This is a genomic window from Lysinibacillus sp. FSL K6-4013 (genome assembly GCF_038630435.1).
Lineage (GTDB): Bacteria > Bacillota > Bacilli > Bacillales_A > Planococcaceae > Lysinibacillus > Lysinibacillus boronitolerans.
Genome location: NZ_CP152031.1, coordinates 1 through 57671 on the forward strand (window position 1 = coordinate 1; position 57671 = coordinate 57671).

50 protein-coding genes, 3 rRNA genes, 2 pseudogenes and 1 other annotated feature (1 of these 56 running past the window's edge) are annotated in these 57671 nt (G+C 37.6%); of the genes and pseudogenes, 35 read left to right on the forward strand and 20 right to left on the reverse strand.

The genetic code is table 11. The features are described 5' to 3' along the window. The 13 genes from dnaA to asnB all read left to right on the forward strand — a co-directional run bounded on the left by dnaA (window position 1) and on the right by asnB (window position 20238). Entirely contained in the window at window positions 1-1350 is a 1350-nt protein-coding gene (gene dnaA, locus MHB39_RS00005; protein ID WP_016994935.1) for a chromosomal replication initiator protein DnaA, read from the forward strand. A 169-nt stretch (window positions 1351-1519) separates the two neighbouring features. Further along, window positions 1520-2656, forward strand: a complete 1137-nt coding sequence (gene dnaN, locus MHB39_RS00010; protein WP_004233305.1) for a DNA polymerase III subunit beta — start codon at window positions 1520-1522, stop codon at window positions 2654-2656. A gap of 113 nt (window positions 2657-2769) precedes the next feature. After that, window positions 2770-2994, forward strand: coding sequence for a S4 domain-containing protein YaaA (yaaA, locus tag MHB39_RS00015; protein ID WP_258860124.1), 225 nt, complete (start codon window positions 2770-2772; stop codon window positions 2992-2994). Window positions 2995-2997: 3 nt separating this feature from the next. Next, window positions 2998-4113: a DNA replication/repair protein RecF gene (recF, locus tag MHB39_RS00020; protein ID WP_258860125.1), complete on the forward strand. Its 1116-nt coding sequence runs from the start codon at window positions 2998-3000 to the stop codon at window positions 4111-4113. A 93-nt stretch (window positions 4114-4206) separates the two neighbouring features. Then, window positions 4207-6141 (forward strand): DNA topoisomerase (ATP-hydrolyzing) subunit B, encoded by a 1935-nt coding sequence (gyrB, locus tag MHB39_RS00025; RefSeq protein ID WP_052125376.1) that lies wholly within the window; start codon window positions 4207-4209, stop codon window positions 6139-6141. 25 nt (window positions 6142-6166) lie between these two features. Next, window positions 6167-8632 carry a DNA gyrase subunit A gene (gene gyrA, locus MHB39_RS00030; protein ID WP_036077952.1) on the forward strand — a complete coding sequence of 822 codons (2466 nt, stop codon included), beginning with the start codon at window positions 6167-6169 and terminating at the stop codon, window positions 8630-8632. Window positions 8633-8772: 140 nt separating this feature from the next. After that, window positions 8773-9855, forward strand: coding sequence for an HD-GYP domain-containing protein (locus MHB39_RS00035; RefSeq protein ID WP_342545553.1), 1083 nt, complete (start codon window positions 8773-8775; stop codon window positions 9853-9855). 391 nt (window positions 9856-10246) lie between these two features. Beyond that, window positions 10247-11798, forward strand: a 16S ribosomal RNA gene (locus tag MHB39_RS00040). 182 nt (window positions 11799-11980) lie between these two features. Then, window positions 11981-14908, forward strand: a 23S ribosomal RNA gene (locus tag MHB39_RS00045). Between the two features lie 69 nt (window positions 14909-14977). Further along, window positions 14978-15093: ribosomal RNA gene (gene rrf, locus MHB39_RS00050) — 5S ribosomal RNA — on the forward strand. The 16S, 23S and 5S rRNA genes sit together here, the layout of an rRNA operon. A 269-nt stretch (window positions 15094-15362) precedes the next feature. After that, window positions 15363-16826, forward strand: coding sequence for an IMP dehydrogenase (gene guaB / locus MHB39_RS00055; RefSeq protein WP_004233999.1), 1464 nt, complete (start codon window positions 15363-15365; stop codon window positions 16824-16826). 141 nt (window positions 16827-16967) lie between these two features. After that, a complete protein-coding gene (locus MHB39_RS00060) occupies window positions 16968-18299 on the forward strand; it encodes a D-alanyl-D-alanine carboxypeptidase family protein (RefSeq protein ID WP_081977435.1) in 1332 nt (443 codons plus the stop codon). 100 nt (window positions 18300-18399) lie between these two features. Then, a complete protein-coding gene (gene asnB, locus MHB39_RS00065; RefSeq protein WP_342545554.1) occupies window positions 18400-20238 on the forward strand; it encodes an asparagine synthase (glutamine-hydrolyzing) in 1839 nt (612 codons plus the stop codon). A 15-nt stretch (window positions 20239-20253) separates the two neighbouring features. Here the strand turns inward: asnB and MHB39_RS00070 are convergent, their stop codons facing one another. Beyond that, the gene (locus MHB39_RS00070; RefSeq protein ID WP_342545555.1) at window positions 20254-21672 is read right to left on the reverse strand and encodes a PLP-dependent aminotransferase family protein; all 1419 of its coding nucleotides are present in this window, start codon (window positions 21670-21672) and stop codon (window positions 20254-20256) included. Window positions 21673-21774: 102 nt separating this feature from the next. Here MHB39_RS00070 and pdxS point away from each other — a divergent pair, with 102 nt between their 5' ends. From pdxS to MHB39_RS00105, 7 genes are all read left to right on the forward strand, one after another. Continuing rightward, window positions 21775-22659, forward strand: a complete 885-nt coding sequence (pdxS, locus tag MHB39_RS00075) for a pyridoxal 5'-phosphate synthase lyase subunit PdxS (protein WP_016992652.1) — start codon at window positions 21775-21777, stop codon at window positions 22657-22659. A 1-nt stretch (window position 22660) separates the two neighbouring features. Then, window positions 22661-23224: a pyridoxal 5'-phosphate synthase glutaminase subunit PdxT gene (gene pdxT, locus MHB39_RS00080; RefSeq protein WP_342545556.1), complete on the forward strand. Its 564-nt coding sequence runs from the start codon at window positions 22661-22663 to the stop codon at window positions 23222-23224. Window positions 23225-23273: 49 nt separating this feature from the next. Continuing rightward, window positions 23274-23493: a binding site (T-box leader), on the forward strand. Between the two features lie 75 nt (window positions 23494-23568). Beyond that, a complete protein-coding gene (gene serS, locus MHB39_RS00085; RefSeq protein ID WP_342545557.1) occupies window positions 23569-24849 on the forward strand; it encodes a serine--tRNA ligase in 1281 nt (426 codons plus the stop codon). A gap of 141 nt (window positions 24850-24990) precedes the next feature. Then, the gene (locus tag MHB39_RS00090) at window positions 24991-26325 is read left to right on the forward strand and encodes a sigma 54-interacting transcriptional regulator (protein ID WP_342545558.1); all 1335 of its coding nucleotides are present in this window, start codon (window positions 24991-24993) and stop codon (window positions 26323-26325) included. Window positions 26326-26433: 108 nt separating this feature from the next. Further along, window positions 26434-27378, forward strand: a complete 945-nt coding sequence (locus MHB39_RS00095; protein WP_342545559.1) for a branched-chain amino acid transport system II carrier protein — start codon at window positions 26434-26436, stop codon at window positions 27376-27378. A 16-nt stretch (window positions 27379-27394) separates the two neighbouring features. Further along, entirely contained in the window at window positions 27395-28024 is a 630-nt protein-coding gene (locus MHB39_RS00100; protein ID WP_342545560.1) for an ArdC family protein, read from the forward strand. Further along, on the forward strand, window positions 28012-28782 hold the full coding sequence (locus MHB39_RS00105) for a hypothetical protein (RefSeq protein WP_342545561.1): 771 nt from the start codon (window positions 28012-28014) through the stop codon (window positions 28780-28782). Before MHB39_RS00100 ends, MHB39_RS00105 begins: the two co-directional genes overlap by 13 nt. Here MHB39_RS00105 and MHB39_RS00110 read toward each other — a convergent pair. The 14 genes and pseudogenes from MHB39_RS00110 to MHB39_RS00175 form a co-directional block, all read right to left on the reverse strand. Then, entirely contained in the window at window positions 28763-29008 is a 246-nt protein-coding gene (locus MHB39_RS00110) for a hypothetical protein (RefSeq protein ID WP_342545562.1), read from the reverse strand. The two genes, MHB39_RS00105 and MHB39_RS00110, sit on opposite strands and share 20 nt — an antisense overlap. A gap of 24 nt (window positions 29009-29032) precedes the next feature. After that, a complete protein-coding gene (locus tag MHB39_RS00115) occupies window positions 29033-29338 on the reverse strand; it encodes a hypothetical protein (protein ID WP_342545563.1) in 306 nt (101 codons plus the stop codon). A 59-nt stretch (window positions 29339-29397) separates the two neighbouring features. Continuing rightward, window positions 29398-29652, reverse strand: a complete 255-nt coding sequence (locus MHB39_RS00120) for a hypothetical protein (protein WP_342545564.1) — start codon at window positions 29650-29652, stop codon at window positions 29398-29400. Window positions 29653-29754: 102 nt separating this feature from the next. Beyond that, complete coding sequence (locus tag MHB39_RS00125; protein ID WP_342545565.1) at window positions 29755-30066, reverse strand: hypothetical protein; 312 nt, start codon at window positions 30064-30066, stop codon at window positions 29755-29757. A gap of 55 nt (window positions 30067-30121) precedes the next feature. Continuing rightward, the gene (locus tag MHB39_RS00130) at window positions 30122-30379 is read right to left on the reverse strand and encodes a DUF1883 domain-containing protein (protein ID WP_342545566.1); all 258 of its coding nucleotides are present in this window, start codon (window positions 30377-30379) and stop codon (window positions 30122-30124) included. Window positions 30380-30385: 6 nt separating this feature from the next. Then, window positions 30386-31024: a DUF2188 domain-containing protein gene (locus MHB39_RS00135; RefSeq protein WP_342545567.1), complete on the reverse strand. Its 639-nt coding sequence runs from the start codon at window positions 31022-31024 to the stop codon at window positions 30386-30388. Beyond that, the gene (locus tag MHB39_RS00140; protein WP_342546874.1) at window positions 31008-31496 is read right to left on the reverse strand and encodes a DMT family transporter; all 489 of its coding nucleotides are present in this window, start codon (window positions 31494-31496) and stop codon (window positions 31008-31010) included. The genes MHB39_RS00135 and MHB39_RS00140 overlap by 17 nt, the downstream gene beginning before the upstream one ends. Before the next feature lie 21 nt (window positions 31497-31517). Further along, window positions 31518-31901: pseudogene (locus MHB39_RS00145) on the reverse strand (DMT family transporter); the annotation flags it as partial. Between the two features lie 51 nt (window positions 31902-31952). Then, window positions 31953-32621: an AroM family protein gene (locus tag MHB39_RS00150; protein ID WP_342545568.1), complete on the reverse strand. Its 669-nt coding sequence runs from the start codon at window positions 32619-32621 to the stop codon at window positions 31953-31955. Continuing rightward, complete coding sequence (locus tag MHB39_RS00155) at window positions 32618-33559, reverse strand: DUF1177 domain-containing protein (RefSeq protein ID WP_342545569.1); 942 nt, start codon at window positions 33557-33559, stop codon at window positions 32618-32620. The genes MHB39_RS00150 and MHB39_RS00155 overlap by 4 nt, the downstream gene beginning before the upstream one ends. 14 nt (window positions 33560-33573) lie before the next feature. Continuing rightward, on the reverse strand, window positions 33574-34617 hold the full coding sequence (locus tag MHB39_RS00160) for a DUF917 family protein (RefSeq protein WP_342545570.1): 1044 nt from the start codon (window positions 34615-34617) through the stop codon (window positions 33574-33576). 14 nt (window positions 34618-34631) lie between these two features. Beyond that, on the reverse strand, window positions 34632-36194 hold the full coding sequence (locus MHB39_RS00165) for an OPT/YSL family transporter (RefSeq protein WP_342545571.1): 1563 nt from the start codon (window positions 36192-36194) through the stop codon (window positions 34632-34634). Further along, complete coding sequence (locus MHB39_RS00170) at window positions 36175-36837, reverse strand: aspartate/glutamate racemase family protein (protein WP_342545572.1); 663 nt, start codon at window positions 36835-36837, stop codon at window positions 36175-36177. The genes MHB39_RS00165 and MHB39_RS00170 overlap by 20 nt, the downstream gene beginning before the upstream one ends. Window positions 36838-37114: 277 nt before the next feature. Continuing rightward, window positions 37115-38707 (reverse strand): PucR family transcriptional regulator, encoded by a 1593-nt coding sequence (locus tag MHB39_RS00175; protein WP_342545573.1) that lies wholly within the window; start codon window positions 38705-38707, stop codon window positions 37115-37117. Between the two features lie 244 nt (window positions 38708-38951). Between MHB39_RS00175 and MHB39_RS00180 the strand changes: the two genes are divergently transcribed. From MHB39_RS00180 to MHB39_RS00235, 12 genes are all read left to right on the forward strand, one after another. Continuing rightward, window positions 38952-39110, forward strand: coding sequence for a hypothetical protein (locus tag MHB39_RS00180; protein ID WP_342545574.1), 159 nt, complete (start codon window positions 38952-38954; stop codon window positions 39108-39110). 366 nt (window positions 39111-39476) lie between these two features. Then, the gene (locus MHB39_RS00185; RefSeq protein WP_221683242.1) at window positions 39477-40019 is read left to right on the forward strand and encodes an XRE family transcriptional regulator; all 543 of its coding nucleotides are present in this window, start codon (window positions 39477-39479) and stop codon (window positions 40017-40019) included. Window positions 40020-40070: 51 nt separating this feature from the next. Continuing rightward, window positions 40071-42113, forward strand: coding sequence for a hydantoinase/oxoprolinase family protein (locus tag MHB39_RS00190; protein ID WP_342545575.1), 2043 nt, complete (start codon window positions 40071-40073; stop codon window positions 42111-42113). A gap of 3 nt (window positions 42114-42116) precedes the next feature. Then, window positions 42117-43880, forward strand: coding sequence for a hydantoinase B/oxoprolinase family protein (locus tag MHB39_RS00195; RefSeq protein ID WP_221683240.1), 1764 nt, complete (start codon window positions 42117-42119; stop codon window positions 43878-43880). Continuing rightward, on the forward strand, window positions 43881-44216 hold the full coding sequence (locus MHB39_RS00200; protein WP_342545576.1) for a cupin domain-containing protein: 336 nt from the start codon (window positions 43881-43883) through the stop codon (window positions 44214-44216). A 74-nt stretch (window positions 44217-44290) separates the two neighbouring features. Beyond that, window positions 44291-45391, forward strand: coding sequence for a Xaa-Pro peptidase family protein (locus MHB39_RS00205; RefSeq protein ID WP_342545577.1), 1101 nt, complete (start codon window positions 44291-44293; stop codon window positions 45389-45391). Window positions 45392-45423: 32 nt separating this feature from the next. Then, on the forward strand, window positions 45424-46815 hold the full coding sequence (locus MHB39_RS00210) for a cytosine permease (protein WP_342545578.1): 1392 nt from the start codon (window positions 45424-45426) through the stop codon (window positions 46813-46815). A 647-nt stretch (window positions 46816-47462) separates the two neighbouring features. Next, window positions 47463-48356, forward strand: a complete 894-nt coding sequence (locus MHB39_RS00215; protein WP_274797564.1) for a site-specific integrase — start codon at window positions 47463-47465, stop codon at window positions 48354-48356. 181 nt (window positions 48357-48537) lie between these two features. Then, complete coding sequence (locus tag MHB39_RS00220; protein ID WP_342545579.1) at window positions 48538-48792, forward strand: N-acetyltransferase family protein; 255 nt, start codon at window positions 48538-48540, stop codon at window positions 48790-48792. Between the two features lie 382 nt (window positions 48793-49174). Continuing rightward, window positions 49175-50539, forward strand: a complete 1365-nt coding sequence (locus MHB39_RS00225; protein ID WP_312124138.1) for a spore germination protein — start codon at window positions 49175-49177, stop codon at window positions 50537-50539. A 19-nt stretch (window positions 50540-50558) separates the two neighbouring features. Then, the gene (locus MHB39_RS00230; RefSeq protein WP_312124137.1) at window positions 50559-51638 is read left to right on the forward strand and encodes a GerAB/ArcD/ProY family transporter; all 1080 of its coding nucleotides are present in this window, start codon (window positions 50559-50561) and stop codon (window positions 51636-51638) included. After that, a complete protein-coding gene (locus MHB39_RS00235; RefSeq protein WP_312124136.1) occupies window positions 51631-52716 on the forward strand; it encodes a Ger(x)C family spore germination protein in 1086 nt (361 codons plus the stop codon). Before MHB39_RS00230 ends, MHB39_RS00235 begins: the two co-directional genes overlap by 8 nt. A gap of 223 nt (window positions 52717-52939) precedes the next feature. Here MHB39_RS00235 and MHB39_RS00240 read toward each other — a convergent pair whose 3' ends face one another. From MHB39_RS00240 to MHB39_RS00255, 4 genes and pseudogenes are all read right to left on the reverse strand, one after another. Continuing rightward, entirely contained in the window at window positions 52940-53251 is a 312-nt protein-coding gene (locus MHB39_RS00240; protein WP_274797621.1) for a hypothetical protein, read from the reverse strand. A gap of 3 nt (window positions 53252-53254) precedes the next feature. Continuing rightward, a pseudogene (locus tag MHB39_RS00245) lies at window positions 53255-53476 on the reverse strand (N-6 DNA methylase); the annotation flags it as partial. A 296-nt stretch (window positions 53477-53772) separates the two neighbouring features. Then, a complete protein-coding gene (locus tag MHB39_RS00250) occupies window positions 53773-54180 on the reverse strand; it encodes a hypothetical protein (RefSeq protein WP_342545580.1) in 408 nt (135 codons plus the stop codon). Further along, a complete protein-coding gene (locus MHB39_RS00255) occupies window positions 54173-54979 on the reverse strand; it encodes an AAA family ATPase (RefSeq protein ID WP_342545581.1) in 807 nt (268 codons plus the stop codon). The genes MHB39_RS00250 and MHB39_RS00255 overlap by 8 nt, the downstream gene beginning before the upstream one ends. Before the next feature lie 155 nt (window positions 54980-55134). Between MHB39_RS00255 and MHB39_RS00260 the strand changes: the two genes are divergently transcribed. From MHB39_RS00260 to MHB39_RS00270, 3 genes are read left to right on the forward strand one after another with little or no spacing between them, the layout of a single operon-like run. After that, a complete protein-coding gene (locus tag MHB39_RS00260; protein ID WP_342546956.1) occupies window positions 55135-55464 on the forward strand; it encodes a hypothetical protein in 330 nt (109 codons plus the stop codon). After that, complete coding sequence (locus MHB39_RS00265; protein ID WP_342546875.1) at window positions 55415-55732, forward strand: branched-chain amino acid transport system II carrier protein; 318 nt, start codon at window positions 55415-55417, stop codon at window positions 55730-55732. Before MHB39_RS00260 ends, MHB39_RS00265 begins: the two co-directional genes overlap by 50 nt. Further along, window positions 55729-57324, forward strand: coding sequence for an amidohydrolase (locus MHB39_RS00270; RefSeq protein ID WP_342545582.1), 1596 nt, complete (start codon window positions 55729-55731; stop codon window positions 57322-57324). Before MHB39_RS00265 ends, MHB39_RS00270 begins: the two co-directional genes overlap by 4 nt. 96 nt (window positions 57325-57420) lie before the next feature. On the opposite strand, the gene tadA is transcribed toward MHB39_RS00270, so the two are convergent. Further along, window positions 57421-57671, reverse strand: partial view of a tRNA adenosine(34) deaminase TadA gene (gene tadA, locus MHB39_RS00275; protein ID WP_016995256.1) — the 3' end only. The gene runs 265 nt beyond the window's last position; only the last 251 of its 516 coding nucleotides appear in the window; its start codon lies beyond the right edge, outside the window — the gene reads right to left on this strand; its stop codon occupies window positions 57421-57423.

Genomic DNA, 57671 nt, shown 5'->3' on the forward strand with positions numbered 1-57671 from the left:
TTGGAACATTTAGAAGAACTATGGAACAATGTCCTGGCTCAAGTTGAACAAAAAATTTCTAAACCAAGCTTCGAAACGTGGCTAAAGTCTACAAAGCTACTATCTTACAATGGTAGTGGCTCCACTGTGACAATTGCTGCACCCAATTCGTTTGCTCGAGACTGGCTTGAAAATCATTATATTCATTTGATTACAGGTATATTAACGGAGCTAACAGGCGAAGACTTGCTTATTAAATTTGTTGTTCAAAAAAACCAGGATTCGGACGATTTTGATTTGCCAGCGCCGATTATCCAAGCAAAAAATAATGAACATCATGATATTTCACCAGGTATGTTAAACCCGAAATATACTTTTGATACGTTTGTTATTGGCTCTGGTAACCGCTTTGCACATGCAGCTTCGCTAGCTGTAGCTGAAGCACCTGCGAAGGCATATAATCCCTTCTTTATTTATGGGGGAGTAGGGCTAGGTAAAACGCACTTAATGCACGCCATTGGTCATTATGTATTAGAGCATAATCCTAATGCAAAAGTGGTGTACTTATCATCTGAGAAATTTACAAATGAATTTATTAACTCAATTCGTGATAACAAAGCACTTGATTTTCGCAATAAATACCGCAATGTGGATGTACTGCTAATTGATGATATTCAATTCCTTGCTGGAAAAGAATCAACTCAAGAAGAATTTTTCCATACTTTTAATACTCTACATGAAGAATCAAAACAAATTGTTATATCAAGTGACCGACCTCCAAAAGAGATTCCAACTTTAGAAGATCGGCTCCGCTCACGTTTCGAATGGGGGTTAATAACTGATATTGCGCCACCCGATTTGGAAACTCGTATCGCTATTTTGCGTAAAAAAGCAAAAGCAGACGGTCTAGAGGTACCAAATGAAGTAATGCTTTATATTGCGAACCAGATTGACTCCAATATTAGGGAGCTTGAAGGTGCGCTTATTCGCGTCGTTGCCTACTCATCACTTGTAAACAAGGATATTACAGCGACATTAGCTGCCGAGGCATTGAAGGATATCATCCCAAATTCAAAGCCGCGAACAGTGACAATATTAGACATTCAAAATGCAGTTGGGGAACATTTTAGTATACGTTTGGAAGATTTCGCTGCCAAAAAACGTACTAAATTAATAGCTTTTCCGCGTCAAATCGCAATGTACTTATCACGCGAATTGACAGATTTTTCGCTGCCGAAAATTGGCGAAGAATTTGGTGGTCGCGACCATACGACTGTCATCCATGCACACGAAAAAATTTCTTCTATGTTGAAAAATGACGCTCAACTTCAACAAGATGTTAAACAAATTCGTAGTATGCTAGGCAAGTAATTGCTGTGGACAAACTAACGATTTAAACACAAACTTATACACAGTCTATCTACATGTGGATAGACTGATTTTATTCATAAAAATATACTTATCCACAAATCCACAGGGCCTATTACTATATCTTTTTATTTTATATAAATAAATAATATAAATATGTGAGGGAAAACGAATGAAATTTGATATTTTACGTGACCGTTTATTAGAGGGTTTAAATGATGTCATGAAAGCAGTAAGTTCAAAAACAACTATTCCGATTTTAACAGGGATTAAAATTGACGTAACAGAAGAAGGTATCCGCTTAACAGGTAGTGATGCTGATATAACAATTCAAACATTTATTCCAGTAGAAGAAGATGGACAACAAATTATTCACATTACAGAAACAGGTTCAATTGTTGTACAAGCACGTATGTTTAATGAAATCGTACGTAAATTACCAACAAACGATGTTGAAATCCAAGTAACACCTGGTTTCCAAACGCATATTCGTTCAGGAAAATCAGAATTCCATTTAATTGGCTCAGATGCAGCAGAATATCCTTTATTACCAGAGCTTACAGAAGATCAAAAATTTACTATTCCGGCTGATCTTTTAAAAACAATTATTCGTGAAACAGTATTTGCTGTTGCTACTTCAGAAAGTAGACCCGTGTTGACAGGTGTAAACTGGCAGATCAAAAATGAAACGTTAATCTGTGTTGCAACAGATAGTCATCGTTTAGCTAGACGTAAAGTGCAACTGGAAAATTTACCAGAAGTTGAACATAGTGTAGTTATTCCTGGGAAAAGTTTAAATGAATTAAATAAAGTATTAGAGGATTCTACAAACCTTGTACAAATCGTTATTACAAGTCAGCAAGTATTATTTAAAACGGGTGATGTATTATTCTTCTCTCGCTTACTGGAAGGAAATTATCCTGACACAACTCGTTTAATTCCTGAAGAATATCAAACAAATGTAACGATTAACGGAAAATCTTTATTACAAGCTATTGACCGTGCCTCACTTGTTGCAAGAGGAGATCGAAATAATGTTGTACGTTTTGAAATTTTAGATAACCAGGCAGTTGAAGTTTCTTCTAATTCTCCTGAAATCGGTAAGGTACAAGAAGAAATTCCTGTGGAAGCATTAGAAGGGGAAGGTTTGAAAATCTCATTCAGTGCAAAATATATGATGGAAGCATTAAAAGCAATTGATGGACAAGATGTAGTTATTCAATTTACTGGGGCAATGAGACCGTTTATTTTACGTTCCGTTCATGATGATGCTATTTTACAATTAATTTTACCTGTACGAACTTACTAAAGAACATAAGATCTGTTAAGATAGTCGCTCATAGTGACTATCTTTTTTTACTTATGGCGTAATTTTAGGTATGATAGAGAGATAGACAGTCTGTATTCGGAGGGGAACACACTATGCAGGACATTAAAATTGATGAGGAGTTCATCACGTTAGGGCAGCTCTTAAAAATTACGGATGCCATTAGTTCAGGTGGAATGGCCAAGTGGTTTTTACAAGAACATGCTGTATATGTAAATGGAGAAATAGACGATCGTCGAGGTCGGAAATTACGTAACGGAGATGTTGTAAATATTCCTGGATGTGGTCGTTTTCAAATCATCGGACCAACTGGACAATAAATTATGTATATTGAGCAAATAAAACTTACAAATTACCGTAACTATGATGCCTTAGATTTAAACTTCTCTCCAAAAATTAATGTTTTCATTGGTGAAAATGCACAAGGAAAAACAAATGTTATGGAGTCCATCTATGTTTTAGCAATGGCTAAGTCCCATCGCACAACGAACGATAAAGAATTGATACGTTGGGATTCAGACTATGGTAAAATAGAAGGGGCCGTTAAAAAAAGGCACGGTATTTTACCGATCGAACTTACGATTACAAAGAAAGGTAAGAAGGGCAAGATAAATCATATAGAGCAAAGTCGCCTTAGTCATTATATTGGTCAAATGAATGTCGTTATGTTTGCGCCAGAGGATTTGAATGTTGTAAAGGGAAGTCCGCAAATACGCCGACGTTTTATTGATATGGAGATTGGGCAAATTTCGCCTGTCTATTTACATGATTTATTAACCTTTCAAAAAGTTTTAAAACAACGTAATCATTTTTTAAAAATGAACCAAGGCAAGTCCTTGTCAAATGATGTGATGTATGAGGTCTACAATGAACAATATATTCACGCTGCTACCCAAATTATTCGTAAAAGATTTCAATTTATGGATTTATTGCAGGAGTGGGCGGAACCCATACACGCAGGGATATCGCAAGGTAAGGAAACATTGGTTATAAAATATCGTACGGTAGCTGGTATAGAAAAAGAACACTCTACTAGTGAAATTGAAAATACTTTACATCAAAAATTAATAGAAGCGAGAGAACGTGAATTTGATAGGGGAGTGACACTAGTTGGTCCACACCGTGATGATTTACAGTTTTTGGTAAATGGCTATGATGTCCAAACTTATGGTTCACAAGGGCAACAGCGAACTACTGCATTGTCTTTAAAGCTTGCTGAAATTGAATTAATTAAACAAGAAACAAATGAAACACCCATACTACTTTTAGATGATGTTTTATCGGAACTCGATGATTATCGCCAATCGCATTTATTAAATACCATTCAAGGTGAAGTCCAAACCTTTGTTACAACCACAAGTGTGGAAGGAATTCACCATGAAACGATGGAACAGGCTCAACTGTTTCACGTGAAACAAGGTGCGATTGAAAGAAGTTAGCCAGGGTAGTTTTTTAGATTACAAAAAGAATGGTAATAGTCAGCTCGGTTGACTGTTCATTCATTTACACACAATGATGTTATGAAGGAGTAGATGAAAGCCGTGGCTATAGAGAACGAAGGTTTACAAAACCAAGCTTATGAGGCCGATCAGATACAGGTATTAGAGGGTTTAGAAGCAGTACGTAAAAGACCAGGGATGTATATCGGTTCAACTAGCTCTAAAGGGCTTCACCATCTAGTATGGGAAATTGTTGATAATAGTATCGATGAAGCACTTGCAGGATTTTGTACAGATATAAAAGTAACAATTGAAAAAGAAAACTGGATCCGTGTAGAAGATAACGGTCGTGGTATTCCGGTTAGTATTCAAGAAAAAATGGGTAAGCCAGCAGTTGAGGTTATTATGACTGTTTTACATGCTGGTGGTAAATTTGGCGGTGGAGGCTATAAAGTTTCGGGTGGTCTCCATGGAGTTGGGGCATCAGTGGTAAATGCACTATCTGTTGAAACAATTGTCCAAGTTCATCGTGAAGGTCATATCCATGAAATAAAATTTGAACGTGGAAGAACAGTTCAAGAGTTAACAGTTATCGGTGAAACAGATCACAATGGTACAACAACACGTTTTAAAGCTGATCCAGAAATATTTAAAGAAACAACTGTTTATGAATATGATATTTTAGCTCATCGTATTAGAGAATTGGCTTATTTAAATCGTGGTATTAAGATTACGATTGCTGATGAACGTGAAGATGAGATTCGTTCAACTACATACCACTATGAAGGTGGTATTCGTTCCTATGTGGAGCATTTAAACCAATCTAAAGAGCCAATCCATGATCCAATTGATGTTCTTGGAGAGAAGGATGGCATCACAGTAGAAATTGCCATGCAATATAATGCTGGATTCTCTTCTAATATTTTCTCATTTGCTAATAACATTAATACGTATGAGGGCGGTACACATGAGTCTGGTTTTAAAACAGCCCTTACACGCGTTATTAATGACTATGCACGAAAAAGTGGATTACTAAAAGAATCTGACGCTAATCTTACAGGTGAGGATGTACGAGAAGGGTTAACAGCTATAGTTTCCGTTAAACATCCAGATCCGCAATTTGAAGGACAAACAAAAACAAAGTTAGGGAACTCAGAAGTAAGTCAAATTACCAATTCATTATTCTCAGATGGCTTTGAACGTTTTATGTTAGAAAATCCAACGGTTGCTCGTAAGGTTGTAGAAAAAGGTTTAATGGCGGCCCGTGCGCGTGTAGCTGCGAAAAAGGCACGTGAATTTACTCGTCGTAAAAATGCCCTCGAAGTATCTAGCTTACCGGGTAAATTAGCTGATTGTTCTTCTACTAACCCAGCTGATTGTGAAATTTATATTGTTGAGGGTGATTCTGCCGGCGGTTCCGCTAAATCTGGGCGTGATCGTCACTTCCAAGCAATTTTGCCTTTACGTGGTAAGATTCTTAACGTTGAGAAAGCTCGACTAGATAAAATTTTATCGAATGCGGAAATCCGTGCGATGATTACAGCATTCGGCACTGGTATTGGTGAGGAGTTTAATTTAGAAAAAGCTCGTTATCATAAAATCATTATTATGACAGATGCCGATGTCGATGGAGCGCATATTCGTACATTACTTTTAACATTCTTCTTCCGTTTCCTTCGACCACTTATAGAAGCAGGCTATATTTATATTGCACAGCCACCACTTTATCAAGTGAAACAAGGTAAACATATTGAATACTGCTATGATGAAGAGACATTAAAAGCAATTTTAGAAAGACTACCAAAAATGCCAAAACCAAATGTGCAGCGTTATAAAGGTCTTGGTGAAATGAACGCTGAGCAGCTTTGGGAAACAACAATGGATCCTGAGTACCGCACATTATTACAAGTAGAATTAGATGATGCAATTAAGGCAAACCAAGCATTTGAACGTTTAATGGGCGATGAAGTTGAACCTCGTCGTCAATTTATTGAGGAAAATGCCGTATACGCTAATTTAGATATCTAATTTTTCTTGAGAGGAGGTCTACACTTTGTCAGAACAAGAACGCTCCGGTGTTAAAGGAGTTAATATAACAGAAGAAATTGAAACATCCTTTCTTGATTATGCAATGAGTGTAATTGTGTCACGTGCATTACCTGATGTACGTGATGGATTAAAACCAGTTCATCGTCGTATATTATATGGGATGCAGGAATTAGGGAATACAGCAGATAAAGCCTACAAAAAATCAGCACGTATCGTTGGGGATGTAATGGGTAAGTACCATCCACATGGTGACTCTTCCATCTATGATGCAATGGTACGTATGGCACAAGATTTCAGCTATCGCTACATGCTTGTTGATGGTCACGGAAACTTCGGCTCCGTTGATGGTGATGGCGCAGCAGCCATGCGTTATACAGAATCACGTATGTCTAAAATAGCAATGGAAATGCTCCGTGATATTAATAAAGATACAATTGACTATACAGATAACTATGATGGATCAGAAAAAGAACCAATTGTATTACCAAGTCGTTATCCAAACCTATTAGTGAATGGTGCTGCAGGGATTGCAGTAGGTATGGCAACAAATATTCCCCCACATCAATTGGGCGAAACAATTGATGCTGTTATAGCACTTTCTGAAAATCCTGCAATTACAACTGAGGAGCTAATGGAAATTATCCCTGGCCCAGATTTTCCTACTGGAGGATTAATTTTAGGACGTAGTGGTATTCGTAGAGCCTATGAAACAGGTCGAGGTTCCATTATTATTCGTGCAAAAGTAGAAATTGAGCAAAAGGCAAATGGTAAGGAAACTATTCTTATCCATGAATTGCCTTACCAAGTGAATAAGGCAAAGCTCATTGAAAAAATTGCAGAACTTGTACGTGATAAAAAAATAGATGGTATCACAAACTTACGTGATGAATCAGACCGTCGTGGTATGCGTGTAGTAATTGAAGTTCGTAAAGATGCAAATGCTAATGTCGTACTAAATAATTTATATAAACAAACGGCTATGCAATCGAGCTTCGGCATTAATATGCTGTCTTTAGTAAATGGTCAGCCTAAAGTATTAGGCTTAAAGGAAATGTTATACCATTATCTAGAACACCAAAAAGTAATTATTCGTCGTCGTACAGAGTTCGATCTTCGAAAAGCTGAAGACCGCGCTCATATTTTAGAGGGCTTACGAATTGCACTCGATCATATTGATGAAATAATTGCTATTATTCGTGGTTCACGTAGTGGTGAAGAAGCGAAGCCTCAATTGATGGAACGCTTTAACTTATCTGAGCGTCAGGCTCAAGCTATTTTAGATATGCGCCTCGTTCGATTAAGTGGCTTAGAGCGTGAAAAAATTGAAGCAGAATATCAAGAGCTTCAAGTTCTAATAGCTGAATTAAAGGCAATTTTGGCAGATGAAGAGAAAATTGTTGATATTATTCGTACTGAAATCTTAGAATTGAAGGAACGTTTTAATGATACACGCCGTACTGAGATTACATCAGGTGGTATTGAAATGATTGAGGATGAGGATTTAATCCCTGTTGAAAACTCAGTTGTTACTTTAACGCATAATGGCTATATCAAACGTTTAGCTGCGAATACATATCGTAGTCAAAAGCGTGGTGGTCGTGGTGTACAAGGAATGGGTACAAATGAAGACGACTTTGTAGAGCATCTAATGAATACTTCTACCCACGATACAATTTTATTCTTCACGTCTAAAGGTAAAGTATTTAGAGCAAAAGGATATGAAATTCCTGAGTTCGGTCGTACTGCTAAAGGGTTACCAATCGTAAACTTGCTCAATATAGAAAAAGGCGAAAAAGTAACAGCTATGATTCGTGTTGCGTCGTTTGATGAAGATGCTTACTTTATCTTTACCACAAAAACAGGTATTACAAAACGTACGCCTGTTTCACAATTTGCTAACATCCGAACAAATGGTTTAATCGCAATCAGCTTGAGAGAAGACGATGATCTTATTTCTGTACGTCTTACAGATGGAGAGAAACAAGTGATTATTGGTACACGTGATGGTATGCTCGTTCGTTTCCAAGAAGACGACATTCGATCTATGGGCCGTACAGCCGGTGGTGTTCGAGGCATTAAGCTACGTGATGGTGACGAAGTTGTTGGTATGGAGATTGTTGAGCCAGGTCAAGAAATTTTAGTAGTAACTGAAAAAGGTTACGGTAAACGTACTTCTGAAGAGGACTATCGTTTACAAAGTCGTGGTGGAGTAGGACTGAAAACGATCCAGATTACAGATAAGAATGGTCCAATGGTGGCTGTAAAAACCGTCGATGGTTCTGAGGATCTAATGCTTATAACTATTAATGGAATGCTTATCCGTATGGATGTGAATGATATTTCATTAATTGGGCGCAGTACGCAAGGTGTACGTTTAATTCGACTAGGAGATGACGAATTAGTTGCAACTGTAGCTAAAGTGGAAAAAGCAGAAGAGTCTTTAGAAGACGAAGAGGAAGTCGAAGAATAATTTAATCCGATGATGACATTCTTGAATGTCGTCATCGGTTTTTTTACGTAAATAATGAAAAATAAGTAATTATTTTGAATTCCATGATAAAATAGAAATACCTTATTTTGAAGCAAGAAATAGTGGAGAGGTGTTCATCCGTGGAAACTATACATGTTCCAATTTCAGAGCTAGGTGTTGGCAAGGTAATTTCTGAAGATATATTTGCTAATACACAGTATCCGATTATTTTCAAAGATACAATGATTTCTTATGTACACTTGCAAGTTTTTCATGCATTTAATATTTTCAACGTCCCTGTTTACAAAAGTGAAAATGATATGCGTGTAGAAAAGAATGAGAGCGATGTCGAAGTTACAATAGAAGAAATTCCGACTTTTAGGAAAATCTATAATCATTCTGTTGAACAGTTTAAAAAAGAATTTAAAAACTGGGAAGCGGGAGCAAAGGTAGATATTGCAAAGGCCAGAACAATTATTTTACCTTTAGTAGAGTTGGTGTTAGAAGATCGTACTATTATTTTTGATTTAAATGAGTATTCAAATCCCAAAGACTATCTATATCATCATTGTGTAGCAACTGGTTTGATTGCCTCAGTTATTGCCCAAAAACTTGGCTATGATAGAGGGACTACTATTCAAGTAGCCATCGGTGGTTTATTAGCTGATTGTGGTATGGCTAAAGTACATCCTCGTATCAGGGATAAGAAGACACCATTAACAGAGCAAGAATATGATGAGATTTATAAACATCCGATTTATAGCTACAATATGGTGAAAGATTTGACCATTTTAAAAGAAACGATGAAAGAAGCAATCTTCCAACATCATGAACGTTTAAATGGTAGTGGGTATCCGAAGAACGAAAAGATCGCCAATATTTCTATATTTGCACAAATCATTGCTGTTGCAGATGTTTTTCATGCTATGACATGTGAACGAGTATATAGAACGAAACAATCTTCATTTAAAGTGATAGAAATGATTAATGAATCTGAGTTTGGTAAATTTGATATTAAAGTAGTACGTGCATTAATTGATATTGTTGCAGATCTTCCGATAGGAACAATTGTAGAACTTTCTAATTTAGAACGTGGGGAAGTAATGTTTGTAAATAAATTTGCCCCAACACGACCACTTATTAAATTAATTCATTCAGGGGAAATTTTTGATTTAGGGAAAAATCGCAGTTTTTATATTTCACGTATCATAACTAATTTATAGATAGACGGGCAAACTATATTATGTGGTTTGCCTTTTTTTATTAGGTAAGAGATGTACTCTACGCAAGTGCTAATATAATTTTTTCTTAACAAACACTTCGCAATAATCGTAATCAATTAAATAGTGAGCATTTTAACCATAATTGTTTTTTGAAACATTTATATATTGTATTAAAATATTTTTGGAGAAACTGTTGACTTTGTTTTGGAATCTTGATATTATAAATGAGTCGCCAAGAGGTGACAACGAAATAAACAAAATGAACCTTGAAAACTGAACAAGCAAAACGTAATCAATAAAGTTTTAAGTAGCTAGTTTTGCTAGTGAACGAAACATAATTTTGGACATCAAACATGATGCCAGCAAAACAATTTGAGCTAATCAAATTTCTTTTATGGAGAGTTTGATCCTGGCTCAGGACGAACGCTGGCGGCGTGCCTAATACATGCAAGTCGAGCGAACAGAAAAGGAGCTTGCTCCTTTGACGTTAGCGGCGGACGGGTGAGTAACACGTGGGCAACCTACCCTATAGTTTGGGATAACTCCGGGAAACCGGGGCTAATACCGAATAATCTCTTTTACTTCATGGTGAAAGACTGAAAGACGGTTTCGGCTGTCGCTATAGGATGGGCCCGCGGCGCATTAGCTAGTTGGTGAGGTAACGGCTCACCAAGGCGACGATGCGTAGCCGACCTGAGAGGGTGATCGGCCACACTGGGACTGAGACACGGCCCAGACTCCTACGGGAGGCAGCAGTAGGGAATCTTCCACAATGGGCGAAAGCCTGATGGAGCAACGCCGCGTGAGTGAAGAAGGTTTTCGGATCGTAAAACTCTGTTGTAAGGGAAGAACAAGTACAGTAGTAACTGGCTGTACCTTGACGGTACCTTATTAGAAAGCCACGGCTAACTACGTGCCAGCAGCCGCGGTAATACGTAGGTGGCAAGCGTTGTCCGGAATTATTGGGCGTAAAGCGCGCGCAGGCGGTCCTTTAAGTCTGATGTGAAAGCCCACGGCTCAACCGTGGAGGGTCATTGGAAACTGGGGGACTTGAGTGCAGAAGAGGAAAGTGGAATTCCAAGTGTAGCGGTGAAATGCGTAGAGATTTGGAGGAACACCAGTGGCGAAGGCGACTTTCTGGTCTGTAACTGACGCTGAGGCGCGAAAGCGTGGGGAGCAAACAGGATTAGATACCCTGGTAGTCCACGCCGTAAACGATGAGTGCTAAGTGTTAGGGGGTTTCCGCCCCTTAGTGCTGCAGCTAACGCATTAAGCACTCCGCCTGGGGAGTACGGTCGCAAGACTGAAACTCAAAGGAATTGACGGGGGCCCGCACAAGCGGTGGAGCATGTGGTTTAATTCGAAGCAACGCGAAGAACCTTACCAGGTCTTGACATCCCGTTGACCACTGTAGAGATATAGTTTCCCCTTCGGGGGCAACGGTGACAGGTGGTGCATGGTTGTCGTCAGCTCGTGTCGTGAGATGTTGGGTTAAGTCCCGCAACGAGCGCAACCCTTGATCTTAGTTGCCATCATTTAGTTGGGCACTCTAAGGTGACTGCCGGTGACAAACCGGAGGAAGGTGGGGATGACGTCAAATCATCATGCCCCTTATGACCTGGGCTACACACGTGCTACAATGGACGATACAAACGGTTGCCAACTCGCGAGAGGGAGCTAATCCGATAAAGTCGTTCTCAGTTCGGATTGTAGGCTGCAACTCGCCTACATGAAGCCGGAATCGCTAGTAATCGCGGATCAGCATGCCGCGGTGAATACGTTCCCGGGCCTTGTACACACCGCCCGTCACACCACGAGAGTTTGTAACACCCGAAGTCGGTGAGGTAACCTTTTGGAGCCAGCCGCCGAAGGTGGGATAGATGATTGGGGTGAAGTCGTAACAAGGTAGCCGTATCGGAAGGTGCGGCTGGATCACCTCCTTTCTAAGGATTATTTCGGAATACAAACCTTGGGTTTGTAAGATTACGTTTTGCGTTCAGTTTTGAAGGTTCATTCTTTCTGAATGAAATACTTCAAAACTTGTTCTTTGAAAACTGGATAAAACGACATTGAAATTGTAACAAACACATTTATTTTTTAAGTTTTTTTATAGGCTTAATAACTTGGTTAAGTTATTAAGGGCGCACGGCGAATGCCTTGGCACTAGGAGCCGAAGAAGGACGGCACTAACACCGATATGCTTCGGGGAGCTGTAAGTGAGCTTTGATCCGGAGATTTCCGAATGGGGGAACCCACTACGTTTAATCGCGTAGTATCTTGACGTGAATACATAGCGTCTTGAAGGCAGACCCAGGGAACTGAAACATCTAAGTACCTGGAGGAAGAGAAAGAAAAATCGATTCCCTGAGTAGCGGCGAGCGAAACGGGAAGAGCCCAAACCAAGAGGCTTGCCTCTTGGGGTTGTAGGACACTCTATACGGAGTTACAAAAGAGCGAGTTAGATGAAGCGACTTGGAAAGGTCCGCCAGAGCAGGTAAAAGCCCTGTAGTCGAAAGTTCGTTCTCTCCTGAGTGGATCCTGAGTACGGCGGAACACGTGAAATTCCGTCGGAATCCGGGAGGACCATCTCCCAAGGCTAAATACTACCTAGTGACCGATAGTGAACCAGTACCGTGAGGGAAAGGTGAAAAGCACCCCGGAAGGGGAGTGAAAGAGATCCTGAAACCGTGTGCCTACAAGTAGTTAGAGCCCGTTAATGGGTGATAGCGTGCCTTTTGTAGAATGAACCGGCGAGTTACGATTACGTGCAAGGTTAAGCTTTAGAAGGCGGAGCCGCAGCGAAAGCGAGTCTGAATAGGGCGAAGTAGTACGTGGTCGTAGACCCGAAACCAGGTGATCTACCCATGTCCAGGGTGAAGGTGAGGTAACACTTACTGGAGGCCCGAACCCACGCACGTTGAAAAGTGCGGGGATGAGGTGTGGGTAGCGGAGAAATTCCAATCGAACTTGGAGATAGCTGGTTCTCTCCGAAATAGCTTTAGGGCTAGCCTCGTGATGAGAATACTGGAGGTAGAGCACTGTTTGGACTAGGGGGCCATCCCGGTTTACCGAATTCAGACAAACTCCGAATGCCAGATATTTATACACGGGAGTCAGACTGCGAGTGATAAGATCCGTAGTCAAAAGGGAAACAGCCCAGACCACCAGCTAAGGTCCCAAAGTAATCGTTAAGTGGAAAAGGATGTGGCGTTGCACAGACAACCAGGATGTTGGCTTAGAAGCAGCCATCATTTAAAGAGTGCGTAATAGCTCACTGGTCGAGTGACGCTGCGCCGAAAATGTATCGGGGCTAAACGATTCACCGAAGCTGTGGATTGACATCTACGATGTCAGTGGTAGGAGAGCGTTCTAAGTGCGTTGAAGTCAGACCGGAAGGACTGGTGGAGCGCTTAGAAGTGAGAATGCCGGTATGAGTAGCGAAAGACGGGTGAGAATCCCGTCCACCGTATGACTAAGGTTTCCTGAGGAAGGCTCGTCCGCTCAGGGTTAGTCGGGACCTAAGCCGAGGCCGATAGGCGTAGGCGATGGACAACAGGTTGATATTCCTGTACCACCTCCTCACCGTTTGAGAAATGGGGGGACGCAGTAGGATAGGGTAAGCGCGCCGTTGGTTGTGCGCGTCCAAGCAGTAAGGCGTGTGTGTAGGCAAATCCGCACACTGTAACGTTGAGCTGTGATGGCGAGTCCGTATGGACGAAGTTCCTGATTTCACACTGCCAAGAAAAGCCTCTATCGAGGTGAGAGGTGCCCGTACCGCAAACCGACACAGGTAGTCGAGGAGAGAATCCTAAGGTGTGCGAGAGAACTCTCGTTAAGGAACTCGGCAAAATGACCCCGTAACTTCGGGAGAAGGGGTGCTCTTGAGCGTGCAAGCGCATGAGAGCCGCAGTGAATAGGCCCAGGCGACTGTTTAGCAAAAACACAGGTCTCTGCAAAACCGTAAGGTGACGTATAGGGGCTGACGCCTGCCCGGTGCTGGAAGGTTAAGAGGAGTGGTTAGCGCAAGCGAAGCTGCGAATTGAAGCCCCAGTAAACGGCGGCCGTAACTATAACGGTCCTAAGGTAGCGAAATTCCTTGTCGGGTAAGTTCCGACCCGCACGAAAGGCGTAACGATCTGGGCACTGTCTCAACGAGAGACTCGGTGAAATTATAGTACCTGTGAAGATGCAGGTTACCCGCGACAGGACGGAAAGACCCCGTGGAGCTTTACTGTAGCCTGATATTGAATTTTGGTACAACTTGTACAGGATAGGTAGGAGCCAGAGATCTCGGAGCGCCAGCTTCGAAGGAGGCGTCGGTGGGATACTACCCTGGTTGTATTGAAATTCTAACCCATGCCCCTTAGCGGGGCAGGAGACAGTGTCAGGCGGACAGTTTGACTGGGGCGGTCGCCTCCTAAAAGGTAACGGAGGCGCCCAAAGGTTCCCTCAGAATGGTTGGAAATCATTCGTAGAGTGTAAAGGCACAAGGGAGCTTGACTGCGAGACCTACAAGTCGAGCAGGGTCGAAAGACGGGCTTAGTGATCCGGTGGTTCCGCATGGAAGGGCCATCGCTCAACGGATAAAAGCTACCCCGGGGATAACAGGCTTATCTCCCCCAAGAGTCCACATCGACGGGGAGGTTTGGCACCTCGATGTCGGCTCATCGCATCCTGGGGCTGTAGTCGGTCCCAAGGGTTGGGCTGTTCGCCCATTAAAGCGGTACGCGAGCTGGGTTCAGAACGTCGTGAGACAGTTCGGTCCCTATCCGTCGTGGGCGTAGGAAATTTGAGAGGAGCTGTCCTTAGTACGAGAGGACCGGGATGGACACACCGCTGGTGTACCAGTTGTCTTGCCAAAGGCATCGCTGGGTAGCTATGTGTGGACGGGATAAGTGCTGAAAGCATCTAAGCATGAAGCCCCCCTCAAGATGAGATTTCCCATTACGCAAGTAAGTAAGATCCCTCAAAGACGATGAGGTAGATAGGTTCGAGGTGGAAGTGTGGTGACACATGGAGCTGACGAATACTAATCGATCGAGGACTTAACCAAAACGTTTGAAACATTCAATGCACCGTTTATCCAGTTTTGAAAGAATAAATCTTTCAATTAAATACAAAGTCTAGTGATGATGGCAAAGAGGTCACACCCGTTCCCATACCGAACACGGAAGTTAAGCTCTTTAGCGCCGATGGTAGTTGGGGGCTTCCCCCTGTGAGAGTAGGACGTCGCTAGGCAACAAAACAGTCAGCTGTGTGCTGGCTGTTTTTTTACTTTTTCTTGATAACTTTTAACTTTACTAAAGAGTTTGTTCAAATGTGTTTATTGAATTTAAAAAATGCAAATAAATGCCTCGAAAATGTAGTTAATTATTTGTATTGTTTATCTTAATTGTTATTTGTTAAAAATCTGAATTGTCTTTCTTTTATAAGTTCCTTGACAGTAGCAGTCCACGTTGTTAATCTTACAATTAATATTCTTTTAACTATAGGAGGAAGTTACGAAAATGTGGGAGACTAAATTTGCCAAAGAAGGTTTAACTTTTGATGATGTATTATTAGTACCAGCTCATTCCGAAGTACTACCGAAAGATGTTGATTTATCTGTTCAATTAACACCAAAGATTAAATTAAACATCCCAATGGTCAGCGCAGGTATGGATACAGTTACAGAGTCTAAAATGGCGATTGCGATGGCACGTCAAGGCGGTATCGGTATTATCCATAAAAACATGGGGATTGATGAGCAAGCTGAACAAGTAGAAAAAGTAAAACGTTCTGAAAATGGTGTTATTACAAACCCATTCTTCTTAACTCCGACACATCAAGTTTTCGATGCTGAGCATCTAATGGGTAAATACCGAATCTCTGGTGTTCCTATTGTTGATAGTATGGAAAATCAAAAGCTAGTAGGGATTATTACAAACCGTGATTTACGTTTTATCTCTGACTACTCTTTAAAAATTGAAGATGTAATGACGAAAGAAGATTTGATTACAGCACCAGTTGGAACGACTTTAGAGGATGCTGAAAAAATTCTTCAACAATATAAAATCGAAAAGCTTCCAATTGTGGATGAAGAAGGTAGATTAACTGGACTTATTACAATTAAGGATATCGAGAAAGTTATTGAATTCCCGAATGCTGCGAAAGATACACATGGTCGTTTACTTGTAGGCGCAGCAGTTGGTGTATCAAAAGATACGATGGTACGTATTGAGAAGCTTGTAGAGGCACAAGTTGACATTGTTGTAATCGATACAGCCCATGGTCATTCAGAAGGCGTATTACAAACAATTCGCTCAATCCGTGAGACTTACCCTGAGCTAGAAATCATCGCTGGTAATGTTGCTACAGGAGAAGGCGCACGTGCATTATTTGAAGCTGGAGCAGATGTTGTTAAAGTAGGTATCGGTCCTGGTTCAATTTGTACTACACGTGTTGTAGCAGGTGTAGGTGTACCACAAATTACAGCAGTATATGATTGTGCTACAGTAGCTCGTGAGCTAGGTAAAACAATAATTGCTGATGGTGGTATTAAATATTCTGGTGATATCGTAAAAGCTCTAGCAGCTGGAGGCAACGTTGTAATGCTTGGTTCCCTTCTAGCAGGCACATCTGAATCTCCTGGAGAAACAGAAATCTTCCAAGGACGTCGCTTCAAAGTTTATCGTGGTATGGGTTCTATCGGCGCTATGGAAAAAGGTTCTAAAGATCGTTACTTCCAAGAGGATGCAAAAAAATTAGTACCTGAAGGTATTGAGGGCCGTCTTCCTTATAAAGGACCATTAGCTGATACAATTTACCAACTTATTGGTGGTATTCGCGCTGGTATGGGTTATTGTGGAGCTCCACATCTTGAGCACCTACGCGAGAATGCACAATTTGTTAGAATGACAGGTGCTGGTCTACGTGAATCACATCCACATGATGTACAGATTACAAAAGAATCACCAAACTATTCCATGTAATATATTACTTGCAACTTTTATGCTTTCGCATCGTCTACAAAGATGGCGCGAGAGCATTTTTTTATGGTAGAGAGTCAACACGTTTGTTGTTATCTATGATAAAATGTCGAGGACAAGATTATTTTTTGGAGGGCTTTAAAGGTGAAAAAGAAAATGAACACCGTATTACGCTTACTCCTAATTCCTGTTTTATTATTTAGTATTTTTGCAGGTATTCCTGCAAAGGCAAATGCGGAAACAGATTTAGGATTAACAGTGGATGCTGCGATTTTAATTGATGCAGATTCAGGAAAAATTTTATTTGAACAAAATGCAGATACTTCACTAGGTATTGCAAGTATGACAAAGATGATGACTGAATACCTGTTATTGGACGCGATTGATGCAGGGAAAGTTAAATGGGATCAAGAATATCACGTAACAGATTATACGTATCGTATGTCTCAAAATCGTGCATTAAGTAATGTACCTTTACGTAGAGATGGCTCTTATACGATTCGTGAGTTATATGAGGCAATGGCAATCTATTCAGCAAATGCAGCAACCGTAGCTATTGCTGAAACAATCGCAGGTTCTGAAACTGAATTTTTAAAGTTAATGAATAAAAAGGCAGAAGAACTTGGTTTAGAGGGCTATAAATTTGTCAACGCTACTGGTCTGAATAATGCTGATTTATTTGGTATGCATCCATCGGGCACAGGCCCAGAAGATGAGAATGTGATGCCTGCAAAATCTGTAGCAAAACTAGCATATCATTTATTAAAAGATCACCCAAAGGTATTAGAGACATCTAAAATTGCAAAAAAGACATTCCGTGAAGGAACAGAAGATGCAATTAAAATGGAAAACTGGAACTTTATGTTGCCAGGATTAGTGTATGAATATCAAGGTGTAGATGGATTAAAAACAGGTACAACAAACTTTGCAGGTCACTGCTTTACGGGTACTGCAGAGCGCAATGGGACTCGCTTGATTGCAGTTGTCATGAAGGCTGTAGATGCAAATGGTCAAGGATCATATAAAGCTCGTTTTGATGCCACAGCAAAATTATTTAACTACGGTTTTTCACAATTCTCAAAGCAAGAAATTTTACCAGGGAACTATACTTTCAAAGATCAAAAAACAGTAAAAGTCACAAAAGGTAAAGAAGATAAAGTATCGATTGCAGTAAAAGAACCAATTTCCTTTATGATTAAGTCTGCTGATAAAGACTTATATAAACCTACATTGGTTTTAGATAAAAAGAGTTTAGAGGCAGATGTTAAAAAAGACACTGTTGTAGGAAAGGTCGTTATTGAGCGCACAGAAGGCACAGATTACGGCTTTATTGATGGCAAGGATATTTCATCCGATGTTGTCACAACAGAGGCTGTAGAGCGCGCTAGCGGTATCTCATTGTTCTTCCAAGGTGTAGGTAGCTTCTTCGGTAATTTATGGGGAGGCATTACAGACTTTGTTGGGGGATTGTTCTAATATTTAAATACGAGCACATGAATGTACTTAAGCATTCATGTGCTTTTTTCACATTTTTACATGCTACTGCATACGCTAATAGGCGAAAGGATGTGGCTAAATGTGTGGCATTACAGGCTGGGCTAGTTTTCACAAGGATTTAAGAACAAGTGACACAATATTAAAATCGATGACGCAAACATTAAATAAGAGAGGGCCAGATGATGAAAATATTTGGTGTAGTGAGCATATTGCATTTGGCCATCGACGGTTAGCTGTTATTGATTTAATTGGCGGCAAACAACCGATGAAAAAAATTCATGATGGATTAAACTATGTCATTACATATAATGGCGAACTTTATAATACAGAAGAGCTACGTAAGGAACTTCAAAAAAGAGGACATAGTTTTATAACACAATCGGATACTGAAGTGTTATTAACGGCCTATATTGAATGGAAAGAGCAATGTGTAGAATTTCTAAATGGTATTTTTGCCTTTGGTGTTTGGGATGAGCAAAGACAATCTTTATTTTTGTGTCGAGACCGATTAGGTGTAAAACCCTTGTATTATACAGAGCAACAAGAAGGTGTACTTTTTGCATCTGAAGTGAAGGCTCTGCTAGCACACCCCACGGTCCAAGCAAGTGTAAATGTTGAAGGGTTGGCAAGTATGATGGCTGTAGGACCTTCTAGAGCGCCAGGTAAAACACTCTTTCAAAATATTGAAGAATTACGACCTGGCTATGCTATGCGATTCTCTAGAGAAGAAGGTTTAAGAAAGTGGCCGTATTGGCAGCTACAAAGCCGTAAGCATGAAGAAACATTAGAAGAAACAATGGAGCATGTTCGTTTTTTGTTAACGGATGCTATAGAACGTCAGCTAGTTTCGGATGTTCCTATTTGTACATTTCTTTCGGGAGGACTAGATTCCAGTATTATCACGGGCATTGCGGCAAATAGTTTCCAACAGCAAAACCATCAATTGCATACGTATTCTATTGATTACGAGGATAACGAGCGCTTCTTTAACCCACACTCTTTCCAAACTTCCACGGATACGTACTGGATTCAAAAAATGACAGATACTTTTCAGACGGCACACCATGCAGAGGAAATCACTCAGCAACAGTTAATTGATTTATTAGTGGAATCGGTCATCGTTCGTGATTCCCCTGGTATGGCAGATGTAGATTCTTCGTTATTGTGGTTTTGTCGAGAAATAAAAAAGGAATTTACTGTAGCGCTATCAGGAGAGTGTGCAGATGAAATTTTTGGTGGGTATCCATGGTTTAAAGAAAGGACTTCGGGTTTTCCTTGGATCCGTTCATTGTCTGAAAGAAGTGCATTACTTCAAGAGAAGTGGGATAAAAAATTGACAATTGAGTCCTATGCACAACAACTATATACACAAACAATAGCTGAAGTGCCATTATTAGATGGAGAAGGTTTAGCAGAGGCAAGACATCGTGAAATGTCTTACTTAAATATACTATGGTTCATGCAAACATTATTAGAGCGGAAGGATCGTATGAGTATGGGGGCAAGTTTAGAGGTACGTGTCCCTTTTGCAGATCATCGGCTTGTAGAATATGCCTGGAATATTCCGTGGGAAATGAAGAATTTAGATGGAATAGAAAAAGGATTACTTCGAAAATCAATGGCACATCTATTGCCGAATGAAGTGTTATATCGTAAAAAAAATCCTTATCCAAAAACCTATCATCCTGTCTATACAGCAGGGGTGCAAAAATGGTTGAAGGAAATTCTACATGATAAAAATTCGATTTTACATGAACTATTTGAACGACAAAAGCTTGAGGAGTTAGTTGAATCTGGCGGTAGCTCTTTTAAGATTCCATGGTATGGGCAATTAATGGCAGGTCCTCAACTTTTAGCGTATCTAGGGCAAATTCATACTTGGTTTGAGCATTATCAAATTCAATTAATTGAGACTTAATATAAAACGACCCATCTACGTAGATGGGTCATTTTTTTGTATTCCCCAGCAATCCATCAACTGCTCAATGGATGATTCGATTGCTTGTACGGGAATTCCTCCAAAGCCTAATAAAAATTGAGCTTGTGAAGATTCATAATGATCTAGTCGATAGGCTGATAATGGATAGATACCGATCTGTGCTTGAGAGGCGAGCTGTTGTAATTGTTTTTCTGTGAATGTGTGTTGAACCTCTAATAAAATATGCATACCAGCTTGCTCACCAGTAATGTTAATGGATGATGAATATTTTTCTAAAATAGAAGTTAGCTTATCATGTTTTTTACGATAAATTTTACGCATTCGATTGAGATGCTTTGCAAAATGCCCATCACCCATAAAATTTGCCACAATATGCTGATCAAAACGAGGCACAGTTGATGAATAATAATTAAAGACATCGTTATAAGTAGCAAGTAGTTTAGGTGGAAGTACAAAATAAGCTACTCGTAAGGATGGCATTAAAGATTTGGTAAAAGTACTCATGTAAATAACTTTATCGTTGCGATCTAGTGCGTGTAGGGCAGGAATTGGTTTTCCAGCATAACGAAATTCCGAATCATAGTCATCCTCTATAATATAGCGAGAGGTGCTTTGTGCCGCCCAATTTAAAGCCTGTGCTCGTCTTGTAGCAGATAATACAGCCCCAGTTGGGAATTGATGTGAGGGTGTAATATACACAACATTAGCATTTGTCTTTTCAAGATCATGAATAATTATGCCCTCCTCATCAACTGCAATTGGGTAAACTTTTCGTTTATGCTGCGAAAACATTCGATGCACGGCAGGGTATCCTGGATTTTCTAATGCAAAGCTTGTGTCCTCACTAAAAAGACGGAGAATCATAGGGAGAAGCTGCTCCGTACCTGAACCAATAACAATTTGTTCAGGGTGGCATACAACACCACGGGATTGATATAAATAATTAGCAATCTCTGTGCGTAGAGACAGTTCTCCTTGTGGTTCCCCTGTTAATAATAGCTCCTTTGAGGTGTCGTCAAAAAGCTCTTTCGCATACTTTCTCCATGTTTGAAATGGAAAGGCATCGATATCAATAGAACCAGGGTTAAAATCAATTTTGTATGATTTTTTCTTAGGATGTTCATTAATGGACGCCACAGTATCTTGTTGAATGTAGGGCAGTTCATCTATCTCTTCTACAAAATAGCCAATACGTGATTTGGACATAATATAGCCTTCAGCTAATAGCTGGGCATAGGCAATTTCAATTGTTGTTTGGGAAATGTTTAAAAAATCAGCTAATTTCCTTTTTGAAGGCAATTTTTCTCCTACAGTTATTTTCTTAGAAATAATAGCTTCTTTAATACCATTATAAAGCTGATCATAAAGCGGTTTATCACTATCTCTTTCAAGCTGAAATAAAAGCATATCCATGATCTGGAACCTCCTGACCTTATAAATATTTTAAAAACTGGATATTTTGATATGGTCAATTTCTATTATACTAAACTTCATCATAAAGGTGGAGGTTAGAAAATGAAACAAACAGGTACAGAGCTAGTAAAACGTGGTATGGCAGAAATGCAAAAAGGCGGCGTCATTATGGATGTCATTAATGCAGAGCAAGCAAAAATTGCAGAAGCTGCAGGTGCTGTAGCAGTGATGGCATTAGAAAGAGTACCTTCAGATATTCGGAAAGCTGGTGGCGTTGCGCGCATGGCTGATCCTCGTATTGTTGAGGAAGTAATGGGGGCTGTAACTATTCCTGTGATGGCCAAAGCACGTATTGGTCATATTGTTGAAGCACGTGTCTTAGAAGCAATGGGTGTCGATTATATTGATGAAAGTGAAGTTTTAACACCAGCAGATGAAGAATACCATTTATTAAAAAGTGAATACACCGTACCGTTTGTGTGTGGCTGTCGTGATTTAGGGGAGGCAGCCCGTCGTATCGGAGAAGGCGCATCGATGTTACGAACAAAAGGTGAACCAGGAACAGGGAATATTGTGGAGGCAGTTCGACATATTCGCAAAGTAAATGCACAGGTACGTAAAGTGGTAGGCATGACAGAGGATGAATTAATGACAGAGGCGAAATTACTAGGAGCTCCTTTCGAGTTATTAAGAGAAATTAAACGTCTTGGTCGTTTACCAGTCGTAAACTTCGCAGCAGGAGGAGTGGCGACGCCTGCTGATGCAGCCTTAATGATGGAACTTGGAGCTGATGGCGTTTTCGTTGGTTCAGGTATTTTTAAATCTGAGAACCCTGAAAAATTCGCACGTGCCATTGTAGAGGCGACTACTCATTATAAAGACTATAAGCTTATTGTGGAAATATCAAAAGAGCTCGGAGTGCCAATGAAGGGGATTGATATTGCACAGCTTGGACACAACGAGCGTATGCAAGAGCGGGGTTGGTAGCATGAAGCGAATTGGTGTATTAGCATTACAAGGAGCAGTTCGTGAGCATATACAAATGTTTGAAGCTCTTGGCTGTGAAGCAATTCAAGTAAAACAGAGAAAGGATTTAGAAAACCTAGATGGACTTGTGTTACCAGGTGGAGAAAGCACAACAATGAGAAAATTGCTGGATCGGTTTGATCTACTAGAGCCAATTCGTGGACTTGCACAGCAAGGATTACCAATGCTTGGTACATGTGCGGGATTAATTTTATTAGCCAAGGATCTAATTGAAGATGAAACACATTTGGCTGTGATGGACGTGACTGTAGCAAGAAACTCATATGGACGTCAGGTCAATAGCTTTGAAGTACAACTAGATATTCCTAAAATAGGTGTAGGGATTCCAGCAGTATTTATTCGTGCACCTCATATTGAAGCCGTAGGTAAAGATGTTGAAATTCTTGCACAACATGAGGGGAAAATAATCTTGGCACAAGATGGCCATTTATTGGGTTGTTCGTTTCATCCCGAATTAACAGAGGACACACGAATTATTGAATATTTTGTATCCTCTATGGTATGACTTGCAAAATTTGTTTTCATATAGTACAGTATGGTTAAATTTTAAATAACCGAACACGATGATGGGAAGTAGTAGCAAGCACGTTTTTTTTAGAGAGTCAGCGGTTGGTGGAAGCTGATAAAAGCACTTGTGAATCCGTCCTGGAGTTGCACAGTCGAAGTGAATGAAGTAGGCTGTAGCCGGCTGAAATGCCGTTATGAAATAAGTGGATTAGGCAGAAATATGTCTAGTCAATTAGGGTGGCAACGCGGGTAGCTCTCGTCCCTTTTTAGGGATGAGGGCTTTTTTGTGTTCATTTCGCTGCAATGATTTCCCATCATGAAGAAACTATTGGAGGTATGAAGATGTTAGATATTAAACGCGTACGCGAAAATTTCGCGGAAATTAAAGAGATGTTATTAACACGTAATGAGGACTTAGGAAATTTAGATGACTTTGAAGACTTAGATGCAAAACGTCGTGAATTGATTGCCAAAACAGAAGAATTAAAAGCAGAACGCAATAAAGTATCTGAACAAATTTCAGTTATGAAACGCAACAAGGAAAATGCGGATGAAGTCATTGCTCGTATGCGTCAGGTTGGCGATGAAATTAAAGCATTAGATGTACAATTAAATGATGTTGAAGAACGCTTTAAAGATATGATGATGCGTTTACCAAACATTCCGCATGAATCTGTACCAGTAGGCACAACAGAGGACGACAATGTTGAAGAATATACTTGGGGTGATATTCGTGCATTTGATTTTGATATTAAAGCACACTGGGACCTTGCTACGGATTTAAAAATTGTAGACTTTGAACGCGGCGCGAAAGTAACAGGTAGCCGTTTCTTATTCTATCGTGGTCTTGGCGCTCGTTTAGAACGAGCATTAATGACATTCATGATGGATTTACATGCAGAGGAGCATGGTTACGAGGAAATGCTACCACCTGTCATTGTTAATCGAGATAGCCTAACAGGTACAGGGCAACTTCCGAAATTTGAGGAAGATGTATTCAAATTAGAGGAAACAGATTATTTCATGATTCCAACTGCAGAAGTACCAGTTACGAACTTCTATCGAGATGAAATTTTACCAGCTGAAGCTTTACCACAAGGCTTTGCAGCGTATAGCGCGTGCTTCCGTTCAGAAGCGGGATCAGCAGGTCGTGATACACGTGGTTTAATTCGTCAACACCAGTTTAATAAAGTAGAATTAGTTCGTTTTGTAAAACCAGAGGAGTCATACGAACAATTAGAGCTATTAACAAGTCATGCAGAAAAGGTATTACAATTACTAGGCTTACCATATCGTAAGCTAAAAATGTGTACAGCTGATTTAGGTTTTACTGCAGCGAAAAAATATGATTTAGAAGTTTGGATTCCTGCACAAAACATGTACCGTGAAATTTCTTCTTGTTCTAACTTTGAGGATTTCCAAGCACGACGAGCAAATATCCGCTTCCGTCGTGAGCCAAATGCAAAACCAGAATATGTGCATACATTAAACGGTTCAGGTCTTGCCATTGGCCGTACAGTTGCTGCTATTCTAGAAAATTATCAACAAGCTGATGGCAGCGTAGTAATTCCAGAAGTTTTAAGACCTTATATGGGCGGTAAAGAAGTAATCACAGCAAAATAAACGACAGATAAAGCTATTTTAGACAATTCTTTTATGGATGTTCTAAAATAGCTTTTTTGTGTTGCAAAAATTGAATTCTCTCATAATTTTTGAAAATTCGTTATAATGGGTAATATTCATGGGGACAAGGGGGAGAAATTCATGGAATTGCAACAATTTGCACAAGCCTTCAATGAATTTGATAATGTGTTAATTACAGATGATAAAGGCTGTGCAATCTTTTATGACTTAGCAGATTTAAATATATTATTGGAAATCGGCTTAACACCAGATGAATTTTTTCATAGCACTGTGACTGATAATTATCAAAATTTATCACCTGAGACAAGTACTGTGTTTCAAGTCATACAAACAGGGCAACCAGTTTTATACTATGAGCAACAACTTACTACATTGAACGGTTTTAGTTATTTATCGTTGAGTTCGACCTATCCCATTATGGAGGATGGAAAAGCCATTGGTGCCATTGAATTCTCAAAACATTTTTATGAAAGCAAACAAATTAAATACTTAGATAATTTCCTGGGACATAAATTATATCGAGATAATTATACGACCTACCGTTTGGAGGATTTCATTACGACAAATACTGAAATGAAAACTCAACTTGAAAAGGCACGTCGAAGTGCTCAAAAAAGTGCCCCTGTTTTACTAACTGGGGAAACTGGAACTGGGAAAGATATTATCGCACAAGGCATACACAATGAAAGTGAACGCTATACAAAGCCGTTTATTACTTTGAACTGTTCAACATTGACAGAGGATAATCTATTTACTCAGCTATACGGATCAGAGAATGAAGCAAAAAGTGGAAAGTTACAGGAGGCTAATGGTGGGACACTACTCATTGATCACCTTAATTTATTGGATATATCTTTGCAGGCGAAACTTTTGCATGCAGTAGATATAAAAGTGCTGAATGGTGAGCCGTTGGATATACGATATATAACGACTGTCAATGAAGATGTAGATAAACTATTAGCTGAAAAAAGGTTACGCGAGGACTTATTTTATCGCTTAAATGTTCTACAAATTGATTTGCCACCGTTAAGATTAAGGAAGGAAGATATTCCAGCTATCCTTGATTTTTATATACAATTTTACAGTGAACATACACTACAGAAAAATGTAAGCTATCGTAATGAAGTAATTCAATTATTTTATGCCTATCATTGGCCAGGTAATGTGCGTGAACTAAAAAATGCTCTTGAATCGGCATATAATAATTTGCTTGGAGATGAAATACTTGTTGAGCATATTCCAGAAAGGATTAGAAAAAATGTTCAACATTCAACTCAGCAGATAATGCAAAACAACCAAACTGGACATTTACGAGATTTAACGGAAGCCTATGAGCGCCTAATTATAGCGGAAAAGTTGCGTGAAACTGATGGACGTTTAGCGGAAACTGCTCGTCGTTTAGGTATTTCGCGTCAATTACTAAAATATAAGTGTTTAAAATATGAATTGCTGTAAAAAAATTTTTACAAAAAGGGGATAAAAATTTATCTCCTTTTTTCGTGCTTTTAAATTTTCTATTATTTAAATAAATCTTCTGTAAACGATTATAAAGGGGTTGAGGATATGTCTAAAGTTGTACAGCATACGATAATTGTCGGGCTAGCCTTATTTGCTATATTTTTTGGTGCCGGGAATTTAATCTTTCCGCCATCCATAGGAAATAGTGCAGGGGAATCATGGATTTCTGCTTTGATGGGCTTTAGCTTAACGGGCGTTATTTTACCTGTGCTTGCGGTGTACGCAATTTATAATACTGGGGGAACCGTGGAAGCGCTCACAAGACCAATCGGAAATTGGTTTTATAAAGCCTTTAATACGGTCATGATGGTTTGTATTGGAATGGTTGTCACAATACCGAGGATGTCAGCGACAACTCATGAATTAGGGGTATCACAAATTATTCCGAACATACCTTTAATTGCGTCAGTATTAGCGTTTTTCGCGATTTGCTTTTACTTTGCGATGGATCAATCAAATGTTATCGATAAGATTGGGAAATGGCTGACACCCGTTCTTGTTCTTATCCTCATTATCCTCATTGGTAAAGGGGTACTAGATCCAATGGGAACAGCAGTCAATACAGGGGCTGAAGGGGTGTTTGCTAACTCGATAATAGCTGCCTATCAAACAGGAGATGTAGGGACAGGTATTCTTTGTGCTCCGATCTTTTTAGCAGCAATAGTTGGTTATGGCTATAAAGGGAAACAATCTAAAAAGGTTGCGCTAGGTGGAATGGCTATTGCTGCAATAGGATTAATAGCAGTTTATGGTGGCCTACTTTATTTAGGGGCTACAAGTAATGGTATCATCACAAATCCTGGCAGTGATACAGAACTATTAGCAGCCATTGCCTTTAGTGTCATTGGTAATTTGGGTAAGGCGTTACTAGCTATATGTGTTGTTTTTGCCTGCTTAACATCAGCGATTGGCGTCATGGTCATATCATCACAATTTTTAAACGAACTAACAAAAGAGAAGCTAGGCTATAAAACGTGGGTCTTTATTTAAGCGGTATTTAACTTTCATGGCAAGTATGCGCCAGTATTCGGTAGATAACCAAATCCTCATTTTTATGCAAAATCCAAAAGCTACTTATGTCGCTGGCTTTCAAGCATGGAAAAAACATGAGCGTTATGTGCAAAAAGGGGAGAAGGGTATTCAAATTCGTGCCCCTATTTTTGAACAACAGCCGGTACTTGATCCCAAAACAAAGCAACCAGTTTATGAGAACGGCAAGCTGAAGATGGAGAACGTCTTAGTTCGGTATAAATGGCTAACGGTGTTTGATATTGCACAAACAGCAGGAGAGCCACTTAAAACGACAAGAGATTTTGTAAATGAACAATTTCAAACGGATGAGGATGCTCAGAGGCTATACAATCAGTTTAAAAATTATTTAAATCAATTTAAGCAGTTGCACGTTGTAGAGAAGACGTATTCGATTCATGAGGAAGGACGAGGTTACTTTGTGCCATCGACCAACGAAATTACCATTAATGCGAGTGAAAATAATTCTGTTGCAAAATTAAGTACGCTTATTCATGAATTTGCTCATGCTCAGCTGCACGGGCGTATTGCGATTATCGTGAAGCAACACGTGCCCATAAGGAGGCGCAAGCAGAATCGATTGCCTGTGCAACAATGGCGTATTTAGGCTTTGATACGAGCCATTTTCCATTAGGGTATATTGCAACGTGGGCAAAAGATACGGAATTAATGCGAAAGGCGTTGTTTGAGATTCAGGCGACTCTTGAAAAGACGTTAGCAACGCTAGATGTTGTGCTGCACCCGCAACTGTATGAGCAATTAGAACAAATCATTCAGGAGCCAAAATTAGAGAACAAGGCGGTTTCATTTGAGCAGTTGGCCAAACATTTACCAGCTATTTCTTATGTAAAAGCTCCTAAAATTGCGATTGAAGTATTTGATGCACGTTACAATGGCTTTGAAATCGCTAAGTACGACCGTCAAACAAAGTATTTAATGGACGAACGAGGGGAAGTTATTAATGAAGGCATGCTAAAAGATAAGGTCATTTTATTGATGAATGTCATCGATCGACAGCCCACAGCAGCGATGATGTATGAGAGCTTTTCAGAGCAATTTGCTTTGCTCGAAATGCACGTGCCAAAGCCAGTTATAGAGCTGTATCATAAGAAAACGGACGCACCGATTATTGGATTTAGCGAAGTGAAAGAGGCAAAAGCATCGTTTCTCCATGCAGCTGCATCTGAAAATCAGATGGTGAAGGCTTATATTTATGGGAAGGATGAGTTGAAACATTTTAAACCGGTGTTGGAGGGGAATGGTTATACTATTGAAAAGATTGCATATAAAGTTGGCAAGGATGAATTGGATTCTAATATAGATTTGAACGGATATAATAAGAAGATTAGAGAGAGAAAACTGTAATATCATAGTCTGTTTCTTCAAATTGAAAATATTTAAGTTGATTGTTTTCAATGATTTCTTCCAGCATATAAACATTTGAAATGTAATATTTAGAAGTTATTTCTTCTAAATTTCTAATGATAAAATCGCTTGAGTTTTTATGCTTAAGATTTGTTTTATTTCTTAATTCTTGATCTTTTTCAGATAAAAAAATGTTTTTAGCTTTTAATATTAAGTTATCAATCATATATTTTCCCCCACTATACAGATACTATGGTTTTACTAAGATTAAATTTTGTAAATCTATGGTTTCTTTATTATAAATTTCAGGAGTTTGTTCTTCTGGAATACCTTCTAACATCAATGCCCCTTTAGCCTGTTCAAAAGCTTTGTAAATAGAATGTCCGAATCTAAGAGCAGAATAAAATTGTGCTGCAAAGATACGTGCTGCATCATCTCCAATAGAAGTATTCATCCCAATGGCAGCATTAATATGACGCGTTATTTCTCTAGCTTGGTTGAACGAAAAACACGTATTAAAGAAAACTAATTCAATAGTATCTGATGTCGAAACCATTGTTTGAATAATGGCCTCTTTAGAAATTAGTTTAGTTTGCCCATTATTATCTTGAAAGACTAATTCATCTTGATCCGAACCATGTCCACTAAAATTACAATTGTAGGTTTAAGTTCATTGAAAGTTTGTAAAATATCTAATGGACGTGCTGCCCATTTAGTAGTAAAAATAATTGAATCTCTATAATCAGATTTACGAATCATTTGTTCGATTTCTCTAGCTTCTTCATCTAATCGTAATTGGTGCTGATCTAAAGGATTAGAAGCTATAAATAAAACAGTGATTTTCTCTGGTATGTTTTTAAGTTCGGCCAATTCAATTTGTGTTTTTTGATGAAGTAGGTCGTGATGAGAGATAGATGACTGGAGATTTTTAATTTCGTGTAGTTGTTTTTTTTCTGATTCATATCTCTTTTTTTATGCTTTAGATTCCTCTCGACGAAGTTTACTTTCCTCATTTGATATTTCGGTCGATTTCTGAGCAATCTTTTTTTCAATTCCTGGAATTTTTTGATTCACTTTATTTAATTGTGTACTATATCTATCGATATCTCTTACCTTAGATTTAATAATAGACTCACTTTTAGTTCGGGATATACTGCTTTTAGCGGAAGCAATTTTCTTTTCTAAATCGGCTGCTTTTTTAACTTCTGAAGCTTTATCCGATTGTAACTTAGACAATTCCTTATTTTTTCGTAAGATAGTATTAGATAAAGTTGTTGTTGGCAATTACATTTTCTCCTTTAGAGAAGGCTATAGATATCTATAACCTTCTGAAACATGATTAAAAAATTTCAATAGAATGACGTATTGAGCCACCGGTGATACCTAAATCTATAGTAATATTCCAATTTCCAGAGAATTCTACAGGAATAATGACGGTGTTATTAATTGCTTGTCCATAATAATATCTATGTCCACGTCCATTTTTGTAATTTCTAAAATTGCTGTCATCCATTAATTTTACATTTGCAGGTCTACTTAAAGTCACTTTTACTTTTTGCCCACTCTTAATGAATACACGTTTGTGTAAAAATTGCATTTTTAATCAACCTTTCGGAGGAAATGGATCATTACCATAACTATTTTTTTCTCGAATTTTACCTTCGCGATTATGAATTACTACTTCACTCTTTTGATTTTTAGCAATTCCAGTCGCAATTTTTATTGCTTCTTTTTGAGTAGGTACATTAACAGTTGCCCTTGTTCTTCCAGAAAGGGGGATGCTTAATCGATATCCGCTTCCAGTTTTGATTGTTACTCTTTCTGCTTTAGACAATTTATCTGTCATTTCCATTGTTTCTTTTTCTACCCGGTGATAATCGGCTTTCATTGCCCCATGTAAAAACATGTCCTCAGTAATTCCTGGCATTGTAATCACACTGACTCCGTGAATATTCGCATTTTTCCTAGCTAATGTATGTGTTAAAGAATGCTTAGTTAAGCAGAAAACAAGATCGTATTCCAGTATCTTATCAGACGCTTCCTTTGTAGGTTCTTCACCTGATTTTGTTCTGTCCTCCATCTCATAAAAAGAAGTATTCCATCCATTTGCAATTAAGGCATCTTTAAACTTTTTGGCTAACAAAGATGTACTATGATCTGTTAAAACTAATATGGAACTCGATTTAGAAACATCTAAGTTATCTGACATAATATTTGCAACAATACTATGAAGCATATTCATCCTTGGGCACTCCTTTTTTATACAACCTTTTTTTATTCATCAAATAAACACTAGCTAGAACAAAGAATAATCCAACCACCATGCCGATGCTAACGTTTTCTCCAAGAAAAATAACTCCTAATAAAATCGTCATTATGGGCATTAAATATGTTACTAATAGAGCGAATAGGCCGCCTCTTGATTTAACTAAATAATAATAGAGCATATTTCCGAATCCTGAACTAACCATGCCTATAGCAATAAACAATAAAAAAGGTTTCCAACCCACAAAATTTCTGAAACTCATCGGCTCAATAAACAGCATAAATACACCAGAATAAATAGTACCAAGTGCCATGGTTATAAAAGAAAGAGTATACACCGAACAATGCTTTAAATACATGGACAAAAAGATAGCTGACATTGAATAAAAACAAACAGCAAACAAAAGCAATGCTGCAGACCCAACATGAAATTGGCTATTTCCATTCATTCCTGCAAGGATAGTTATACAAATTCCAGCAAACCCTATTAATACGCTCCAAATCTCGTGCTTAGGAATAACTCTTTTTAAGATTACAACACTCAAAATAGTTCCGATTATAGGACCCGAAGCATTCAACACTCCACTAATGGTTGTATCAAGTCCTTTTAAACTTAAACTCATGAAAACCCATGGAATACCTGCACTTATTAAGGTTATCATGATAAGCTTAGGAAGCTTATCAAAATCACCTTCCTTTTTTTTTCAAAGGAAAAATGGTAAAAGCCCCAACATTCCAAATAAACATCGATAAAAGACAATTGAAACGGGATGAAAATCAATGAGCAATAATTTGGTTAGAAAAAAAGTAGATCCCCAAAGAAGGCTTAAAACAAACAGTGCAATAATTGGCATATATTGAGTCCTCTCCCTTAGAAAAAAGACCCGGAAAACCGGATCTCTAATCTACTGTACATATTCTGCAGTAATACGAGCAGTTAAGGTCCGCGGAAGAAGAACTGGCAAGTTGCTCCCCTCCATGGCATCTTTTTTATGGGTTTCAGAATATCCCATACAATCGAGAACAATTAGCTCTGCTCCCTGAGACTTTAACCTTTGGCCGGCTCCTTTTACATCACTATCTTCATAAGGAGAAGCAACTTCAACGAAAAGTTCCAGATTTGGATTTCCCCATTTTTTAGTTAAAGTATTTCGTTGCTCCTCTAATGGAACAATCACTCCCAGCTTCCCCTTTTTTAATATTGCTTGGACTGTATGGTTCAATATCTTATCAGGATAAATTAGTGGCTTCTTACTCTGAATGGTCGGGAAATCTCCTGTGCAAAGCATAATAACGACAGTAACCTTCTCTTCAAGCTTGGTTAACTCGTCTTGCAATAATGGTAAAAGCTTGGATTTTCCAATCTTAACAGATTTGCCATTTCTTAATTTTGATATATACGTAATTTCTTGATCATCAGGACAAACTGACTTTATTTTGTCATCACCAAGTCGATCAAGTCCACCTGCCTCTATAATATCAATCGAATCCCCTAAAAGAGCGCGGATAGAAGGGGTTACGTCTTCACGTGGGGATTGTCCAATCGTCAGAATACCTACTGACTTTCGTGTCATGACGAAACACTTCCTAGTGTTTGAAGCTTCTTCATTGAACCATACAATTTCTCAAGATGACTGAACTCTGCCTTATCATAGAAGTCAATTTGCCCGCGTGTAAATTCCTTTGCTACTTCAATGCTAAAACGAACAGCTTGTGCTACATCCACTTCATGACTTGCACCGGTTCCACAGCCTGGAACAGCTGATTTAGCCGTAATAGCAAGACCAACAACTGGTACATCCGTTGCAACAGCAGGCTGCAGAATGCTATTGATGTGGTATACATTGTTTCCATAAGGGGTAATATCTTGAGTCGTTACAGCAAATGTCACAGGTAATTCCCCAGTAGACATCTCCATGATTCGAAGCAAATCATCACTGAACTTTAAAACATACCCTTCTTTTACAGTTGGAGATAGGGCAATTCCACGATGGTTAATGATTTTATTTCCTTTTGTTGTATCAATGGATAAAACGGCATCCATTTCAGGCAAAACTTCATACTGATTCATGGTAAGGATATCAACTGGTGACCCCATAAAATCAACTGGTTCATGTGGCTCTGTTGGAGCAAATGGACAAATATGTGTTGTAATATAGACATCACCTGGTAGACGATCTCCTTTTTCAGCCATACTCGCAAGCTTTAACGCTATTGTGACAGCGGCTGCGGCTCCATCTCCGTCTGAAACAAATCCAATACGGGAAGGACGGGCTCCAAGTCCACCCAAACGACCTACTACTCCTAGAGAAGGGGCATTACCACCTGCTAATTTCCCTTCAAATCCTTTTACAACAATTTTTACAAAGTCTGTTGACCCACGATCACCCGATACAGTTTCGTAGGTCGCCTCAACATTCGAGAAATCTGCAAAAAGATCGGAAATCATTTGTCCATTTGCTTTTGGATGATCCAACAATTCCATTACTTCTATTGTATATTTCAGTGACATTACTTCTCTCCCCTTTAAACAATCTTTTTATGAATAATCATTTCTATTGACTTTAGAAGCTTTTCATTAAACATTGTTGAGCTTAATTTTAGGTTGTCTTTCGGTACTGAAATGACCGCAATACTTTGACCTTCTTGAATCTCGGCGCTTACTAATGGACACCCCGTTTTAGCATCAAAAGTCATAATTAAATCTGGGAATGTTCCCTTACGTTCGCCATTTATCTCAGCAGTCATGTATTCATTCCAAAAAGTAAGCTCTAAATCATCAATCTTCACAAATCCAACATCGAATCCGCCTGTTTCATTCAGTTCATACGAACTTACCGTTCCTGAATGAATAACCCGCCCTTTTAGATATAAGGCAACGGCTTCAATTCGCTCTGGTCCCTCAGGTACGGATAGGAAGACTTCACCAAGTTCTATTGCCTGAGTGATGCCACCCACAGCAGCATTTTTTTTCACATAATCAACTTGCACTGGGTTTCTGCAAACTCCTACCATTCCTCCAGCCTCTACAGACATGGAACGGACTACATTTGAAGCTTTGTTAATGGAAGCAGATACTATCCCTTCTATTTTTTTATCATTTTTTCCGCCTGAAAATGTCTGAATTGATAAATACCCATCCACTTCGGTTAAATTTAAAGAACCCATCGATCCTGTCGGATGTGCCCTTCCATTACAAGGAGCATCGATAACCGGCAAGCCAGTACCTGCAGCCTGCAGCCAGCCATTTATCGTTGTAGAAGCTCCATTTTCGTTTGTCATAATAGCTTTGATTGGCTGCGGAAATTCTTTTTGCATGCGTTGAACCGTTTGGACTAGCTGTTGTGAGTCAACATACAACTCTTTTGCAGAAGGTGCCCCGACAAGGGACACACATGCAACATAGTCATCGTCTTGCAATTCATCAATTGTAATCAAGTTAGGAGTGCCCATTTCAAAGGCAGATTCTGATTTTGCTAGACCATCATGAATCCATCCTCCGCCTCCGAGAATACAGCCTCCATAGACTGCTTTCTTTGCATCATCTTTAGTTAATATTTTTTTAGTCATTTAGATCCCCCTCTTTATCTAGCTTTCCAAATCGATGTAAAGAAGCTATATATAGCATCCCCGGCAATAAATCCTGCTGCGGTTGTGTACATTGTTTTTTCCGCCTCTGGACCACGAACTTTTAGTATTGTTATACGGATGAGAACCCCGATGATTACTGCCCAGCCTGCAATTGGGGATGAAATCAATAGACCTGTCGCTAACAAAATTCCCATTTGCCTCTTTGGCCCACCAATTAATTGAATGATAGCTCCTGGAATAGCCCACAATAATATTAACGATGTTACGTCACCTGAAATCCTAGCTTCAATTGTCGCAGCGTAAACGCGATCTACTGGGGGAACTAAGTCTTGTGTGAAAAAGGAGTCTGCAAAAAGAGCAACCATTATTATTGCAACACCAAATCCAATCGCTGCACTCTTAAATTGCTGACGTCTTGCAAAAAGCTCTTGAGCACTTGAAACACCTCGTCTAATCAGGACACCGGCTTTGAAGTCAAAACCCATGTCTGCAAAAGCAGGACCTGTTGCCGCTGTATAACCTGTAAGTAAGGCAAGTGCAACTGGTGGAAACCCTATGATCATTCCGATGATTAGTGAAATTAACGTAATAGCAAATGCTGGAAACCACCCTGAATGCATCGCTGCAATCCCTACAATAATTTCACTTACTATAGCAGCAAAGGAAGCATATAAAACAAATAATAACAGTTGCCAGATAGGCATTTCAGCCATAATTCCACCCATAACAGCAACAAGCGCTGCCCCAGCTATATAAAGAACTAAACCAAGACCAAATCCTTTTTTTACATCACTTTCATTTCGTGTATATTCATGATTCGTTTCCACATCAGGTTCTTTTTGAGATCGAGACTTAACAAGAGTCATTATAAATTGGAGTAGTGCCACAACTCCTGCACCAATCATCATTCCATGTGGAATATAGTACTCATTTAAGTCCACCCCAAAAAGCTGAACAGAATATCCTCTTAATAACAAACCCAGACCAAACATTGATAACGCCCATATGTTTCCGATAAATGCAACACCCAAAGCTGACATCGGAATACCGAAATGAGAACCAGCAATTCCACCTAGAATTCCTAAACCTAGGAATTTTGCTTTAGATCCACCCTTATCTCCAGCCTTTAGGGCTTCAGCAGTTGCAATACCTTGGGGCCAAGCTTCATCTGCACCAAACAATTTCGAATCAAATACTTTATATAAAATGAATGCATCAATAAATAAGGCAATCCCAGCTCCGATTAGCATAGGAATGATTAACTCCGGCATCCCTAAAACATAAGGTAATCCAATAGGGATTAATAGACTATTAGCTGCACCAAACGTGGCAGCAGAGATAGTCGTTTGAACTAAATTCTGATTATCCAAGGACTTGTATTTATAGAACATTTGCATCGGAATCCGAGCTATAACCATCGCAATTAAAGCACCAATTATTGATGTGTTCGGAGTAATTCCAAGAGAAGTGATCAGCTGCATCCCTATGATTGCACCAAAAATAGAGATTAATATCGAAAATACGATAAACGAGAAATCAAACGTTTTTTGATGCATTCCCTACACTCCTTTCTATCAATTGATAAGCTATTGCTTGTGCTTCTACTAAATCGATGACTGGTACAGATAAGTACTTAACAAAATACTCCTTTAAGCGAATCGTTGAAAATCCTGTACAAGCAAATAAAATAACATCTGCTCCAGAATCAATTAGCCTTTGAGCTACTTGTAGTAACTCTTCTTTTGCACCTTCTTTAAATAAATCCGTAGTTTTTCTTAACTTTTCAGAATAGTCATGTGAATGATAGTGTTCACCAAGTTCCTTTTTCATCCGCCCTGGTATAAAATCTGTGATGCCAATTACCCCAACACGACTTCCAACCATACAAGCCGTATGTGCTCCACATACTCCTGCACCTAAAACAGGCACATTCACAACATCTCGTGACTCATCAATAGCTGGATCAGCCGCACAGCTAATTGTGATTGCATCTACATTAAACTCTTCTGCCATTTTTTTAGCCAATTTTACTATTTTTGGAATGGCTACTTGTTCAGATTCATCATTATAAATACCATTAGGTTGATCTTGTATACATTTTGTAATAGAGTCTACCCTAGCATATTTCTTCATTTCATTTCCATGTTCTTGCAAAACAGACTCATCTTCAGTTGTTAAAACTCGAATAATTCCTAACATCGTGTTATCACCCCCCTTTTTTAATAATTATAAAAATTTAAACTAATTGGACAAATGTACAAACCGGGAAGGATTTAGATTGAGTTTTTGCTCACTATTTCCACTTTTCTCATAAAATAGAGTGTTGCACTAAAAGGGAGTCAATAAATTTCTAAAATAAAAGCCGGAGGAAAAAACGAACAGTTTTTTCCTTCCGGCTTTTTTGACTATGGAATGGGTAACCTGTACAATCTTAAAATAAAAATAACAGGTTAAATAAAATAACATATGAATTTACTTAAATTAACTCTTTCAATTTTAAACAAAAACGCAAAGTAAAGAGGTTTTCAGGATCATCCAGCTGCATGTTTAGCAGTTCTTTAATTTTTTGAAGCCGAAAGGTCATCGTTCTTCGATGAATAAATAATGTCTCTGCAGTACGCGATACATTTCCATTCTCTTTTAAGAAGGCAATTAAAGTCTCTAAAAGCTCTCCATCATCACTTGTAAGAGGTGAAAGAACTTCATCAGCATATAGCATGGCAGTTGAATTCGTGCTCAAATTAATAAGAATTTCATAAATTCCCAACTTATCATAGGTATAAACTTTTTCATCAGGTCGCACTTTTTGACCTATTTCCATAATTTTAACGACAGATTTAATTTTCTCATCATAGTCTTTTAAATTTCTAAAAGGAGCACTAACAGAAACTGCGACATCTATAATGGAGGAATTTTGCAATGATAGTTTACATACATTTTTTAAATATGACACTATGTTTTGATGCTCGTTTTCTGAAGACTGGATAAGGGAAAAAATTTGATTATGTTTTTCGAATAGAATACACTCTTCACACAGCAGGGTCTGCATCCATTCTTTTATATTTTTTCTTACTAAACAATTGATGTCCAACAACGGAGAAGGTTGTAGAGAAGGTATATCTTTACTTTTTCTATAAAAATACAAAAGGACAAATTCGCGATTTACATTTGCGGAATTATGCTTATCCAAAAGTAACTCCAATTTGGCCTTCTCTTTGATCCGTTCTTTTTGTAAATCTAACTGCTCACTCAAAATTGTTTCAGAGAGTTTACGACTCAGGTGTTCTACATGATGGGGCTTAACCTCTTGAAACTTAGATTGACTTTTAAACGGAAGATGGATAAACGCAAAAATATCCTTCTTCGATAAAAGTGGTACAATCAGCCGATTCCTTTGATCCGAAAATTTTTCGCGTCTTAATAAGCTAGGCTGGATATCGCTTTTCCAATCTTTTATTAGCTTCTTATAATTTGGATTGGAAGGTACAGAAAATAATAAATTAGATTTTCTCCAGCCATCTGATGAAAATGTTTTTGAGCAATAAAGTAATTGACCTACACAATCCTCAATATAGACTTGAGCCTCCAAGATTTCTGATAAACGTTCAACCTCATCTTCCACCTTGGCATAATCCTCGACAATAAAATCATAGAAGGGATTGGAAGAATTCTGCTTAACTCTTCTTTTTTCCTCATATAGATTTTCATATAAAGGGGTTACTACATTTATATATGATACATTTTTCGGAATTGAAATGATTGGAAAAGAATTTTTTTCTGCTAACGCAATCATTTCTTCAGGCAGGTAATCAAGAAACCTTCCTAATTTCACCACCATACCTGCAGCACGTTTTTCGATTAACGTTTTTAATATATCATATTGCTTTTTAAAATCATCTTTAACCGAATAAAAGCTTGTCAACATCAAAATCCCTTCTGTTGCCCAATTCCCTACTTCTGGAACTTCCATGACCTCAATCGAAACAATCTTTCGTAAAAGACCTTTTCTCCCTGTAATCACTTCACCTTTTGACAATTCGCCAATCTTTAAAGCATCTTCTACATTCATCTCTCTCCCCCCTATCGAAATTTTTTAGCAATTATATCATAAAAGTAGTCGGAGACCACTATGGATATTTTGTAATGAACTGAATACAATAATAAAATTTAACACAAAGAAGAAAGGGTTTTACATATTAGTCATATCTAATATGTAAAACCCTTTCTGTTGATAAACTATTTAGTCAATGAAATTTTTTTGAAAAATCAGGTAAAGTCCTTTCAATTCTATGAAATGAGTTGGAGGGATTTTTATGTTCTTTACTACTTCAAGACAGACCATCGAAAAAAATCGGGAGGCTTATTTAGCTATGTATGATAAGAGCCATCTGTTAGTGCAATTGGATCAATTAATTGATTGGCAATCGATTTTACAAAAGTTGATGCGCTATTATTCAAATACACCTATTTAAATTTAGCTGCAATTACACACTTTAACTTTTGAATCAACATCGACTAATATTGTTTCATTAAAGGGAAGGTATGTTTTAAGAAACAGATTTAAAACAGCATCTTTGTTAGAACTAATATCCTCGATAGCCAGTTCCGTTCGATTATTTTTCCATTTCTACAACTGCTTACAAAGTGGTCAAAGAAGCTCTCCCCTCCAAAGAATAAAAACTTCCTAAAAACAATCAATAAATAAATTAATTTAAATTTTTAAAATTTGCTGTAAATTTTAAAAATTCTGTGATAACATACAAATTACAGTATTACTTTAATTTTTAAATAAAATTACAGTTTTACATTACAACCTAGATTTACTGGGGGTTAGGAATATGAAAGAAGTATCGACCAAAATTCGTGAATTAAGAATTGAAAAGGATTTAACTCTAAAAGAGATAAGTGAAAAAACAGGATTATCTGTAAGTTTTTTATCTCAAGTGGAGAGAGCTTCTTCGTCAATTGCAATAACTTCTTTAAAAAAAATTGCAGATGCGTTAGAAGTTCCAATTACTAACTTCTTTGAAGATTTTTCGAATGAAAATTTTCAAGTGAAGAAAGAGGAACAGAAACCTTTTAAATTAGAAGGTTCTAGTGTTACTTACACAAGACTGGGTGGAGAGTTTTCAGGAAGAAGTATCGAGCCAATGCTTGTAACTTTCCCTCCAGGACCTACACCTGAAAAAACTTTCAGCCATCCCGGTGAAGAATTTTATTATGTACTCGAAGGAGAACTAATATTTGAGGTGGATGGAAAAGAATATGTTTTAAAACCTGGTGACTCAATACATTTTCCATCAACACTTTCACATTCGGTGAAAAACCCATTAGAAGCAGATGCCAAAGTCCTTAGTGTAGTAACACCAGTTATTTTTTAATAACTGAATTTTTATACATTGATTTATTAAATAAGAAAGGTGGCTAGATTTATGAGAGTAGCAACAGATATCGGAGGAACTTTTACTGACCTAGTTTATATCGACGAGCAAGGAAAAGTTGGTGTAGCAAAAAGTCACACAACTCCTCCTAACTTTGAAAATGGGGTATTAAATGTTATCGAAGTAAGTGGTATAAAGACTGAGGAACTCGATACATTTATTCATGGAACAACGGTTATTATTAATGCTTTAACTGAACGTAAGGGTGTAAAAACAGGCTTAATTACAACCAAAGGATTCAGAGATGTTCTTGAAATTGCTCGTGGAAATAGACCCGATCTATTTAATATTCAATATAAAAAACCTACGCCTTTCGTTCCGCGATATTTACGTCAAGAGGTAACAGGACGCTTAAATTACAAAGGTGAGGTTATACAAGAATTAGAAATTGATAGAGTAAAAGAGATTATTGAATACTTCAAACAAGAACAAGTAGAGGCTATTGCGGTTTCATATTTACATGCTTATAGTAATCCGATTCATGAAATTGAAACAGTTAAGCTTATAAAGGAACTATGGCCTGAGGTTGCTGTGACAGCATCCTATGAGGTAACAAGAGAGTGGAGAGAATATGAACGCACTAGCACAACTGTCCTAAATTCTTATGTAAAGCCAATTGCCTCAGCTTATATAGAACGTCTTGAAAAAGAGTTAAGCAAAATCGATAATTCAGCTAATAAATATATAATGCAATCTAATGGTGGTACGACTACTTTCGAACAATCAAAACAAACTCCGATTAACATGGTGGAGTCTGGTCCTGTAGCAGGTATTTATGGCGCTGCTATATTAGGGGAAATTCTTGGTGAGGAAAACATTATAGCCTTTGATATAGGTGGAACAACAGCGAAATGTTCTCTAATTGATAGTGGTGAAGTGAAGGTAACCACTGAATACAATATTGAGCGTGATGATCGTACTGCGGGATATCCAATCAAAGTTCCAGTTGTAGACATTGTTGAGATTGGAAACGGTGGAGGATCAATTGCATGGATAGATGATGGTGGCTCATTAAGAGTTGGACCTCAATCTGCAGGTGCATTACCTGGTCCAATTGCATATGGAAAAGGCGGAACAGAACCTACTACTACAGATGCAAATTTAGTAACAGGAAGACTTTCACCTAAAAATTTTGATAATGAAGTAGATATGGAAAAAGTGAAGACAGTAGTAAATGAAAAAATCGCTACCCAATTCAATATTTCAACTGATGAAGCTGCTTTAGGTATTATTCGTATTGCAAACTCAAATATGTTGAATGCTCTAAAATTAATTTCAGTTAGAAAAGGCTATGATCCACGTGAATTTACTTTAGTTGCATTTGGTGGTGGAGGATCTATGCATGCTCCCGCACTAGCTAAAGAGTTAGGTGTTAAAAAAGTAATTGTACCAGTTGCTGCTTCGGTATTCTCTGCTTGGGGAATGTTAATGACAGATTTAAGACATGACTATATTCAAACATATATACGTCGTGTAGACACGATTGACTATGAAGAGTTTAACAATATTCTAGAGGATCAAGAAAGCAAGGCGTTGGCTCAATATGCCGATGAAGGTGTAGCAGAAGATCGGGTTATGTTTACTAGATTTATAGATATTCGCTATATTGGGCAAGAGCATACGGTAAAAGTACCTGTACCAAATGGGAAGGTAACAAAAGAGGTAATGTTAGATGTGATACAAAATTTCCATAATAGACACGAACAATTATACACATTTAAGTTAGAAAATAATCCGACGGAAATTGTAAACCTACACTTAATTGCTTTTGGATCTGTACAAAAACCTGAGTTATCTAAAATGGAAAATAACGGATTAGATTTACAAGATGCACTAAAAGAAGTTAGACCCGTTTTATATGAAGGAAGTGGATGGATTGATACACCTGTATACGATAGAACAAAGTTAAATCCAGATGCATTCTTAGAAGGTCCAGTGATTGTAGAGGAATCATCCGCTTCAACAGTAGTTTATCCTGGTCAGTCCGTAACAATCGACTTATATGGAAACTTAATTATCGATATGGGGGTGTAAATTATGGAGAAAACAATTTATCCAACAGCAACGAAAGTAGATGCATTTACATTAGATATTGTTAAGGATTCTTTAATAGCAATTGGAGAAGAAATGTTCTATGCATTAGCTCGTACTTCAATGAGTCCTATTATATATGAAGTTTTAGACTATGCGAGTGGTCTAACTGATTCAAAGGGACAACTATTAACTCAAGGTAACGGTGTAACAGGTTTTATTGGAATGCTAAGTTTCATGGTTAGAGAAACCTTAGAAAAGTACAATAAAAATGGAGATTTAAAACCTGGCGACATCATTTTAATTAATGATCCTTATGGTGGAGGCGGATCCCATTTATGTGATGTGGGGTTAGTTATGCCTATCTTCTACAATGGGGAATTAATTGCATTTTCCGCTAATAAAGCCCATTGGACAGAAGTTGGAGGAAAAGACGCAGGTTCAATGTCTACAAATTCAACAGAGATTTACCAAGAAGGCTTACAATTCCCTTGTGTAAAACTTTACGATCAGGGAGTTTTAAATCAATCTGTTGTTGAAATTATTGCTGCGAATGTGAGATTTCCAGATCTATCATTAGGAGATATGTGGGCTCAAGTTGCTGCTCTAAAAACTGGTGAGAGACGAGTTCAGGAATTATGCGAAAAATACGATAAAGAAACAGTTGTAAACTCTATTAACTATTTATTAGATCATGGAGAACAAATTGCACTTAAATCATTAAAAAATCTACCTAAAGGAACATTTGAAGCGGTAGATTATATTGATGATGATGGAATTGAAAAAGGTCCTTTTAAAGTACAAGTAAAAGTTGAAATTACTGATACTGAGTTTATATGTGATTTCCGAGGAAGTCATCCACAAGTAACTGGATCTATAAATTGTACCTTAACTGGTCTAATTTCAGCAGTTCGAACTATTTATCTTGCTGTAACTAATCCATCACAAGATGTAAATGATGGCTCTTTCCGACCTTTACGTGTAATTACTGATGCAGGTTCAATATTCAATGCAGTACGACCTGCACCAGTATCTATGTATTGGGAGTCAATGTTATTTGGAACAGACTTAGTTTGGAAAGCTCTAGCACCATTAGTACCTGACCGTCTATCTGCTGGGCACTTCTTATCGGTTTGTGTAGCTATTCTTGGTGGAAAACATCAAGATACAAATGAACCATTCTTAATCGTTGAACCATCTGTAGGTGGATGGGGTGGAGACAGAGAAAAAGATGGTGCCTCTGCTCAGTTCTGTATATTAGATGGCGAAACATTCAATATTCCAGTAGAAGTTTGTGAAACTAGAAATGGTGTATTAATAGATGAATATAGCTTAAATACTGATGGAATGGGTGCCGGCGAATTTAGAGGTGGTTATGGAGTTACAAGAGCCTACCGTTCATTAACAGATAATCAGTACTTTACTGGTTCCTTTGGTCGTCATAAATATAACACATGGGGAACAAATGAAGGTAAAGAAGGTTCTACTAATTACTTTGAATTTGTTAAGAGTAATGGTGAAACATTCGGACCATATGGGAAGTATAATCAATTCCCGTTAAGTAAAAATGATGTTACAAGACTAGTCACTGGTTCAGGTGGAGGCTATGGGAATCCACTAGATCGACCTATCGATAAAGTGATATGGGATGTAAAAAATGAATACATCACAGTGGAACAAGCTGAAAAGGACTATGGTGTTACTTTAAACCCTAAAACACTAGAAGTCGTGGGGCTTTCTGCAGAGCGCAAACAAAAGGAGGGCGAATAAATGGAAATCGTATCAACTAGTGATGTGAAATCTAGCAGCCAAACAGAAGTCATTATGAAAACTATATTTGACGAAACTGTAATTGAAGGTGGAAGAACAGCTTTTGGAACAGTAATTATTCCGCCTGGTGCTAGAATTCCTCTAGAAGGTACTGGATCTCATACCCAGGATGAATATGGATTAATATTAAAGGGTTCTATGCTAACAATGAGTGGCGGAAAAGAATATAGGGTAGTTGCAGGACAAGCGACATTTATTCCACACGGAGAAAAACATTGGGCATATAATGATGGCCAAGAAGATTGTGAAATAGTATGGGCTCTAGTTTCTAGATAAATTACATGAGGGTTCTTCCTTCTATTATTACACTAATAATAGAAGGAAGCCTTTTTAAAAAGGAGAATGTTGAATTGATATACCAAGATCGTATCAAAAAAGCTCAGGAAATTTTGAATGATTTAAATATAGATGCTCTTTTAGTAACGTCTTCAGCAAACTTTTTCTATTTTAGCGGGACATGGCTAGAATCACATGAAAGATTACAGGCGATTGTTATTAATAAAGCAGGTCAGCCAATTATGCTTATACATGAAATGTCTAAAGAAGAAATTACTAATCCAACGCTATTTCAAACTGTATTTTGGAAGGACGGTGATAAATCTATTGAGATTTTAGGAGAGTTTCTCCCTAATGAAGGGGTTATTTCTATTGATAACCAGTGGCCAAGTCTAAATTTAATAAACTTAATTCAGCTTAATAACAATATTAAATTTGTAGATAGTACTAGTATCATAGGTAAATTAAGATTAAAAAAAGATTTACGTGAGATAGAATTATTGAAAAAATCAGGGGCTATAGCTGACGAAGTTGTAGGTAAAACAATAGATTTTATTAAAGTAGGTATGACTGAATTAGAAGTTGTTGATGAAATCCAACGTTTGTTTGAGATGCATAATGTCAAAAAGATGTCTTTTAATCCTGTTGTAGGGGCAGGGAAAAATGGAGCAGTTCCTCACCATCATTCAGGTGAAACAAAAATTTCAGAGGGAGATATGGTGGTTATTGATATAGGAGGAATTAAAGATTTCTATTGCTCAGATATTACTAGGACTATATTCATTGGAGATAGTGTGACTGAGGAAATGCAGACTGTATACAACACAGTTAAGTATGCGCAGGAAGAAGCAGTTAAAGCTATAAAACCTGGCGTACCATTAAAAGAGATTGATAGAGTAGCTAGAGATATAATTACTGAAGCTGGTTATGGCGCTCAATTTACACATAGGACAGGTCATGGCTTAGGTATAGAAGTACATGAGGAGCCATTTGTGACATTTAATAATGATCAACTTCTTGAAGAAGGTATGGTGATAAGTGTAGAGCCAGGAGGATACCTTAGCGAAAAATTCGGAGTCAGAATTGAAGATATTGTAGTGGTTACACAATCTGGTTTTGAACGTATTAATAATTATCCGAGAGAGCTAGTTATAAAAAATAGGTTGCCATTATAGAAGTCTGAAAATTCAGAAAGGTAGTGAGTGAAATGAGTGAACTAGAAAAAAAATCAGCAATTGGGAAAGATGAAGCATTAGCTGCAGTACCTTTAAATGAAAGGCAACATTGGATGACACCAGCCATGATCTTTGGTGGTCTAGAGTTTACAATACCTGTTTTAATGGTAGGGGCTTCTCTTACAGGTGGCTTTTCTTTAGCAGAGATTTTACTAATAGTAGTACTGTCTATGGTTGTATTTCAATGGCCAGGAAACTTTATACAAGGTTATATAGGTGCAAAAACGGGACGTGCATCTTCAGTTATTGCAAAATCAAGTTTCGGTGCTCTACAAGCTAGATTTATTGTAGGATTAACTATTTTTATCGTATCTATGGGATGGTGGGCACTTCAAACTGCGGTTGCAGGTAACGCTATATCTGCTATGTTTGGAATTGACTATACTACAGAGTGGGGTGCGTGGGCTTTAATTACCGTGATAGCTGGAGCATTATTTGCCCTGCCTGCAATAATCGGTTATTCATCAATGAAGTGGACTGATTACATTGCAGTACCAGCTGGACTTATTTTGATAATCGGTGGAATTTACTTAGCATTTAAGAATATAGGTTGGGACACAATCACTTCTTGGAATCCTGAACCAAATATGACGATCCTTGCAGCAATAAGTCTTGTTATCGGGGTTAACGTTTCACAATGGGTTATAGCATCAGACTATACTAGATATGCGAAGCCGAAAGTGAAAGATAATTTATTAATACCTATAGGGATTGTAGGTGTAGGAATTCCATTATTTTATGTTGGGGCAATTATGTCTGTTGGCGTAGGAGAAGCAGATATAGTAACTGTTATGTTAAACATGGGCTTCCCTGTTTGGGGCTTCCTAATCTTATGGTTTGCGACGTGGACTAGCCAAATTGTAAATAACTATAGTATGGGATTAGCACTAGCGAACATGTTGAATGTAAACTCTGGGAAAGGGCGGGCATTACTAACATTAGGTGGAACAATCATTGCAATTGTAATAGCTCTTGCAGGAATCTTAGATTATTTCACAGATTTCCTATATATGACAGCATTGATATATCCAGCAATCGCTGGGGTAATGATGAGCGATTTCTTTTTAGTACGTAAACAACAATGGGCTGAAAATGAAGGTTGGAATTGGATGGCAACTATTGCTCTTGTCGTAGGTACTTTTGTGGGATATCTGACTCAATATGTATACCCATTTGGATTACCAGCTGTTCAATCATTAATAGTTTCTATTGTTGCATATTATGTTGCTATGAAAATAAAAGGATCAGTTTCACCAGATCAATTTACAAAAGTTGATATAGAAGATATAAAAGACCAGTATAGAGAACCTGGTAGTATTGATAATGAAGTTGAAGACGCTAGGAGTATTAAAGAAAGAGTTTAATTAAATCTTCTTAATATCTAAAATGCGTTGGATAAAAACCCAACGTATTTTTGTATGTGCAATAAGGCGTGGATCTTTTAGCTTCAATAAAACAAATTTACCACGAGTTTCTTCTATAATATAGTGTTATCTCCATTTTCAGAATGAAAAACCGTCCAACCAGTTGATTTGGTTGCCTCTTTAAACATTTTGACTAGCTCCTGTCCACTGAATCATTTTCCACTAAGCCAATTAATAGTTGTTCGGTAAAATCGTTTGCCATTTTATGTACTGGATCAATTTAATTCCATTTTATACTTATCCAATCTTTACTTCCTCTTACATCTTACATCTGTAAAGCATCAAAATAAAATTTAGGGATGATGACTTGTCTTTGCTTTGATAATTTCCTCTTTTTTTTTGCTGTGTTCATGAACATTATCTCAATTTATGAAAGTATGATTTATTTTAAAAATAAAGAAATTTAAGGGATAGAAAATATCTATCAACCTTAAAAAAAGACTGTTGTTTAAGGTTGAAAATTTTATAATAAAAAAAACGTAAGTTCTTATATGAAGATATAAAAAACACAAAAAGAAACTTTTCAAAGGTGGAAATTTCTACTTTTGAAATATATACTTATTTTAACGCGAGGAGGGACATATATAATGGAAGAAACACTATTTTCTTTGCAGCAATATAAAATGACGAAGCAAAAGGATGAGACGCTGCAGGCAATTCGGCAGGAGAAATTGGATCGGTACCAATCGGACTTCAATTTGTTTCAAGCCTTTTGCGACCAGCATCTATTGGCGAAGGATTTTGATGCTTTAGAGCTGTATCTCCATGAGTTAGTCACGCAGCAGCAAGTCCGTTTATCGACTTTTAACCGTCGCTTAGCCGGCGTGAAGTATTGGTTAACGAATGAATACGGATTTCAAGTGACCCCAGAGCAGGAAGGGAGCATTAAATTACTGCGTAGCTTATACGATCAAGAAGAGTATCTACGCTTAAAGCCGATGAGGGGGAAACGAGCTGAAAAGCAAAGTGATGTGCTACGTCTCATTGATCGTTACGATACCCACAAAAAAAGCGATATTCGCAAGCGTGCCATTTGTTTAGTTAACCTGATTACAGCAAATCGGCCGTCGGAAATGGTGCGCCTCAAAGTAAGTGACTTTGATTTAGAAAATCGTACGGTCCAGGTGATGATGGTGAAGCAGGGCGAGATGAAAGAAAAACGCCTAACGCTGGAATGCGTGCAGGCGGTGCAGAATTATATCGCTGCATGTGAATTAATGCCGGAAGATTACTTTGTCGGTGCAGCTGATAAATGGGGGAACCACACGAGCCGACAGATTAGTGAAGTGAGCTATAACCAAGCGATTCAAAGCTGGCTTGGATTTGCGCCGTACACGTTCCGTAAAACACAAATTACGGCAATGTATCAAAAAGGCGCCGATATCCCGACAATCGCGAAGCAGTCTGGCCATAAATCACATCACACGATTATGGAGCATTATATTAAGTTGAAATCAGATGATGTGGATGAGTTTTTGTAATTAGGGAGATTATGCGATGAAGTTAAAAAAGACACAGAGCCAGAAACGTTGGAAGAAAAACAAAGATGGTTTTTGGAAAATGTAAAGGAAAATAACCCGATGTACATTTATGAAGAAATGAGAAGTCATTGGTTTTGCCACATTTAAACGATTTTATCCAAATGAAGGGTATAAATTTTCCATGGAACATTCTGTTTATGTCTCATCAAAACATCAAGGAAAGGGGGTTAGAAAACAACTTTTACAAAAATTAATTGAAGAAGCGAAGAAACGAAAAGTGAGAACGTTAATTGCTGTTATTGATTCAGAAAATGTTGGAAGCTTCAAATTGCATGAACAGTTTGGTTTTCATTTGGTCGGTAGATTAAAACATATCAGATATAAATTTGGAAAATGGTTAGACATTGTCTATTATCAATTAGATTTATATGAATGATGAATAAAAGAAATTGGGTTATTTACTTAACCTAGTTATTCCAAAATCTAGGTGCTGTTCTTTGATAAGAAGAGCGCTTTTTTCAGTTATTAAAGTTATGTATTCAAACATGGCATCTCGCTTTGATAAACGCAATTGTTACCGTTGTAAACCAAAAATTGCGAAGTATTTTAATTTACCAAAAGATGATATAACCTAAAGGCACATTAAACGATCGAGAGCTTCCTTCACATGTACGATAGGCTTCAAGGGGCATTTGTCTTTACCTCACATAATTTTGCAATACTGACTATATGAGAGAGAAGCGGTTTAACAAAATTCTGAATAAAAATAACACAATTTTGCAATACTTACGTTAATAACGTTTTGAGAGGAATTTATTATGTATATAAACAAAAATCTGTCTGAACATATTAAGGGTAGACTAGATGATTGTGATGATTTAGTAACTAGGACATTTCCTGAGTTAGAAATTGAGGTATTATTTTTCGGGCATTTAGTAGGGGAAGAGGAATTGAGAAATAATATTGTACAACCATTTTCAAATATAAAAAACGATGAAGTGATAAATATATTAAGAAGAAAAGAATTTAAACAAGAAGAAGATATTAACTCAATGGTTAATGGGATTCTGGAAGGAAAAGCATTAGTCATTTTTAAAAATTCACTAGCATATGCAGTTGATATTTATGTTCCAAAAACAAGAAGTGTTGCAGCAGCAGAAATTGAAACTGTGATTGTAGGACCTAAAGAAGCTTTTATAGAAGACATTGGAACTAACTTATCTATGATTAGGAGAAGAATAAAATCAGACTGTTTAAAGGTCCTTAGTAATAAAATAGGCACGATAACTCAAACGAAAATGTATCTATTATATATTGAGGGTATTACTTCCCCTGTGGTAGTTAAAGAATTGCAAGAAAGAATCAATAACATTGACATAAAAGGGATTAATGATTTAAATCAACTAATACAATACTTAGACAGGAAGCCGCTTTCTATTTTCCCACAATATTTTACGACAGAGCGTCCAGATGTTTCAACTTCAAAGTTGCTTGAGGGAAGAGTTATTTGTTTGTTAGATGGTAGTCCCTATTCATTATCAACCCCAACTAGTTTTTTTGAATTTTTTCAATCTCCAGATGATTACAACCAAAGATGGTTACTTGGTACTCTATCCAGGGCATTAAGATTTGCTGCATTAGTAATAACATTATTTGCTTCTGCATTCTATGTAGCAGTATCTATGTTTCACTATGAGATTATTCCTGTTAAATTACTGCATGAGTCTATTAAATCAAGAAATGATGTGCCATTTAACCCACTAATTGAGGCATTAATTATTGAGAGTATTATTGAGTTGTTAAGAGAAGCAGGAGCAAGACTACCGTCTAAAATAGGACAAACAATTGGTATAGTTGGAGGTATAGTTATTGGTACTGCTGCAGTAGAGGCTGGTTTTACGAGTAGTATACTAATTATAGTTGTTTCTATATCTGCTATATCTTCTTTTGTAGTTCCACATATTATTATGACCGCTTCTTTAAGAATTGCTCGATTTATTTTTATTATTCTTGCATCACTAGCGGGATTCTTTGGAATAATTTTCGGATTTATTATTTTATTAATTCATCTTTGCAGTTTAAAAAATATGGGGGAGTATTATTTTAAACCTATAGCACCATTATCTTTGAAGGACTTAAAAGATACTATTATTCGTGCTCCTTATCAGTTCTTTAAGAAATAAGTTAAGGAAGAGCCTAAATATGCAAAATGAAAAATTTAAACCGTTCTATTTATTTTTTATTACCTATATGACTCAAATGGGTATAGTGTTCTTTAGCTTACCAAATATTATAGCCGATCATTTTGGATATAACGGTTGGATCATGATTATACCTATTTCAGTTGTTGTTTTGATTCATATTGGATTGATTGCTAAAATTTATAGTTTTAATAAAGGTGAGTCGATTTTTGAAACAATTGAGAGTTTAAATTCAAAGGCAAAGATGATACTAATGCTTTTATATATTTCTTTAAGCATATTCTGGTCAATTCTTGCTGTTACAATCGCAAAACACTATGCACATGTTATGAAGTTTTTATATTTTCCTTATACTGATATACAGTGGTTTGTACTGTTAACATTAATTCTTGCTTTTTACCTTGTCACAAGAGGAATTATAACAATAGTTCATATCACTACTATATTTTTCTTTTTATCTGCACCAATAATATTTCTTTTATTTTATTTTGTTCCTGACTTCTCCTTTTTGCAATTTTCTACATTTTTGTTTAATGAAAATAAGGACTTTTATGGAGGGATTATCGAATTATATACTGCATTTCTAGGGTTTGAAGTCATACTATTTATGTTCCCGTATATAAGTAAAGAGAAAAGCGGTTTTAAATATGTTTTTTGGGCCCACTTATATACTTCCTTTGTATATTTGATTGTTACTATATTTAGTTATGGATTTAACAGTATACAACAATTAACTCGTCAAGTTTACCCAGTAGTAACTTTAATGAAATATATCGAATTTGAATTTATTGAACGATTGGACTCTATCATTTTTATATTATTTTATTTAAAGGTGTTAATTACTATTACGATGTATGTCTGGATTAGTTTAGTTACCTTAAAAAGGGTGGTTAAATGGAGTGATAATCTTATTGTTTTTGTATTATTGATAGTTGGATATTTATCAACTCTCCCTTTTGTAACAAAAAAAGAATCAATCATTTTGTTATCTGCCTTAACAAAAGTTCAATTGTTCCTATCTGTCTTCTTACCACTATTATTATTGATGATTATTTTTAAAAAAAGGAGAAGTAATGGCTAGAATTTTACTGATTAGTCTAATCTTGTTGATGCAATCGGGATGTATGGACCAAAAAATTGTTGAGGAGTTAGGATTTATTCATACAATAGGTTATGAGTCAATTGAGGAAGGAGAGGATATCGGAAAGCTTAAAGTAACCGTCTCATTTCCAATAGCAGAAACCTTAGAACAGCAAACAAACACTACTGTAGTTGATACTCCAAGGGAATCAATGTTATTTTTGAATCAAAAGACAGATAAAAATCTAGTTTTGGGTCAAGTAAGGAGTATTCTAATTGGAGAGAACCTTGCAGAAAAAGGAGTATGGGATTTAATCGATACATTCTATCGTGATCCAGTTTTAAGACCAACTGTAAAACTGTCTATTGTAAAAGGCAGCCCACAACAAATGCTATCTAAAGACTATCCCAATTTTCAAATGGTTGATAGTGTTATCGAAGAGCTTTTGAAAAAAGAAGCAAGGTTAAATACCATTCCTGAAATGGATATACTTAAGTTTGCGAGAGATTACCTAGATGACGCTATTGATCCTATTGCTCCAATTATTTTACAATCTGAAGATGGAATCATGTCGGAAGGTATTGCATTATTTAGTGATGATCAGTTAAAAACATCACTACCAGAAATAAAAGCAAGAGTTTTCTTTCTTTTAACTGGTGAGTTTAAAGAGGGCAAATTATTAATTAAAATTAATAAAGAAGAGAACGTATTATTTAGTTTTTTAAAGAATAAAAGAAATATAAAGGTTGAATTAAATAATAATCAAGATATCAATGTGAATTTGTCAATTGAACTCAAAGGATTTTTACTGGAATACCAAGGAAAAAAAGATATTAATAATGAGAAACAAATGGCAGAGATGGAGAGAGATATTCAAGAATATTTAGAAAATGAAATAAATGAAATATTAGAAATTATGAAGGAACATCAAATAGATAATCTCGGTTTAGGAAAGTATATAAAAAGAAAAATGGATTATCACACATGGAAAAACCTAGACTGGCCCAAGTCAATTGATCGAGTAAACATTAACCCTACTGTAACCGTGACCATTATAGATACAGGATTGGTTAAATAATAGGGGAGTATCTACCTTATCGGATTTAAAAATTAAAACCAAAGACTTGGCACACGTAGTCTTTGAACTAAGGGATAGAGCAAACAGTTGTAAAGGGTGTTGTAATGGAAGATAGTACTTAGTTCACAGCCAAACATGTACTAGTTGCTGCGAATCTTGGAGGGGCAAAAGAAATATTGAAGGAACATGGTAATGCCTTTTTCTTTGACTGCCTTTTGAAAGGCTACTGATGTGTAAACGGACCCTTGGTCGCTATGTAGTAAACACCCTCGGGTAAGGCGGGTAGTTTATGGTCATCACTCATTTGGCGATAAGTAAAACTGTCTTTTGGAACTAAAGAGTAACCAACTGTGTTTTCATCTTCTCTTCCATCAAAATAGGTAGAACGTGGAAATAATCCTTTTCTAGAGGATGTTAGAACTATTCCATTCTCATCACCTAAAGATTTTTCTTTTGATTCAACTAATAAGTGATCAAGTTTCTTGTTGTTCCAACTCTTAGTAAATTCTTTAAACCTTAATTTTGGTGCATTCATTCCTTACACCCCCAATTCCTTAAAGAACTTCGCCAATTCCTGATCTACTTCCGCAATCTCCGCATCAATCTCTTCTAAACGCTTTGTCACAGCTTGTAAATCAATCGCTTCTTCTTCCTCAAACGTATCCACATAACGAGGAATATTTAAGTTATAATCATTCTCTTTAATCTCTTCTAATGTCGCTGCATACGAATACTTATCGATTGTCTCACGGCGTGCATACGAATAGGGTCGCTATTTTGTTTTCCACTTTCATCGAAACAAATTAATATATCAAGTGTTTCGTCTGAGGGTAATTGTTGCAAAAGAAATGGCACCTCCGTTTGTCTCTAGACAAAATGTCTAATTTTTTGTTATAATGGGCATACAATATAGTATAGAAACGTTTAACTCATGTCGCTTGGTACATGCGTTAGCGTATCGGATAAAGAGAACTCGTGTCGCTTGGTACACGCGTTCTCTTTTTTGTATTAAACCTAAAATAAAGTAGAAATTCTTACTTTTTTTAGGTATTCTGTTTATTTATCCTCGTGAAATGCCTCTACCATAAATTCAAACTGGCGTTGTTGACGATTCGTCAATTCGTTTTTTACGTAACTATCAATTAGCTTTTGTAAAATCACGTATGTTTTGCCTTCATCCATAAATGAACCTAATAAATTGATTTCGCTGTGAATGACTGTCGGCACTTTTAAACTTTTCGTGCTATTTGTTTTACCGACGCCCAGCTTTTTACGTGGCTGAGCCGGTTCAATCTTTGTGACTTCTTTTCCAACAACTGTTGGTTCAACCAAGGGAGGTGGCTCGTCCTGTTTTGTAGGCGCAACGTAACCGAAGTCCATATCATTTTTTTTCACAGGAATAGAAGGCTGCATGATTGCCGGCTTTTTCTTCTTTTTAATTAATCCTCCTTTTTCATTACTCATACTTACCAGCCTCCTCAAACTGTGCTAGTTTTTCCTCTAATTCATCAATCACATCTAAGAACACTCGGTGTGCTTTACGGTCATGCATATCGTTGTCTGTAATGCCTGTTACGTCCCAAGCTTTGAGGCGTTCCAAATGCTTAATGACATTTTCCATTACGTTATCTTCACCGAACATTTCTTTTGCACGCTCAATTGTCGACATATCAACACGCCCGCCTGGACGAAGTAATACCGGCAGAACGCCAGCCACCTGAATGTCCGCATCGTAGTTGTCGGCCATGAATTGTAGATACTTAACATACGTTTCAGCACCTTCAAGCGACAGCTCTTGAGCTTGTAGGATAATTAACACGTAATCCGCAGCCATCATTGCATTATCCGAGAAGTCACTGATAGTCGGTGGAACATCAATAAAGATGTAGTCGTAGTCGTCACGAATTGGATCCAGCAGCTTCTTTAAATAAGAAACTTGATCAATCTCTTCCTTTATATTTGAATATAAAAATTTAGGGAAGTTTTTAAACGATACTTGTGCCGGAATCATATGTAGATTATCCGATACTTCAACGATACAATCTTTTAATGAACCATTTTGGAAGCCCTCAAAAATACTTGTATTAATCTCCGTTACACCTGTTGAACGTGCAATAAGTGTACTTGCATTACCTTGTGGGTCCATATCAACTAAAAGGACCTTCTTCTCGCGAGCGAAGGCTAACTCCCAGCTCGCCATTACCGAAACTTTGGTCTTGCCTACGCCACCTTTAAAGTTACCAACCACGATTGTAATTGCCATCTCTTCATCTCCTCATATATATCTTCGAACTTACTATTTAATAACTAAAGTATACTTTATAAAAAGATACTTTGCAAAAATCTTCTTTGCAAATTTCTACTTTTGTTTTTGATAAAAAAACCCAAGTGTGATATAAGTGGATAGGGAGGCTTTTTATGAATAAAGCATTAATTAATTTAGCGATTATATCTAGTATAGTATCAGTGATAATAGTATCAACAATTGATATTAGTTGGAAAGTATATGGAGCTGTTTTTTTTACACAATTAATTTTAGTAATTGTGAATTTTTCATTTTCTAAAAATAAAAATTTATTTAAAAATTTATGGATTATAAATCTTATATTTTTTATCTCTTATAATATAAGAATAAGTAGGCGCAACTATCGGCTCCTTAGGTGTAGGTGCCATCGTCGAAAATACATTGCCCATTTTCTTGGTAATTTATCCTGTCATTATTGTACTTGTGCTACTGGGGGCTTTTGATCGTTTTGTGCCAAATGCAGGAGCCTATAAAGGAACAGTACTATTTGCATTTCTAGTAAGCGTTGTTGAAACATTTGCTAGCTATGAAATTACCATACCTGGTGTGACACAGATGGTCTTACATTTACCATTGCAGTCTAGCGGATTTGCTTGGATTATACCATCTATTGTTGGCTTTATTATCGGTACTATTTTGCATAGGGTGCTGAAAGCAGAAGATCCTGAAAAATCTACTTTTGGTATGGAAGAAATAGGAGTTGAAAAATGATGAAAATTATTTGTAACGCAAAGATTTATACGGCAGATATTAATCAGCCATCTGCAACTGCCATGGTGATTGAAGACGGAAAAATACTTTGGATTGGACAACAGGATCAATTACCTCCCTATCAGGGAGAAATAATAGATGTACAAGGAAAGGTCATTATTCCTGGGATAATTGACGCTCATATGCATCCAATTATGCTAGCGGATGTTTTGGAACAAGTGGCATGCCTCCCTCCATATATTCATTCCATTGAGGACATAATTAATGCACTGGCCAAATATGATGCAAGTCAGCGTGGATGGATATTAGGCTGGGGTTATGATGAAGGAAAACTAAAAGAAAGAAGAGCGCCTTTAAAAGAGGATTTAGATCTTGCTTCCACTGAATTACCTATCATTGTTATGCGTACATGTGGTCATATTATATCGGTCAATAGCAAGGCATTAGCAATTGCAGGTATTACAAAGGATACCCCTGATCCAAAGGGTGGGCAAATCGATCGTAATGACAATGGGGAACCTACAGGCGTACTGCGTGAAAATGCACGAAATCTAGTGCTACAGCATTTACCTACACCCACTGAAGAAGAAATTGTCAACAGGCTTCTAAAGCTATCACAAACTTTGGCATCCTATGGTGTAACAAGTATTACGGAATTAATGGCCACTGTAGCACCGATTGATTATTTAAGCCTGTACCGTAAAGCCCGAGAAAAAGGCTTTAAGCAACGTGTAGCAGTTTATTATGTTTGGGAGGATATTCAACGATATGAGCTGTTAACAGCAGATAATATCGATCGTTCTGCAGGAGCCTATATTGGAGGCATCAAGCTATTTTCGGATGGCAGTGTTTCAGGCCGTACAGCACTTGTTTCTGAGCCATTTTTGGGAAGTAAAGAAAAAGGCATAGCAATGACTTCGAAAGAGGAGCTGCTAGCGGCTGCTGCGGAAGCAAAAGAATGTGGTATTCAATTAGTGGTTCATGCAATGGGGGACAGAGCCATTGATTTAATTGTCGACACATTTTATGAGGAAAAAGCTTGGTTAACAGATGCACCTTCTGTTCGTATTGAGCATGCCGCCATGCCTTCTGAAAGTGCCTTGCAAAAAGCTGCTGAATGGGGGATAGGCTTTGTGCCACAACCCATCTTCTTATTCTGCGAAATTGAGAGTTATTTAGAGAACCTGGGGCTAGAAAAAACACAGACTTTATATGGTGTACAAACATTTCTACAGAGGGGTATTGCGACAGCACTCTCTTCAGATGCGCCTGCCACATCTTGGGCAGAAGCGGCTAATCCCTTTGTTACGATACAAGCTGCTGTTACACGAAGAGCTTATGATGGAACAGATTTAGGCGCGGCAGAAAAAATCTCTGTAGAGGAGGCAATACAGCTATATACAGTTGATGCCAAGACGATGATTCGTATGGAGAACGTTGGTCAGTTAAAAGAGGGCTATGAAGCTAATTTTGTTGTACTAACAGATGATCTGATGACCCTTTCACATAACCAGCTTATGCATGTAAAACCATTCGCTACATATATCGAAGGAGAATGTGTTTTTACACAATCCACTATTCAAGCTCAATAAATTAGTTATGAAGATGCTGTCGCTGCTACGACACATTTCATATATATCGCCATTCCCTTAAATATAAAGAAGGTGTCTCATTAGGAGGCACCTTCATTAATGACCATTTACATTGTTGGAAGCTAATCGTGCTTTTTTCTCAGCCTTTTTACGGTCTCGTAATGCCTTAAAAAAGTCTGTTAAAATTTGACCACATTCCTCGGCTAAAATCCCTTCTGTTACATCACATTCATGATTAAAGCGTTCATCATTTAATAAATGGTAAAGAGAATCTACACAGCCAGCTTTTTGATCTCTTGCACCATAAACAACCCGGGGCACACGTGATTGGAGAATGGCTCCTGCAC

What these genes read in the sequence shown, in the direction of transcription:
- MHB39_RS00170 (WP_342545572.1), bottom strand. Translation starts at nt 36,837, where the DNA reads ATGTTAGGAATTATTCGAGTTTTAACAACTGAAGATGAGTCTGTTTTG.
- MHB39_RS00185 (WP_221683242.1), top strand. Translation starts at nt 39,477, where the DNA reads ATGAAAGAAGTATCGACCAAAATTCGTGAATTAAGAATTGAAAAGGAT.
- MHB39_RS00135 (WP_342545567.1), bottom strand. Translation starts at nt 31,024, where the DNA reads ATGAATATGCTTCATAGTATTGTTGCAAATATTATGTCAGATAACTTA.
- MHB39_RS00210 (WP_342545578.1), top strand. Translation starts at nt 45,424, where the DNA reads ATGAGTGAACTAGAAAAAAAATCAGCAATTGGGAAAGATGAAGCATTA.
- MHB39_RS00255 (WP_342545581.1), bottom strand. Translation starts at nt 54,979, where the DNA reads ATGGCAATTACAATCGTGGTTGGTAACTTTAAAGGTGGCGTAGGCAAG.
- MHB39_RS00235 (WP_312124136.1), top strand. Translation starts at nt 51,631, where the DNA reads ATGGCTAGAATTTTACTGATTAGTCTAATCTTGTTGATGCAATCGGGA.
- MHB39_RS00190 (WP_342545575.1), top strand. Translation starts at nt 40,071, where the DNA reads ATGAGAGTAGCAACAGATATCGGAGGAACTTTTACTGACCTAGTTTAT.
- MHB39_RS00150 (WP_342545568.1), bottom strand. Translation starts at nt 32,621, where the DNA reads ATGACACGAAAGTCAGTAGGTATTCTGACGATTGGACAATCCCCACGT.
- MHB39_RS00270 (WP_342545582.1), top strand. Translation starts at nt 55,729, where the DNA reads ATGATGAAAATTATTTGTAACGCAAAGATTTATACGGCAGATATTAAT.
- MHB39_RS00115 (WP_342545563.1), bottom strand. Translation starts at nt 29,338, where the DNA reads ATGGTTTCGACATCAGATACTATTGAATTAGTTTTCTTTAATACGTGT.
- MHB39_RS00180 (WP_342545574.1), top strand. Translation starts at nt 38,952, where the DNA reads ATGTTCTTTACTACTTCAAGACAGACCATCGAAAAAAATCGGGAGGCT.
- MHB39_RS00140 (WP_342546874.1), bottom strand. Translation starts at nt 31,496, where the DNA reads ATGAATGGAAATAGCCAATTTCATGTTGGGTCTGCAGCATTGCTTTTG.
- MHB39_RS00090 (WP_342545558.1), top strand. Translation starts at nt 24,991, where the DNA reads ATGGAATTGCAACAATTTGCACAAGCCTTCAATGAATTTGATAATGTG.
- gyrB (WP_052125376.1), top strand. Translation starts at nt 4,207, where the DNA reads ATGAAAGCCGTGGCTATAGAGAACGAAGGTTTACAAAACCAAGCTTAT.
- MHB39_RS00160 (WP_342545570.1), bottom strand. Translation starts at nt 34,617, where the DNA reads ATGACTAAAAAAATATTAACTAAAGATGATGCAAAGAAAGCAGTCTAT.
- asnB (WP_342545554.1), top strand. Translation starts at nt 18,400, where the DNA reads ATGTGTGGCATTACAGGCTGGGCTAGTTTTCACAAGGATTTAAGAACA.
- MHB39_RS00195 (WP_221683240.1), top strand. Translation starts at nt 42,117, where the DNA reads ATGGAGAAAACAATTTATCCAACAGCAACGAAAGTAGATGCATTTACA.
- MHB39_RS00230 (WP_312124137.1), top strand. Translation starts at nt 50,559, where the DNA reads ATGCAAAATGAAAAATTTAAACCGTTCTATTTATTTTTTATTACCTAT.
- MHB39_RS00070 (WP_342545555.1), bottom strand. Translation starts at nt 21,672, where the DNA reads ATGGATATGCTTTTATTTCAGCTTGAAAGAGATAGTGATAAACCGCTT.
- pdxS (WP_016992652.1), top strand. Translation starts at nt 21,775, where the DNA reads ATGAAACAAACAGGTACAGAGCTAGTAAAACGTGGTATGGCAGAAATG.
- MHB39_RS00240 (WP_274797621.1), bottom strand. Translation starts at nt 53,251, where the DNA reads ATGAATGCACCAAAATTAAGGTTTAAAGAATTTACTAAGAGTTGGAAC.
- serS (WP_342545557.1), top strand. Translation starts at nt 23,569, where the DNA reads ATGTTAGATATTAAACGCGTACGCGAAAATTTCGCGGAAATTAAAGAG.
- MHB39_RS00220 (WP_342545579.1), top strand. Translation starts at nt 48,538, where the DNA reads ATGGAACATTCTGTTTATGTCTCATCAAAACATCAAGGAAAGGGGGTT.
- MHB39_RS00260 (WP_342546956.1), top strand. Translation starts at nt 55,135, where the DNA reads ATGAATAAAGCATTAATTAATTTAGCGATTATATCTAGTATAGTATCA.
- MHB39_RS00110 (WP_342545562.1), bottom strand. Translation starts at nt 29,008, where the DNA reads ATGATTGATAACTTAATATTAAAAGCTAAAAACATTTTTTTATCTGAA.
- MHB39_RS00215 (WP_274797564.1), top strand. Translation starts at nt 47,463, where the DNA reads ATGGAAGAAACACTATTTTCTTTGCAGCAATATAAAATGACGAAGCAA.
- MHB39_RS00175 (WP_342545573.1), bottom strand. Translation starts at nt 38,707, where the DNA reads ATGAATGTAGAAGATGCTTTAAAGATTGGCGAATTGTCAAAAGGTGAA.
- recF (WP_258860125.1), top strand. Translation starts at nt 2,998, where the DNA reads ATGTATATTGAGCAAATAAAACTTACAAATTACCGTAACTATGATGCC.
- MHB39_RS00105 (WP_342545561.1), top strand. Translation starts at nt 28,012, where the DNA reads ATGGCGTATTTAGGCTTTGATACGAGCCATTTTCCATTAGGGTATATT.
- MHB39_RS00200 (WP_342545576.1), top strand. Translation starts at nt 43,881, where the DNA reads ATGGAAATCGTATCAACTAGTGATGTGAAATCTAGCAGCCAAACAGAA.
- MHB39_RS00155 (WP_342545569.1), bottom strand. Translation starts at nt 33,559, where the DNA reads ATGTCACTGAAATATACAATAGAAGTAATGGAATTGTTGGATCATCCA.
- MHB39_RS00095 (WP_342545559.1), top strand. Translation starts at nt 26,434, where the DNA reads ATGTCTAAAGTTGTACAGCATACGATAATTGTCGGGCTAGCCTTATTT.
- MHB39_RS00165 (WP_342545571.1), bottom strand. Translation starts at nt 36,194, where the DNA reads ATGCATCAAAAAACGTTTGATTTCTCGTTTATCGTATTTTCGATATTA.
- MHB39_RS00225 (WP_312124138.1), top strand. Translation starts at nt 49,175, where the DNA reads ATGTATATAAACAAAAATCTGTCTGAACATATTAAGGGTAGACTAGAT.
- yaaA (WP_258860124.1), top strand. Translation starts at nt 2,770, where the DNA reads ATGCAGGACATTAAAATTGATGAGGAGTTCATCACGTTAGGGCAGCTC.
- MHB39_RS00130 (WP_342545566.1), bottom strand. Translation starts at nt 30,379, where the DNA reads ATGCAATTTTTACACAAACGTGTATTCATTAAGAGTGGGCAAAAAGTA.
- MHB39_RS00100 (WP_342545560.1), top strand. Translation starts at nt 27,395, where the DNA reads ATGGCAAGTATGCGCCAGTATTCGGTAGATAACCAAATCCTCATTTTT.
- dnaN (WP_004233305.1), top strand. Translation starts at nt 1,520, where the DNA reads ATGAAATTTGATATTTTACGTGACCGTTTATTAGAGGGTTTAAATGAT.
- MHB39_RS00250 (WP_342545580.1), bottom strand. Translation starts at nt 54,180, where the DNA reads ATGAGTAATGAAAAAGGAGGATTAATTAAAAAGAAGAAAAAGCCGGCA.
- pdxT (WP_342545556.1), top strand. Translation starts at nt 22,661, where the DNA reads ATGAAGCGAATTGGTGTATTAGCATTACAAGGAGCAGTTCGTGAGCAT.
- guaB (WP_004233999.1), top strand. Translation starts at nt 15,363, where the DNA reads ATGTGGGAGACTAAATTTGCCAAAGAAGGTTTAACTTTTGATGATGTA.